This is a genomic window from Nocardiopsis baichengensis YIM 90130, from assembly GCF_000341205.1.
GTDB classification, from domain to species: Bacteria; Actinomycetota; Actinomycetes; order Streptosporangiales; family Streptosporangiaceae; genus Nocardiopsis_A; species Nocardiopsis_A halophila.
On the sequence record NZ_ANAS01000013.1, the window covers coordinates 171,078 to 228,748 of the forward strand.

A 57,671-nucleotide genomic window follows, 5' to 3' on the forward strand; every position below is an offset into this window, starting at 1 on the left:
CCGCGACCGCGATCTTCTCGGCCAGGAGCAGGGCGGACCAGTCGGAGGCGGGGTCCCACGCGGGGTCGGGGACGGCCGTCCCGTTCCGGAGCAGCTGCGCCCGGTCCGTGGCGGGGGCCCTTCCGGCGTACGTGCCCTGCTCGACGGTGGGCAGGCGTCCGTGCGCCCGTTCGGGCACCGCCGCGGCCACCGGCTCCGCGGTCCGCTGCCAGTAGGGGAACCACGACTCGTAGGTCTGGTACCCGCAGTACTCCAGGATCAGCCGCTCGCAGACGCGCTCGGGGACCGGCCCCATGTCGGCCGTCCACCGGCCCTCCATCAGGGACTGCTGGGTGCGCCGCTCGACCCCTTCGAGCCCGGCGTAGGCGCCCAGCGTCCCCGCGGCGAAGACCGCGGTCGCAGCGGTGGCGGCCAGCCGCGGGCGCCCGCGGCGCCGCTCGGCGCGCACCAGCGCCAGTGCGCAGCAGCCCGCGAACAGCAGCGCCAGGAAGGCCAGGTGTCCCGGGACCTTCCCCCACAGGCCCGGGGCGTAGGAGCCGGCGGGCAGGAGGAGTTCCGCGGCCAGCCCGAAGGCGCCCTCGACCATGCCCCGGCCCGGGATCCGGGGGGTTTCGAACGCCAGCGTCCAGGTCAGCCGGTAGGTCGGGAAGACGGCCAGGAGGAGCAGCGGGAGCGTCCAGGAGGGGGTCCACATCCCCAGCGCCACGCCCCCGGCGGCCGCGGCGGCGCCGATGCCCGGGGCGATGGCCAGCGCCGCGGGGCTCAGCACCCCCGCGATCTCCATGTCCGACCACGGGCGCAGCGCGACGAGGCCGCTCGGGACCGTGGCGAGCGCGCCCACCGCGGCCGCCGACGCCAGCAGCGCCGCCAGGCGGAGGCGGGGCGGCAGGGGGAGCGAGGCGGCACCGCCGTAGCGGCGCTCCCGGGACCCGGGGAAGAACGCCGTGATGAACGCCCCGAACGCGGGGTAGGGGGCGCTGTCGATGGCCGAGTCCACGATCCCGCCCCAGTCCAGCAGGGCGTGGTCGGACCGGGTGGACCACAGGTTCCAGAGCCCGACGGCCACGGCGGCCAGGAGCACCGGGTTGCGCAGCATCCGCAGGGACTCCAGGCGCACGAGCGCGGCGAAGGCCCGCACCCTCATCGGTGCTCCATGGTGAAGAGCAGGTAGCCGTCCTCCAGGGTCGGCTCCACCGGGTGCGCCTCGCCGGCGCCCGCGGGCGGTGCGGCCGCCTCGGGGGTGAGCACCCGGTAGCGCCCGTCCGGTTCGCGCCAGGCGGTCGCCGCCCCCGCGGGCCGCCGCCGCGCCGACCAGACGCGTCCGCGGGCGTGCGCGGTCAGCTCCTCGGGCGTGCCGTCGAAGGCCGGCCGCCCGGCGTCCAGCACCAGCACCCGGGCGCACAGCGCGCTCACGTCCTCGATCTGGTGGGTGGACAGCAGCGCGCCGCGGTCGCGGGTGAACTCCGAGACCAGGTCGCGGAAGCGGATGCGCTGCTCGGGGTCGAGCCCGATGGTGGGCTCGTCGAGCAGGAGCAGCCGGGGCTCGCCCAGCAGCGCGCAGGCCAGGGCCAGGCGCTGGCGCATGCCGCCGGACAGTCGGCGCACCCGGCTGTGCCGCCGGCCGTACAGCCCGACCGCGTCCAGCACCCGCCGCACCTCCTCGTGCCGGGCCCGGCGCCCGCCGAGCTCCTTGAGCACGGCGATGTAGTCGACCAGGGAGAAGGCGGTGAAGTGCGGGTAGAGCGCCGGGTTCTGCGGCAGGTAGCCGATGCCGCGCCGGATGGCGGTGCGCCCGGCGGCGGTGGCCGGCGAGGCGCCCAGCACGCGCAGCTCGCCGTCGCCGGGGTCCAGGTCGGTGGCCAGGCAGCGCAGCAGGGTGGTCTTGCCCGCCCCGTTGCGGCCCAGCAGCCCGGTCACCCCCGGGCCGATGTCCAGGTCGACCCCGCGCAGGGCCGGGCGCAGGCCGTAGCGCTTGGACAGGCCGCGCGCGGTGGCCAGCGGCTCGCCGTCGGCGTCCGGTCCGCCCGGACCGGGGCGCGGCAGGGGGCGGCGGGATCCGTTCACGGCGGTCACGGGCGCCTCGCACGAACGACGGGGTAGGCGGCCAGCAGGGCGGCCAAGGCGAGTGCCCAGCAGACCTGGGCGGTGGGGCCGAAGAGGTGGACGGTGTTCCAGGTCTGCACCGCCTGCGCCCCGGCGAGCAGGGCCAGCCAGGCCCCGGCCAGCAGGGAGCTGGACAGGCCCAGGGGTATCCACCGGGCCAGCGCCAGCGAGGCCGCCACCAGGGTGAGCGAGGGCAGCAGCCAGGCGGCGGGCGCCCAGGCCGGGCCGAAGGAGGGCAGCAGCAGGGCGGCGCCCGCGCACAGCGTGACCGCCGGCCCCAGGACCGCGACGGCGCGCAGGAACAGCAGCCGCTGGCCGCCCATCGGGGTGGTGGAGGTGAAGGCGTGCGCCGGGTCGACGCCGCGGCCGTAGGCCAGGGCGACCCCGGCCAGGGGCAGTACCGGTGCCAGGTACAGGAAGAGCAGGGCGCCCCCGCGCATCGTGTGCGCCGCGAACAGGGCGCAGGCCAGGACGGCGACGGTCGCCGCGAGCCAGGCCCGGTAGAGGCGCGGGGTGGCGGCCAGCAGGCGGGCCTTGTCCTCGCCCACGCCCGCGGCGCTCAGCAGCCGCTCCAGCGGGCCGCGGCGCGGCCGGTCCACGATGTCGCGCAGCTCGGCCCAGCCCGCCCGCAGCCAGTCCTCGTCCACGGGCAGGGCGGCGCGGCACCGCGGGCAGTGCATCAGGTGGGCCTCCGCCGACATGGCGGCGACCTCGTCCGCGCGCCCCTGTGCGTATTCGTGCACTTGGTCCGGTGACAGGTGCCAGGTCATACCAGCTGCTCCCGGAGTCGGGCCTTGGCCCGCATGACGCGGGTCTTGACGGTGCCCTCGGGCACGCCGAGCAGTTGCGCGGCCTCGCGGACGGTCAGCCCGTCCAGCACGGTGGCCTGTATGGCCGTGCGCAGCTCGGGGGAGAGGGAGTCCAGGGCCTGGCCGAGCGGGCCGTGCTCCACGCGGGTGAGGACCAGGTCCTCGGCCGAGGCGTCGCCGATGGTCTCGTAGGGGGCGGGGTCGGCGTCGGCGATCCACTGGTTGGCGCGCCGGCGCAGCTGGGAGATGAGCTTTCGGATGGCGATGGTCCAGATCCAGGCGCCGGCGTCGCCGTCGGCGCTGCGGGGCGTGAAGCTCTCGGCGTTCCTCCATACGGCCAGGAAGGTCTCCTGCAGGGCGGCGTCCACCAGGTCCGAGTCGGAGCAGCGGTAGCGCAGCCGGGCCCGCAGCCAGGGGGCGTGCCGGCGGTGGAGCACCTCCAGCGCCCCGGACGCCCCGCCGGCGACGGCCGCGATGAGGGCGGCGTCGGTCCCGTCGGGGTCGTAGTCGGGCGGGCGTCGGGTGCGTCTGAACAGCTTCACGGGGTTCCTATCGCGGCCGGAGGGCGGTGCGGTTCGGCCGGCGCGCATGACGATACCGGGGCATTTCGGGCGCAGGGGTGGTCAGGGGGCGTGCGCCGTCGCACGTCAGTCGAGCACGAGGACCCGGCACAGGCCGTCCTCGGCGGCGGTCGGAGCCTCGGGGGCAGGCGCCTGCACGGCGTCCGGCCCCTCCGGCGGGGTCAATGCGGAGCAGGCCTCCTCCCCGCCCGGGAGTGCGGCGGTCGGGTCGCAGCCGACCAGGACGGGCTTCTCCTCCGCGTCGGGGTCCGCCGCGGCCTCCTCGGGTGGAACCGGGGCGGAGCCGGGGTCCTGGCACGCGACCATGACGGCCCCGTCCCCGACCTCGGGGACGGCCGTGTCGGCCGCGGCCCCTCCGGCCGACAGCAGTGCGGCCGCCGCGGCGGCGGTGGAGAGGGCGGCGGCCATTGAGCGTTCGACGGGCATTGACATCCTCCGGATGCGGGTAGGGGGCGGTTCAGGGCGGTCAACGCCGTCCGCGCGCACGGCGGTTCGTCCGGTTCGCGGCAGTGGCCGGGAACGGCCAGGAGAACACCGGATGAGAACCGTGGAGGGCGCGCGGCGCGTTACCCGGTCGGCCGCAAGAGGGGAACAATGGGGCGTATGCGCTTGAGGATTTTCACCGAGCCGCAGCAGGGCGCCTCCTACGACACCCTGCTGGCGGTCGCCAAGGCCGCGGAAGACCTGCGGTTCGACGCTTTCTTCCGCTCCGACCACTACCTGAAGATGGGCGACGTGGACGGCCTGCCGGGCCCCACCGACGCCTGGATCACCCTGGCCGGGCTGGCCCGGGAGACCTCCCGGATCCGCCTGGGCACGCTGATGACGGCGGCGACGTTCCGCCACCCCGGCCCGCTGGCGATCAGCGTGGCCCAGGTCGACCGGATGAGCGGCGGCCGGGTGGAGTTCGGCTTCGGCGCCGGCTGGTACGAGGCCGAGCACGCCGCCTACGGCATCCCCTTCCCCGCCTCGGCGCGCGAGCGGTTCGACCGCTACGAGGAGCAGCTGGACGTCATCACGGGGCTGTGGTCCACCCCCGTGGGGGAGTCCTTCCGCTATGAGGGCCGCCACTACCGGCTCACCGACGCCCCCGCCCTGCCCAAGCCCGTGCAGGCGCCGCGCCCGCCGGTGCTGATCGGCGGCACCGGCCCCAAGCGCACCCCGCGCCTGGCGGCCGCGCACGCCGACGAGTACAACGTGCCCTTCTCCTCGGCCGAGGAGACCGCCGCGGCGTTCGGCCGCACCCGGGACGCGGTCCGGGCCGCCGGGCGCACCGCCCCGATGGTCTACTCCGCGGCCCAGGTGCTGTGCTGCGGCGCCGACGACGCCGAGGTGGCGCGGCGCGCCGCGGCGATCGGCCGGGACGTGGACGAGCTCAAGGCCGACGGGCTGGCCGGGACCCCGGCCGAGGTGGCCGACAAGATCGGCCGGTTCGCCGAGGCCGGCGCCGAGCGGATGTACCTTCAGGTCCTGGACCTGTCCGACCTGGACCACCTGGAGCTGGTGGCCGACAAGGTCATGCCGCAGCTGGGCTGAGGCCCGGCGCGCGGCGGGCGGGGCGGCCGGGGACCCGCCCCGCCCAGATAACTTGATATCGAGATATCGGTTCGATACCTTGATGTCGAGATAACCGTCGCACGGCTCACCGGACGTGTGAGGTCGCTCGCCTCCGCGGCGGGCGCGGCCGCGGCGACGCCTGGGCCCCGCGCCGCCGGCGGGGGCGCGGCCCGGCGCGTCGGCGCCGGTGGGACGGGGTGTTTCGGAGGGGCCCGAGGCGACCACGCCTCCGCTCGCGGGGCGCGCGGCCGAGGGCGGCCTCAGTGATCTCCCGGCCCTCCCGTGCGGGAGGATGGGCGGGAGAAAGTGGCGAGATCAGGAGGCAGAATCCGTGTCCGCGAACAGCTTCGGCAGCCGTGACACGCTGAGTGTCGGCGGCGAGTCGTACGAGATCTTCCGTCTGGACGCCGTCAAGGGCTCCCGGCGGCTTCCCTACAGCCTGAAGGTTCTCCTGGAGAACCTCCTGCGCACCGAGGACGGGGCCAACGTCACCGCCGAGCACATCCGCGCGCTCGGGGAGTGGGACCCCAAGGCCAAGCCGAGCCAGGAGATCCAGTTCACCCCGGCCCGGGTGATCATGCAGGACTTCACCGGCGTGCCCTGCGTCGTCGACCTGGCGACCATGCGCGAGGCCGTCGAGGAGATGGGCGGCGACACCGACAAGGTCAACCCGCTGGCCCCGGCCGAGCTGGTGATCGACCACTCCGTCGTCGTCGACTTCTTCGGCCACCACGACTCCTTCGAGCGCAACGTCGAGGTCGAGTACCAGCGCAACGGCGAGCGCTACAAGTTCCTGCGCTGGGGCCAGACCGCCTTCGACGAGTTCAAGGTCGTCCCGCCCGGCACCGGCATCGTGCACCAGGCCAACATCGAGCACCTGGCCCGGGTCACCATGAACCGCAACGGCCAGGCCTACCCCGACACCTGCGTGGGCACCGACTCCCACACCACGATGCAGAACGGCCTGGGCATCCTGGGCTGGGGCGTCGGCGGCATCGAGGCCGAGGCCGCCATGCTCGGCCAGCCGATCTCCATGCTCATCCCGCGGGTGGTCGGCTTCAAGCTCACCGGCCGCCTCAACCCCGGCACCACCGCCACCGACCTGGTGCTCACCATCACCGAGATGCTCCGCGAGCACGGCGTGGTCGGCAAGTTCGTCGAGTTCTACGGCGAGGGCGTGGCCTCGGTGCCGCTGGCCAACCGCGCCACCATCGGCAACATGAGCCCGGAGTTCGGCTCCACCGCGGCGATCTTCCCGATCGACGAGGAGACCCTGCGGTACATGCGGCTCACCGGCCGCCCCGAGGCCCAGACCGCGCTGGTCGAGGCCTACGCCAAGGAGCAGGGCCTGTGGCTGGACCCGGCGCACGAACCGGAGTTCTCCGAGTACCTGGAGCTGGACCTGGGCGACGTCGTGCCGTCCATCGCCGGCCCCAAGCGCCCGCAGGACCGCATCTCGCTGTCGGAGGCCAAGCACACCTGGCGCCGCGACGTGCAGAACTACGTCGACGACGCCACCGACGAGGCGGGCGATGAGTCCTTCCCGGCCTCCGACGCCCCCGCGCAGGCGGCCAACGGCCGTCCGCACAAGGCGGTCAAGGTCACCATGGCCGACGGCACCGAGACCGAGCTGGACCACGGCGCCGTGGTGATCGCCGCGATCACCTCCTGCACCAACACCTCCAACCCCTCGGTCATGCTGGGCGCCGCCCTGCTGGCCAAGAAGGCGGTGGAGCGCGGCCTGAACCGCAAGCCCTGGGTCAAGACCTCGCTGGCGCCCGGCTCCAAGGTCGTCACCGACTACTTCGAGCGCTCGGGCCTGACCCCCTACCTGGACAAGCTCGGCTTCAACCTGGTCGGGTACGGCTGCACCACCTGCATCGGCAACTCCGGCCCGCTGCCGGAGGAGATCTCCAAGGCGGTGCAGGACGGGGACCTGGCGGTCACCTCGGTGCTCTCGGGCAACCGCAACTTCGAGGGCCGCATCAACCCCGACGTCAAGATGAACTACCTGGCCTCCCCGCCGCTGGTGGTGGCCTACGCCCTGGCCGGGTCCATGGACGTGGACATCACCACCGAGCCGCTGGGCACCGACAGCGAGGGCGAGCCGGTCTACCTGAGCGAGATCTGGCCCTCGCCGGAGGAGATCCAGGAGGTCATCGACACCGCGATCGCCTCGGACATGTACACCTCGGCCTACTCCGACGTGTTCGCCGGCGACGACCGGTGGCGCTCGCTGCCCACGCCGACCGGCAGCACCTTCGAGTGGGATGCCGAGTCCACCTACGTGCGCAAGCCCCCGTACTTCGAGGGCATGGGCGCCACCCCGGAGCCGGTCACCGACATCTCCGGCGCCCGCGTGCTGGCCAAGCTGGGCGACTCGGTCACCACCGACCACATCTCCCCGGCCGGCGCCATCAAGCCGGGCACCCCGGCCGCGCAGTACCTGGAGGAGAACGGGGTCCAGCGCAAGGACTTCAACTCCTACGGGTCGCGCCGCGGCAACCACGAGGTGATGATCCGCGGCACCTTCGCCAACATCCGCCTGCGCAACCAGATCGCGCCGGGCACCGAGGGCGGATACACCCGCGACTTCACCCAGGCCGAGAACGCCGCCGACGCGCCGGTGACGTTCATCTACGACGCCGCGCAGAACTACGCCGCGCAGGGCACCCCGCTGGTGGTGCTGGGCGGCAAGGAGTACGGCTCGGGCTCCTCGCGCGACTGGGCCGCCAAGGGCACCCGCCTGCTGGGCGTGCGCGCGGTCATCGCCGACTCCTTCGAGCGCATCCACCGCTCGAACCTGATCGGCATGGGCGTGCTGCCGCTGCAGTTCCCGGAGGGGCGCTCGGCCGACGACCTGGGGCTGACCGGTGAGGAGGCCTTCTCCATCTCCGGCATCACCGAGCTCAACGAGGGCCGCATCCCCTCCACGGTGAAGGTGACCACCGACACCGGCGTCGAGTTCGACGCCGTGGTGCGCATCGACACCCCCGGGGAGGCCGACTACTACCGCAACGGCGGCATCCTGCAGTTCGTGCTGCGCCAGCTGATGCAGAAGTAGCCCGCAGGGCCGGGGCGCGCGCCCCGGCCCGCGCCACAGGCCTCCGGCCCGCCCGCGGGCCGGTCGCCCGGGACCGGTGACCCCGCCCGGGGACAAGGAGGTGAGGGCCGCCGCCGTCCAGGAGACGGCGGCGGCCCTGTCGTATGCGGCCCGCCGGATGCGGCCCTGGCGGCCCCGCGGCGGCGCCGCCGGCGGCCGCCCGGGATGGGGCGGTATGCGCGGATGCCCAGGTGAGCGGTAGTGTCGGCGCATGCACGACATCCCCCGGTGCTTTTCCGGGGCCGCGCGGATCCTTGCGGCGGCCCTGATCGCCGTGCTCCCGCTCCTCGCCGCGCACCCGGCGTCCGCCGACGCGCCCCCCGACACGCCCACCCCGGCCGCCCATCTGGCCGGGCTACTGGAGGACGAGCCCGAGGGGGAGGCGGTCGTCGTCAGCGACCTGCTCGCCGGGGCCTACGACACCGAAGAGCTGGGCGAGCGGGTGAGCGCGGAGTTCGCCCGGCTGGACACCCCCTTCCACGTCGTCGTCACCCCGCCGATGTCCACGGCCGTCGAGGGCGACGACCTCGTCGCCGCCCTACGGGACCGGATCGGTGAGGACGGGGTGTACGTCCACGTCTCCGAGGGCCGGACCTCGGTCGCCACGGCGGCCACCCCCGGCGTGCGGCTGCCCGTCGACGACGCCGAGTACCTCCTGCTCATCGACGAGGACCTGGACTACGACTCCTCCCCGGCGCTGATCGCCGAGCGCTACGTCGACGCCCTGCTCGACCCGGAGGCGGAGCGCAAGGCCGACGAGGCCCGGGAGGCCCATCTGGAGGCGGCCGAGCAGGACGGCGACGACCGGTCCCCCTCCGGGGAGGAGGACTCGGCCTTCGCGGACTTCCTGGACGACCTGCGGCCCGACGACCCGACGGGCCTGGGCAACCTGGGGTTCCTGGCGGCGACCGTGTCCGGGGCGGTCCTGGGCGCGGGCGGCCTCGCGGTCTACTGGCGCCTCCGGAAGGGGCGGCCGGTCCTGTCCGCGCTGGTGTACGGCGTCGCAGCGGTGTCCGTGCTCGCGGCGGCCGGGCTCTACGCGGCCTGGGACCCGCTCGCGCCCTCCGAGGAGGCCGGCGCCGACGAGCAGGAGGAGGCCCCCGAACAGGTACCGCCCGAGGAGGCCCTGGCGGAACCGCCGTACGTCGCCGAGACCGTCCGGGTGGACCGGGTCGCCGCGGAGATGGAGGACGGCGGCATCCCCGTCGACCCGCTCTGGTCCGGCGAGCGCGGCGACCTCGCCGGTCTCCGGGAGCGGGCCGCCGAGGCCCCCGTCCCGGTGTACATGGCCTCGGTCATCAGCGCCGATTCCGACGAGTCCGGCGGCGACACCGAGGTTCTGGCGCACGCCCTGGCGCACACCGTGGGCGAGGACGGCCTCTACGTCGTCATGGACCCCAGGGGCCTGGGCACCGGGATCGCCACGCGCGGCGTGGAGCTGCCGATCACCGCCTCGTCGACCCTCAGGGAGGGCGTCTCCGAGGCGGCCGAGGAGGGGGCGCCGGGCGAGCTGCCCGTCGCCGAGCACCTGGAGCCCGTCCTGGACCTGGCGCAGGAGGCCGAGCCCGACCCCGGGGCGGAGGACAGCATGCCCATGGCAGCCGAGTCGCTCCTGCGCGACGACGGGGCCCCCGAAGAGGCTCGGGCCGCGGACTTCTTCAGCGAGGGCTTCTTCGCGGGCCTGCTGGTGCTCGGTCCGATCCTCGGGGCCCTGGTGTACGTCACCCTCCTCCTGCTCAAGGGCGGTGCGCAGCGGTGGGCGGGGTCCCTGGCCGCGACGCCCGGGCGCCGCCTCGGCCGCGTGGCCCGCCGCGACGTCGAGCGCGCGATGCGCGCCCTGGAGACGGCCGCCCCGGACGCTCCCGGGGTCGCCGAGGCCACCCGTGAGGCCGACATCGCCGTGCGGGTGCTGCGCGACGAGCGCGCCGACGAGCTCGACCAGGCGGCCGCCGCCGTACTGGCCCGGCGCGCCGCCGACCGGCTCGACCCGGACACCCCCGACACCGCGGAGCGGCCCGTGTGCATGGTCAACCCCCTCCACGGACCATCGGAGGGGCGGGGCCGCACATCGCTCGCCGGGAGGTCCGACCCGGAGCAGGGCGGGAAGCAGAGCCGGAGGCAAGGGGGGACGTCCGCGCCGAAGGCCGGGAGCGGCGGCGGGACCCTTCCCATGTGCCGCGCCTGCCTGGACCGCGAGGACACGCGGCGCATCCCCCTGCGGGTGCGCGCGGGCGCGGGAGGCAGGCGCGTGCCGCACCTGGGCCTCGACCGGATGTGGGTCCGCAGTGAGTACCGTTCCCGGCTCATCCCCGACGATCCTTTTGAGGAGGAAGCCCGTGCGCGTTGAGACCGGGGCCGCCGCCCTGCTCGCCGCCGCCGCGGTCGCCCTGGGGCCCGTCCCCGCGGCCGCCGCCGGAGCGCAGGAGACCAGCCCGGCGCAGACCATCGCCGCCGGACTGCGGGAGTCGCCCGTCTACGTCGACCCCGCCTTCGACAGCGCGCTCCCCGAGGAGACCCGCGCCGGAATGGTGGAGGACATCGAGGACAGCGGCGTGGAGCTGAGGGTCGTCCTGGTGCCGCTGGTGGAGGGGGACCAGTGGGGCGGCGATCCCGGCGCCCTCGCCGCCGCGGTCCACGACCGGCTGGGCGGCTCCGGGCACTACCTGGTCCTGGGCGACACCAGGGTGCACGGGGAGGACTACCCCTCGCCGGACGAGTCGGAGAGCGAGCGGAAGCGCGCGTTCTACGGTTCCCTGGCCGCCTCCTACGCGACCGAGTACGACACGCCCCTGGCGGAGAAGGCGGAGACGGCCGTGGGGTTCGCCCTGGAGGACGACCCGGAGGCCGCCCTCGACGAGCAGGAGGCCGCGGCGCAGGTTCCTGAGGGGGAGAACGGCTCGCAGGACTCCGGGTCGGACTCCTCAGGGGCCGCCGGGGACGGGTCGGCGACCGGAGGCGGCGCGGTCTGGCCGTGGGCGGCCGGTGCCGCGGTGCTGCTCCTGGCCGTGCTCGGCGGGGGGTACCTGTGGCGGCGGCCCCGGAGCCTTCCCGAGGCCCCGAAGCACGCCGCGTTCGACAACGTGGACCGGGCGCGCCGGGAGGTCCTGCAGGAGCGGGCCGAACGCGAGCTCGTCGAAGTGGGGGAGCGGCTCAGCGCGCTGGAGGCGGGCACCGGCAAGGGCGCGGCCCAGGCGGCGACCGCCGCGCTGGACGCCCACGCGGCCGCCCGAACGGTCCTGGACGGGGCACCGGAGGGCGAGGAGGGCACCGCCGACCTGGCGGGCGTGCTGGTCCTGCTCGACAAGGCCGAGGACGCCATGGTGCGCGCCGAGCACGGAGGGAAGGGGCGCGAGCGCCGCCACTGCTACGCCAACCCGCTGCACGGCACCGCCACCGCCGAGACCGACTGGCGGCAGCTGGGCGGCGAGCGCACCGTCCGGGTACCGCTGTGCAAGGGGTGCGCGCAGTCGGTCCGCACGCGGATGCGCCCGGACCCGCTGCTGGTCGAGTACAAGGGTCGGACCGTGCCCTACTACGACGTGCCGGCGGAGGAGAGCGTGTGGGCCGCGACGGGCTTCGGCACGCTGACCGACGACCTGGTGAAGCGCGTCCAGAGGGGCGACCACCGCGCCCGCGGCTGACCGCCCCTGCCCTTCGCCGGACCGGAGGCAGGGCGAAGGGCAGGGCGTGGCCGCCCTGCGGGACCAGCGCAATGGCCGGCACTGCGCCTTCGGACGTTCGGAAGGGCTGGCGTTCGGCGCGGTGCGGCCACAGGAGGGCACAGGCGACGGGCAGAGGGACGGGAGTCGTCGCGCAACGGGCCGGATCCGGTCTGCGCGCGAGGGGAAACCGAGTGGTGCGGCCCACATCCGCACGGCTAGGGTCACCGGATGAGTTCAGTCGACATCGAGCGCTTCCACACCCTCGGAGCCCCTACGCTGTCCCCCGACGGCCGGGTGGCCGTGGTGGCCACCCGCCGCCCCCGCCTGGACACCGACTCCTACCGCGGCGAGCTGTGGGCCGTGCCCACCGACGGCTCGGCCCCCGAACGCCGGCTCACCCGCGGCGGACAGGACGGCGCACCCGCGTTCTCGCCCGACGGGCGCCTGATCGCGTTCGTGCGGGCCGCGGAAGGCGAGTACCCGCAGCTGTACCTCATGCCCGCCGACGGTGGCGAGGCCTGGCGGCTCACCGACGTCCCGCAGGGAGCGGGGCAGCCGGTGTGGAGCCCGGACTCACGGCGCCTGGCGTTCGTCTCCCGGGTCCCCGAGGAAGGGCGCTACCAGGGCGAATCCGGTAAGGAGCAGCCGCGCCGCATCACCGGTTTCGAATACCGCTACGACGGCGAGGGCTTCATCTGCGACCGGCCCGCGCACGTGTTCACCGTCGAGGCGGCCGAGCCGGGCGAGGACGGTTCCCTGCCCGAGCCGGTGCAGGTCACCGACGGGCCGTACGAGCACTACGGCCTGGACTGGAGCCCGCGCGGGGACCTGCTGTGCTTCGCCGCCGCCCGCCACGAGGACCGCGACCGGGTGTTCGCGGAGGACGTGTGGGTGTGCGCGCCGGACGGGTCGGGGCTGCGGCGCCTGACCCGCACCGCCGAGGGGATCGACCACGCCCGGTTCGCCCCGGACGGCGCGACCGTGCTCTACGCCGCCTCCGACGCCGGTCCGGAGGGGCGCTGGTGCACCACCGAGAACACCGGGCTCTGGTCGGTCCCGGTCGACGGGTCGGCGGCCCCGGTCCGCCTCACCGACGAAGAGCGCTTCACCACGGGGCGCGGCACCCGGATCGTCCCCGTCGAGGACGGGGTGCTGTTCTGCTCCGAGAACCGCGGCGCCGTGAACCTGCTCCTGGTCCCCTACGACGGGGCCGAGCCCCGCGTCCTGCTGGAGGGGCCGCGCCTGGCGGGCGGCGCGGCCCGCGCGGGCGGGGTGACGGCCGTCGGGGTCGGGGACGGGGCGTCCCCCGGTGAGCTGGTGGTCCTCGACGGTGCCGAGGAGCGCCGGCTCACCTCCTTCGCCTCCACGCGCGAGTGGGTCCCGATGGAGGAGGTCGAGACCGCGGCGCCGGACGGGTACCCGGTGCACGGCTGGGTGCTGCGTCCGGAGGGGCCGGGGCCGCACCCGGTGCTGCTGATGATCCACGGCGGGCCGTTCACCCAGTACGGGTGGCAGGTCTTCGACGAGGCGCAGGTCTACGCCGAGGCCGGGTACGCGGTGGTGATGGGCAACCCGCGCGGGTCGTCGGGGTACGGGCAGGCGCACGGCAGGGCGGTGCTCGGCGACGTGGGGCGGGTGACCGCCGCCGACCTGCTGGCCCTGCTCGACGCCGCGCTCAAGCACGACGGGCTCGACCCCGACCGGGTGGGGGTGCTCGGCGGCTCGCACGGCGGGTACATGACCAGCTGGATGGCGGCCGAGCACGGCGAACGGTTCCGCGCGGCCATCAGCGAGCGGGCGGTCAACGCGATCGACAGCATGTACGGCACCAGCGACATCGGGTGGGTGTTCGCCGAGCAGCTGTACGGGGACCCGGCCACGTGGGCCGACCACAGCCCTCTGGAGCGGGCCGACAAGATCGCCGTCCCGATGCTGATCATCCACTCCGAGGAGGACTGGCGCTGCCCGCTCGAACAGGCCCAGCGCCTCTTCGTCGCCCTGAGGTCGCGCCGGGCGGAGGTGGAGATGCTGCTGTTCCCGGGGGAGGGCCACGAACTGTCCCGCAGCGGGCTGCCCAGCCACCGCGTCGCGAGGTTCGAGGCGATCCTGGACTGGTGGCGGCGCCACCTGTGAAGCGCCGCCCGTAGGGGGTCGCCTGCGGAGGCACCGGTGAACCGGGCCCGGACGCCTGCCTCCGCCTCGCACGCGGTCCACCGGGGCAGGGCGGGCGCGCGAGGCGGAGGGTTGGCCGTCGACCGCGTCATCGCCGCAGAGGGGCCTGCCGAGACGAGGGAGGCCCCTGACCGTCGGGGACGACCTCGGGGACCGGCGTACTGCAATAACCGGGCGCAATCCGGTGAGGGCGTGGGGGTCCCTCTTGGGTGGCTTACAGCCGTTCAGCGAGGGGTGCGTTCCCTGGCGAGAAGGTCGAACAGACCTGGGCGGATGGGAGCCGTACGTCCTGAGCGGCCACGCCAAGCCTTCGCCTGCTCGACAGCCGCCCCTCCTTTCCGATACGCACGACGCCCCCGCCACGATTCGTGGAACCCCCTCAGGGGCGGCCCTGAACGTTCCCCGAATGAACCCTGGGACGGGTACCGCCCCATGGTTTCGGCGCATACCGTGAAGGCATGGGACGCATCTTCCTCATCGCACTGGTGATCTTCCTGGCCTTCTTCGCAGCGGGCTGGCTGTTCGGAGTCTTCATGGCCCTGTTCAAGTGGGTGCTGCTCATCGGGCTGGTGGTCCTGGGGGCCTTCGCCGTGAAGAAGGCGTTCAGCGGCGCCACGAGCTAGGCGCTCTGAGCGTCGTCTGAGCCCCGTCCGAGAGCGCCGCGGCCCGGTCGGATCCGTCCGGGCAGTGGCGCACACCGGCGGTGAGCCAGGGAGGCCGGCGGGAGCACCGCCCCCGCCCCTCGAGCCCCTCCCGGGTCCGTACGCCGCCGAGTTCCGGCCCTGAGGCATGGGGATTGAGGGAGAGGGAAGCGCGGGGCCGGTGGCGCGGAGCAGCGGATCGGTCCCGCCACCGCCCCTCTTGGTCGGGGACGGGTGGACGGAAGGGCCTCAGACGTCGACCTTCATCGGGTCCTTGCTGGGTTCGGGCATACCCGTGTCGGGCTCCATGGTGATCCCGAGCTGCTCCGCCCCGGACATCCCCTTCACCATGCCCGTGAGCATCCCTTCGCCGTCCTCCTCCAGCATCCCGGCCGAGCGCATGCCGTCCTCGTCGACGTACCAGAGCTGGTAGGCCTTGCCGTCGGGGGCAGGGGGCAGGCCCTTGACCATGATCATCATGGTGTCGTGGTCGTTCGAGGCGAACACCGTGGCCTGCGCCTCGCTCTCGGACACCGGCCGGTCCATCTTCTCGGTGCCCGGCGCCGCCAGAAGCGCCTCCACTTCGGACGTGTGCCTCTGCAGCTCCTGCATCCGCCGCTCCTGGTCCACGGCGACCGCGCCGAGCACCAGCGCCGCCGCCGCAGCGGCCGCCGCCACCGCCCAGGGCAGGCGGCGCACCAGGCGGGAACGGAGCGGGACGACCGTCGCCCCGCCGCCCGAGCCGCCGTCGGTCCCGGTCCCGGTCCCGCCTCCGCCGTCGGCTCCGGCTTCGTCCTCGATGCCGGATGCCTCCGGCGGCAGCTGGCGGGTGCGCACGGCCTGCGCCCTGACCTTCTCCCACAGGCCCTCCGGCGGGCCCGCCGCCTCGGCGCCGCCAAGGCGCGCGGCCGTCTCCTGGAACTCGCGCAGGTCGCGCCGGCAGTCCTCGCACTCGGCCAGGTGCGTCTCGACCTCGGAGCGCTCGGCCCCGTCCAGCGCGTCCAGCGCGTACGCCGCCGTCAGCCCGTGCACGTCGTACCCCCGCGGGCTCACGCCTCCACCCCCAAGCAGTCGCGCAGCCGGATCAACCCGTCGCGGAGCCGGCCCTTGACCGTGGTCAGCGGTACCTTCAGCGCGGCGGCCGCCTCCCGCTGGGTGTAACCCGCGTAGTAGGTCAGCCGCACCGCCTCGCGTTGCAGCCCGGTCAGCCGCCCCAGGCACCGCCGCACACGGTCGCGTTCCAGGCGGTGCTCCACCGCCTCGGGGACCTCATCGGGCGGCGTCGCCTCCGGCTCGGCCCGCCCCACCCGCGCGGCCCGGTCGGCCGAGGCCTGCTCGGACCGCACCCGGTCCACCGCCCGCCGGTGGGCGATGGTCAGCACCCAGGAGCGCACGCTCCCGGCCGACGCCTCATAGCGCGCGGCCCGGCGCCACACCTCCACGAACACCTCCTGGGCGACCTCCTCGGCCTGGGCACGGTCGAGCAGCACCCGCGCGGCGATCCCGAACACGGGCCCGGCCAGCTCCCGGTAGACCCCTTCGAACGCCTCCATGTCGCCCAGCGATGCCCGGGCCAGCTGGTCGCCGAGCCCGTCGGCGCGCGTGCGGCCCGATGCCGGCGACGGCAGCGCTTCGTCCACCGACCTCTCCCGTCCGTCCATGTACACGGCTCCGTCATCCTGCCATTCGGAGCCGACGGCGGGAGGGCGACGCGGCAGGGGGGAGAAGGTGGACGCGTGCCCGCCTCTGCGCCTGCCCGTCGGCGCTCGATCGTGCCGTCCCCGGGTTGATCCCGGGAGGCTCGGGGCGGGAGGCGCGGTCGGGGACGGAGTGAAAGAAAAGTCCGGCGGACGCGGTCGCCCCCGACGCACCCGCTCCGAAGCAGGGGTGTGTCGGAACAGATGATGCGTACGCCCGGCTGGGCGGCGGCGGTGTGCGGCCTGGTGGCCGGAGGCGCGGGACTCGCGGCGGCGGAGGCGGCGGCGGTGCCCTTCGGTCCGGCGGCCTCGCCCGTGCAGGCGGTCGGGGCCGCGGTGATCGACCTGGCGCCGCGCCCGCTGAAGGAGTTCGCGGTCGCGACCTTCGGAACCGCGGACAAGGCGGTGCTGCTGGCGGGGATCGGGATCGTGCTGGCCGTGTTCGCCGCCCTGCTCGGCACGGCGGCGCGCGGCCGCCGATGGGTGGCGGGCCTGGGCGCGGGCGCGCTGGCGGTGGTCGGCGCCGCGGCCGCCGCGAGCCGGCCGGACGCCGGGTCCCTCGACGTTCTGCCCGCGCTCGTCGGCGGTGCGGCGGCGTACCTGGTGCTGGTGCTGCTGATGAAGGCGGCCGCTGCCGACGCCCCGGGCGGGGCGGTCTCCGAGGGCGTCCCCGGTGGTGCAGGCTCTGCGACCGACGCCGGTGCCGAGGGGGCGAGCGGCGCGCCGCCTGAGGGCGTCGGAGGGGAAGCGGATCCCGTCGCCGCCCGCGCAGGGAGCACCGAACCCGCGGAGCGGACCGGCTTCGACCGGCGGCGCTTCGTCCTGATCGCGGGCGCGGCGGCCACTGCTTCCGCGGTGGTCGGGACGGGCGCGGGCGTCTACAGCAGGGTGAGCGCGGGCGGGGCGTCGGAGAGCCGGAACTTCGCCCTGCCCAAGCCCGCCTCTCCGGCCGCGCCCGTCCCGGACGGGGCCGACCTGGAGATCGAGGGGCTGGAGTCCTTCTTCACGCCGAACGGCGAGTTCTACCGGATCGACACGGCGCTGTCGGTCCCGCGCATCGACGCCACGGCCTGGCGCCTGCGCGTGCACGGCGAGGGCGTGCCCGAGGAGCGGGAGTACACCTTCGCCCGCCTGCTGGAGCGCGACGACCTCATCGAGCGCGACGTGACCCTGGCGTGCGTGTCCAACCAGGTCGGCGGGGGGTACATCGGCAACGCCCGGTGGATCGGGGTGCCGTTGGCGGCGCTCCTGCGCGAGGCGGGCGTGAGGCCGCCGTCCGAGGGCGGCCGCGCCGACCAGCTGGTCTCGCGGTCCCACGACGGCATGACCATCGGAACCCCGGTCGAGACGGTGATGGACGGGCGCGACGCGATGCTCGCCCTGGGGATGAACGGGCGCCCGCTGCCGCCCGAGCACGGGTTCCCGGTGCGGATGGTGGTGCCCGGGCTCTACGGATACGTGTCGGCGTGCAAGTGGATCACGGAGATCGAGCTGACCACGTTCGACGCCTTCGACGCCTACTGGGTGCCGCGGGGGTGGTCGGCGCGGGCGCCGATCAAGCTCCAGTCGCGCATCGACACGCCGCGCGACGGGGAGTCCGTCGGGGCGGGGACGGTGGTCCTGGCCGGTGTGGCGTGGGCGCAGCACGTGGGGGTGGACGGCGTGCAGGTGCGCATCGACGGGGGCGAGTGGCGGGACGCGCGCCTGGCGGACGAGGCGACCGAGGACACCTGGCGCCAGTGGGTCCTGGAATGGGAGGACGCCGAGCCCGGCGAGCACACGGTGAGCGTGCGCGCGGTGGGGCGGGACGGCGAGGTGCAGACCGGCCGGGAGGCGCCTCCGGCGCCCGACGGCGCGACCGGGCACCACACGATCACGGTCTCGGCGGGGTAGAGCCCGCACGGGATCGGGGGCGTCCCGCCGGGGGCCGGATGGGGCGCTGTGCAGTGAAGCGATCGTACCGATCGGAAACACAGGAATCTTCGAGCTGAGGAGTAACGATGACCGAGCGTCCTTTGAGCCTTCTGCGCCGCCTTGCCATCGCCGGCGGCATCACCACGGTCGTCCTGCTGAGCGGAGCCGCCGCCTGTAACGGCGGCGGCGAAGGCGGCGGTGAGAACTCCGAGCAGGAGGAGATGCAGGAAGAGGACGAGATGTCCGAGGAGGACGGCGACTCCATGCAGGACGAGGGCATGGAGGGCGAAGACGGCGAGATGCAGGACGAGGAGATGGACGACGAGGAGATGCAGGACAACGGGGAGGAGATGGAGGACGAGGGCTGACGCTCCGTCTTCCTTCCTGCTCCAATTGCGGCATGCGACCCCGCCGGAGCCGTTCGCTTCCGAGAGCGTTGCCACACAGCCCTCGGAAGCGCACCTGTTCCGGCGGGGCACAGCGATCTACTGCGGGAGACCCGTGTCACCCGGTGCTGCGCCCCTCCGCATTCAATGCGGACAGTTCCTGTCCACTAAGAGTGCGCGATTGGTCGCTTTTCGATAACGTCCCACATAAGCCCAGGTCAGTAAGTGCAAGCTCCGCGCAGGCGGAGATGGACCGCCGCCCTCGCCGCCGACCCCCTGAACGCCTGGGCAAGCTCCGCGCAGGCGGAGATGGACCGTCCCAGCACCTGCGGCGGCACACCGACGAAGCGCAAGCTCCGCGCAGGCGGAGATGGACCGAACCCCCGCCGGTGGGCGCTCATCCGCGACGAGCAAGCTCCGCGCAGGCGGAGATGGACCGTACTGGGACGAGATCATGTCCGCGGTCTCCGGGCAAGCTCCGCGCAGGCGGAGATGGACCCTCAACCTCGTCACCCTCGTTGTCGTCGCCAGCGCAAGTTCCGCGCAGGCGGAGATGGACCGACGTCCTCCACTGCGGCCTGGCACCAGGCCTGGCGAGCTCCGCGTGTGCGGAGATGGGCCATTGCCGACTCTTCGGGTGGTGCTTACTCCTTGGACTCGGTTGAGTTGTCCAGGATCAGGTCCGCATGGTCTCTCGGGGCGTGGCGGGCTGCGAAGGACTCTTCCTGGGTCGCCCACATCTCCCGGTAGGGCCTGTACAGTTCTGCGTCCCACCTCGAGTCGAGGCGCCTTCGTCGCACTTCGGGCGGGGCCTCCACCCACACCAGCAGGGACAGGTACGGGCGCAGCTCCTTCGCTCCGCAGCCGCAGCCCTCGATGACGAGGGTGTCGGCGACCTCGGCGCCATCCCAGCCGCCCGGGTCATCGGGGGACCAGTCTCCGGTCTCCCAGTCCCAGCGGCGCCAGCGCGGGCCGCGTCCCTCGGTCAAGGGCTCCATCACCCAGCGGCGGACCAGGGGAGCGGCCGCCTCCAGCCCTTCCCACCCCGGGTACAGGTCGTCCATGTGCACGACCGGGCAGCGCAGGCGCGCCGCAAGCGCCTCGGCCAAGGCCGTCTTGCCCGCCCCCGATCGTCCCTCGACCGCCAGGACCCGGCGGTGGCCGGCCCGTGCGGGTGAGCGGTGCAGCAGGTCGGCGGTGCGGTCGCGCCAGTCGGCGGAGCGTGTGGAGATCTCGGGCACGCGCGGCAGCCTACCCCGGAGGCTGCGGATGGGGCTGGGAGGCGCCGGGCGTCTGAGCGGGTGAGGGGCGCACCGGAGGGAGGTCCTCCTGTCCGCGTGTTCGGCCGGTACTGGGGGACGGGCGGGAGTCGACGCCGCGTTCACTGCTTGTAAGCTGCCTGACCACCGGCATGACGACTCCCCCGAGCCCCGAGCCGGCGGGGTGTGATGCGAGAAGAGGCGCCGTGAGCGACGTCCAGGCCACCCCCGGGTCCCAGGCGGCACTGCGCCGGGCCAACCGGGACCGGGTCACCGCCGCCCTCCGTGAGTCCGGCACCCTCACCCAGGCCGAGATCGCCCGCGCCACGGGCCTGTCGGCCGCCAGCGTCTCCAACATCGTGCGGGACCTGCGTGCCGTCGGCGCCGTCTCGGTCCGCCAGACCCACTCCAACGGCCGCCGCGCCCGCGCCGTCACCCTGCGGCGCTCGCCCGGCGCCGTCGTCGGCGTCGACTTCGGCCAGGGGCACATCACCGCCGCCCTCGGCGACGCCGAGGGGGCGACCCTGGCCCGCGAGACCATCGCCTACGACGTCGCCGCCGACCCCGGCCGGGGCGTGCGGCGCGCCGTGTGGCTGGTGGAGACCGTGCTGGCCGCCGCGCGGGTGGACCTGTCATCGGTGCGCGCGGTGTGCGCCGCCGTGCCCGGCCCGGTCGACCTGGACACCGGGGAGGTCGGCGCGATCACCTGCATGCCCTCCTGGGCGGGCTTCCGCCCCGGCGCCGAACTGTCCGACCGCCTCGGCCTGCCCGCCACCGCAGGGAACGACGCCAACCTGGCCGCCCGCGCGGAGATGGCCGAAGGGGCCGGTCGGGGCCTGCGGCACCTGGTGTACGTGCGGCTGGGCGAGGGCGTGGGCGCCGGAGTGGTGGTCGACGGCCGGGTCTTTCCCGGTGCCGGCGGCACCGCCGGCGAGATCGGCCACTTGGGCCTGGACGAGCGCGGCCTGGTGTGCCGCTGCGGCAACCGCGGCTGCCTGGAGACCCAGGTGGGCGCCGGGTACCTGCTGGAGATGGTGCCCGCGCGGGGCGCCGCCGGGGCGCCCGGGACCGTGGCCGAGCTGGTGGCCGCGGCCGGGGCGGGCGACCCGGGGTCCCGGCGGGTCGTCGCCGAGGCCGGCACCGCCCTGGGGCGGGCCCTGGCGATGCTGGTGAACGCCTTCAACCCCGAGGCGCTGCTGATCGGCGGAGAGCTGGCCGAGGCGGGGGAGGACCTGATGGATCCGATGCGCCGAAGCCTGGAGCTGGGGGCGTTGGGCAGCGCCGTTCAGAGGTTGACGGTGGCGCGGGGCGCGCTGGGGGCCGAAGCCGTGCTGCGCGGGGCGCTGATGACCGCCGCGGCCAGCAGCGACGCCACTGTGTGACGCCGGTCTCACCCTGGGGTGTGACACGGTTCGGTAACGGGAAACAGGGGCCACAGAACTTCACATGTCTGGCATTATGGCTCTGACCTGCATGAATGTATTCATTCAAAGTGTGAAGCAAGCCACTGTGATGTTTCGGTGATGCGTTCAAGGCTTGACGACAGCGGAGCGCCGGGTTTGACTTCACGTCATCCGTTCACCGGGCGCACCCCACCTGGCGCAACACTGCGCGGCACCGCCCGGTGCGCACCCCACACCCGGAGGAACATCCCCTGTGAACACGACACGACGCGCCGCGCGCCTCGCCGCGCCGGCCGCGGCGGCCGCACTCGCCCTGCTGGCCGCCGGATGCGGATCCCTCACCACCGACGGCCAGGGCGCCGAGGGCGAGACCAACAGCGTCGAGGAGGGCTTCAGCGTCGGCCTGCTGCTGCCCGAGTCCAAGACCGCCCGGTACGACAAGTTCGACAAGCCGTACTTCGAGGAGGCCCTGGGCGAGCGCTGTGAGGAGTGCGAGCTCCTCTACCAGAACGCCGACCAGGAGACCGCCAAGCAGCAGTCCCAGGCCGAGGCCATGCTCACCGACGGCGTGGACGTGCTCGTGCTGGACGCCGTCGACTCCGAGGCCGCCGCCAGCATCGTCAAGAACGCCAAGGGCCAGGGCGTTCCGGTCGTCGCCTACGACCGCCTCGCCGAGGGCGGCGTCGACTACTACGTCTCCTTCGACAACGAAGAGGTCGGCCGGGTCCAGGGCCGCTCCCTGCTGGAGGCGCTCGACGCCGAGGAGGCCGGGGACGACGCGCAGATCGTCATGATCAACGGCTCGCCCACCGACCCCAACGCCGGCAACTTCAAGTCCGGCGCCCACGAGGTCCTCGACGGCCAGGTCGAGATCGCCAAGGAGTACGACACCCCGGACTGGTCGCCCGACCGCGCCCAGACCCAGATGGAGCAGGCGATCACCGCCGTGGGCGCCGATGAGATCGACGGCGTCTACTCGGCCAACGACGGCATGGCCGCCGGCATCGTCGCCGCCCTCAAGAGCGCCGGCGTGGACGAGATGCCCCCGATCACCGGCCAGGACGCCGAGATCGCCGGCATCCAGCGGGTCGCCGCGGGCGAGCAGTACATGACCGTCTACAAGGCGATCCGCCCCGAGGCCGAGATCGCCGCGGACATGGCGGTCGCCGCCGCCACCGGCGAGGAGTACGACGGCGGCGAGCACGGCCTGACCCAGGTGGAGGACGGCTCCGGCGAGACGGTCCAGGCCGTCCTGCTCGATCCGGTCGCGGTCACCGAGGACAAGATCGAGGAGACGGTGGTCTCCGACGGGTTCTACAGCGTCGATGACATCTGCACCGAGGACTACGCCGACACCGACTTCTGCAAGGAGCTGGCGGGATAGGCGCTCCGGACGGCGGTTCCCGCCCCTGCGGGGGCGGGACCGGGCCGACGGGGCACCGCCGCAGGGGCCGCGCCCCCGACGACCGCCCCGCGCCGAGCAGGCCCACCCCCTCCGGGCCGCCCGGCCTACCCGGAGCCCCCGGGGACCCGCATCCCCGGGGGCTCCCCTCGCCCCGCCGCCCCGCCGCAGCGCCCCCGACCGCACCCACCGACCTCCGCCCGCCGGAGCCAAGGGGAAGACCCATGAGCACACCCGTCCTGGAACTCTCCGGGATCTCCAAGAGATTCGGCGCCGTACAGGCGCTCAGCGACGTCGATCTGAGCATCGCCCCCGGCGAGGTCGTCGCCCTGCTGGGCGACAACGGCGCCGGCAAGTCCACCCTCGTCAAGGTCATCGCCGGCGCCCACGCCGCTGACTCCGGACAGATCCTGTGGGAGGGCGCGCCGGTCACCATCAGCCGGCCCGGCGACGCCCAGCGCCTCGGGATCGCGACGATCTACCAGGACCTCGCCCTGTGCGACAACCTCGACATCGTCGCCAACCTGTTCCTCGGCAGTGAGCAGATGCGCTTCGGCGCCCTCGACGAGGTCGAGATGGAGCGCAAGGCCCGCGAGCTGCTGGACTCGCTGTCGGTGAAGATCCCCAGCCTGCGCGTCCCGGTCGCCTCGCTGTCCGGCGGCCAGCGGCAGATCATCGCCATCGCCCGAGCGCTGCTCGGCGAGCCCAAGGTCGTCATGCTCGACGAGCCCACCGCCGCCCTGGGCGTCGCCCAGACGGCCCAGGTCCTCGACCTCATCGAGCGCCTGCGCGACCGCGGCCTGGGCGTCATCCTGATCAGCCACAACATGGCCGACGTGCGCGCCGTCGCCGACCGCGCCGCGGTGCTGCGCCTGGGGCGCAACGGCGGCGACTTCCCGGTCGAGGAGACCAGCTACGAGGAGATCGTGGCCGCGATCACCGGCGCGGCCGACAACCCGGTGGCCCGGCGCAGCGAGCGCGTCGAGGCGTCCCAGACGGGAGAGCAGTGATGGCCACGCAGCAGACACCGGTGGCCGCGGAGAAGGACGCGGCCGGGCCGCAGTCCCGGCCCGAGGACCCGCGGCTCATCGTCACCCGAACATCCCCGCGCGGCCTGGTCACCGCGGCGCTGCGCCGCATGCGCGGCGGCGAGCTGGGCCCGGCGCCGGTCGTCGTCGGACTGATCGTGATCTGCGCCGTCTTCCAGCTGCTGCACGAGCGCTTCCTCTCGCCGCAGAACCTGTCCAACCTGACCGTGCAGGTGGCGGCGGTCGGCCTGATGACCACCGGCGTCATCATGGTCCTGCTGCTGGGCGAGATCGACCTGTCCATCGGCTCGGTGGCCGGGGCGTCGGCGGCGATCACCGCTGTGCTGGCGGTCCGCTACGGCCTGCCCGAGTGGATCGCGATCGCCGCGGCCGTGCTGGCGGGGCTGGGCATCGGCCTGATCCACGGCACGATCTTCGCCAAGGTGGGCGTGCCCGCCTTCGTGGTCACCCTGGCCGGCCTGCTCGGCTGGCAGGGCGTTCAGCTGCAGCTGCTGGGCGGTGACGGCACGATCAACGTCAGCGACAGCGGGGCCATCGCCGCGCTGACCCAGACCTACTTCGTGCCCGCGGTGGGCTGGTTCATCGGTGTCGTGGCGGTCGCCGCCTTCGCGCTGATCACCTTCACCGGCGAGCGCCGCCGGGCGGCGGCGGGCCTGCAGGCCAAGTCGCTGGGCGAGCAGGCGGTGCGCACCGCGCTGCTGGCGGTCCCGGTCTTCGGCGCGATCGCGGTGCTCAACCAGTTCAAGGGCGTGCCGCTGGCCTTCCTGATCTTCGTGGGCTTCGTGGTCGCCTTCGACCTGATGCTGCGCCGCTCGCGGTACGGCCGGATGGTGTTCGCGGTCGGCGGCGGCGCCGAGGCGGCCCGGCGCGCGGGCATCAACGTCGACCTCATCCGCATCTCGGTCTTCGGACTGGCCTCGATGCTCTCCGCGCTCGGCGGCGTCATCCTGGTCTCCCGCTCCTTCTCGGCCAGCCTGGACACGGCCGCCGGCGAGGAGCTGATGATGGCGATCGCGGCGGCGGTCATCGGCGGCACCAGCCTGTTCGGCGGCCGCGGCAACGCCTACTCGGCGCTGCTGGGCGGCCTGGTGCTGGGCGCCATCACCTCGGGCCTGTACCTGCTGCAGATGGGCACCCCGGTGCGGTACATGATCACCGCGATCGTGCTGCTCATCGCCGTGGTCCTGGACGCGGTCTCCCGCCGCAGCCGCAAGGCCCACGCCCGCGGAGGCTGACCGGCCGGGCCGCCCCGTGCCCCCTCCCGCCCTCCCCGGCCCCGCGCCGCCCGTCCCGGTGCGGGTCCGGGGGAGGGCGGGAGGGCGCTGACGTGGAGAAGGGGGCGGCTCCCGGCCTTGGCTGTCGGCCGTCGGGCCTTTGGTGGTCCGGGGGATCAGCGGCAACGACGGAACGGCCGGTGCCCCGCTCCCGCATGCCGGTAGGGATCAGGGGGTACGGTCATCGGTAGATCGGATGACCGTACCCCCTGATCCCTACCGGCATGCGGGAGATATACCGTCTGCGGAATCATGCCCGATCCGCTCTTCCTCCTCGTCGCCGGGGCCGCCGTGGTCGCCGGCGCGGCCGTGCAGAGCAGCGTCGGCCTGGGGCTCGGACTCGTCGCCGCGCCGGTCATCTCGCTGCTGGACCCCACCCTGATGCCCGTGACCCTGCTCATCGCCACCGGGGTGCTGCCGGTGTTCACCCTCGTGGCCGAGTGGCGGCACGTCGACTGGAGCGGCCTGGTCTGGGGGGTTCCCGCCCGCGTCCCCGGCTCCATCGTCGGGGTGTGGGTGGTGGCCACGCTCGACCCGGGCATGCTCGGCGCGGCCGTGGGGGCCATGGTGCTGGTCGCGGTCGGCCTGTCGCTGCTCCCGGTCACGGTGCGGCCGACCCCGCCGGCTCTGCTCACCGCCGGGGTGGTGTCGGGCGCCATGGGCACCGCCACCTCCATCGGGGGCCCACCCATCGCGCTGGTCTACCAGCACGAGGACGGGCCGCGGGTGCGCGCGACCCTGGCCGGGTTCTTCCTGGCCGGAATCGCCATCTCCCTGGTGATGCTCACCGCGACCGGGCAGGCCGAGCCCCGGCAGCTGGCCGCGGGCGCCGCCCTGCTGCCGTGCGTGGTGGCCGGGTACCTGCTGGGCCGTCCGCTGCGCCGCCTGGTCGACGAAGGGCTACTGCGCACCGCCCTGCTGTGCACGGTCGCGGTCTCGGGCACGGTGCTCATCGTGCGGGCCTTCGTGTGAGCACCGCCGATGCGCCGCGGCCCGTGCGGTAGGCTCCGGCGACCATGGGCACAGGCGAACGCACCAGGGCCGCGCGCAGGCCCACCGCCGAGGAGCTGCGGGCGGCGCACGGCACGGTCATCCCCGACGTCACCGGCCCCGGCCTCAGAGTCCTGTTCTGCGGGATCAACCCGGGCCTGTACTCCGGGTGGACCGGGCACCACTTCGCCCGCCCCGGCAACCGCTTCTGGCCCGCCCTGCACCGCGCCGGGTTCACCCCGCGCCTGCTGCGCCCCGAGGAGCAGGACGAGCTGCCCCGGTGGGGCCTGGGCATCACCAACATCGCCGCCCGCGCCACCGCCCGCGCCGACGAGCTCACCCCCGACGAACTGCGCGAGGGCGGACGGGCCCTGGCCGAGCGCACCGAGCGCCTGGCCCCCGGCGTTCTGGCCGTCCTGGGCGTCACCGCCTACCGGTCGGCCTTCGGCGCCCCCAAGGCCCGCATCGGCCCCCAGGAGGGCGTGCGGGTCGGCGGGGTCCCGGTGTGGGTCCTGCCCAACCCCAGCGGGCTGAACGCGCACTGGACGCCCGAGGCCATCGCCGGGGAGCTGCGCCGCGTGCGCGAGCGGTACGGCGGAGGCCCCGCCGAATGACGCGGGGCCCGGGCCGCGCCCCGATCCGCGCGCGGCGGGCGAACCGGGGCGGGGGGCGTCTACGTGGCGGTAGGTTCGGGTAATGCAAGGGTCACGGCGACCGTAGACTCGGGGGGACCGCGCGTCGGGCCGCCGCCCGCACCCGCGAGTCGGAACGCTGACTGAGGGGACTGACGAGAGTTGACGCTGCTCGAATCGGTGCGCAATCCGGACGAACTGAAGAGGCTCCCGGCCGAGCGCATCCCGGCGCTGGCCGCCGAGATCCGTGAGTTCCTCGTCTCCGAGGTCTCCCGCACCGGCGGGCACCTGGGCCCCAACCTGGGGGTGGTCGAGCTGACCATCGCCCTGCACCGCGTCTTCGACTCCCCGCGCGACCCGGTGCTCTTCGACACCGGCCACCAGTCCTACGTGCACAAGATGCTCACCGGGCGCCGGGACTTCTCCCGGCTGCGCAGCGAGGGCGGGCTCTCGGGCTACCCCTCCCGGGCCGAGTCCGAGCACGACTTCATCGAGAACTCCCACGCCTCCACCGTGCTCTCCTACGCCGACGGCCTGGCCAAGGCCAACGAGGTGCGGGGCCGCGCCGAGAGCACGGTCGCCGCGGTGATCGGCGACGGCGCGCTGACCGGAGGCATGGCCTGGGAGGCGCTCAACAACATCGCCGAGTGCAAGCAGCGCCGCCTGGTCATCGTCGTCAACGACAACGGCCGCTCCTACTCGCCGACCATGGGCGGGCTCGCCGACCACCTGGCGACGCTGCGCATGACCCCCGGCTACGAGCACGCCCTGGAGGCCGCCAAGACCGCGCTCAACCGCGCCCCCGTCGTCGGCCAGCCCATCTACGACGCCCTGCACGGGTTCAAGAAGGGCCTCAAGGACGCCATCCAGCCCCAGATCATGTTCGAGGACCTGGGCCTGAAGTACCTGGGCCCCATCGACGGCCACGACGAGGCCGCGGTGGAGAAGGCCCTGCGCCGCGCGCGCGACTACGGCGGCCCGGTGATCGTGCACTGCATCACCCGCAAGGGCAAGGGCTACGCCCCGGCGGAGAACCACGACGAGGACCAGTTCCACGCCCCCGGGGCGTTCGACCCCGAGACCGGGCAGGCCAAGTCCTCCCCGGGCGGCGGCGTGAAGTGGACCAAGGTCTTCAGCGAGGAGATGGTGCGCCTGGGCGCCGAGCGCGAGGACCTGGTCGCCATCACCGCCGCCATGCTCCACCCCACCGGCCTGGCCCCGTTCGCCGAGGCCTACCCCGACCGCACCTTCGACGTGGGCATCGCCGAGCAGCACGCCGCCACCTCGGCCACCGGGCTGGCCATGGGCGGGGTGCACCCGGTCGTCGCGGTCTACGCCACCTTCCTCAACCGCGCCTTCGACCAGGTGCTGATGGACGCCGCCCTGCACCGCCAGGGCGTCACCTTCTGCCTGGACCGGGCCGGGATCACCGGCACCGACGGCGCCAGCCACAACGGCATGTGGGACCTGTCCATCCTGCAGGTGGTGCCGGGCCTGCGGCTGGCGGTGCCGCGCGACGCGCAGCGGCTGCGCGAGGAGCTGCGCGAGGCCGTGGCCGTGGACGACGCCCCCACCGTGCTGCGCTACCCCAAGGGCGCCGTGGGCGAGGACATCCCGGCGGTGGACCGCATCGGCGGCATGGACGTGCTGCGCAGCGCCGCCGGCGCCGGCCACCCCAAGGACCTGCTGCTGGTCGCCGTCGGCGCGATGGCCCGCACCTGCTGCGAGGCCGCCGACCGCCTGGCCGACGAGGGCATCGGCGCCACCGTGGTCGACCCGCGCTGGGTCAAGCCGCTGGACCCGGCCCTGGTCGAGGAGGCGGCGGAGCACCGCGCCGTGGCCGTGGTCGAGGACAACGGCCGCGTGGGCGCGGTCGGCGACGCGGTGGCGCGGGCGCTGCGCGACGCCGAGCTGGACATGCCGGTGCGCACCTTCGGCGTCGAGCAGGAGTTCCTCGACCACGCCTCGCGCGAGGCGGTCCTGGAGAAGATGGGCCTGACCCCGCAGGTGCTGGCGCGGCGCCTGATGGGCACCGTCTCCCGGCTCACCGACGCGGGCCGCTCCGAGCGCGCGCTGGCCGACGGCGAGCCCGCGCAGAACTGACCGGACCGCCCGGGCCGCCCGGGCCGACGGCCGGTTCCGGTGATCCCCCCGCAGGGCGCGGATGCGGGAGAATGGGGACATGAGTTCTCCCGAGCCCCTGCGTGTGGCGGTCATCGGTTCCGGTCCGGCGGGCATCTACACGGCGGACGCCCTGACCCGGCAGAACCGTGAGCACGTCGCCGTCGACGTCCTCGACCGGCTTCCCACCCCCTACGGGCTGGTGCGCTACGGCGTGGCCCCGGACCACACCAAGATCAAGGGCGTCGCCCGGGCACTGCGCAAGGTGCTGGAGCACCCCCGCGTGCGCTTCCTGGGCGGGGTGGAGTACGGGCGCCACATGGGCCTGGACGACCTGAAGGGCGCCTACCACGCGGTGGTGTTCGCGACCGGCGCCCCGACCGACCGGCGCATGGGCGTGCCCGGGGAGGACCTGCCCGGCAGCGTCGCCGCCACCGACTTCGTCAACTGGTACTGCGGCCACCCCGATGCCGAGGTGGAGCGCTTCCTGCTGGACGCCGAGGAGGCGGCCGTGGTGGGCGCGGGCAACGTCGCCCTGGACGTGGCCCGGATACTCGCCAAGAGCGCCGACGAGCTGCGCGCCACGGACGTGCCGCAGCCGATGCTGGACGTGCTCGCGGCCAGCAAGGTGCGGCGGATCAGCGTGCTGGCGCGCCGGGGGCCGCTGCAGGCCAAGTTCACCGCCCCCGAGCTGCGCGACATCGGCCAGCTGGCCAACGCCGACGCGGTGGTCGACCCGGCCGAGGTCGACATCGACCCCAACGGCGAGGAGATGCTCGGCGCCGCGCGCGCGGCCCGCACCAACCTGCGCTACCTGAAGGAGTGGGCCGAGCGCGGTCCCGCCGGGCGTGCGCGGGAGGTGCGGTTCCGCTTCTGGCGGCGGCCCGTGGAGCTGAACGGCTCCGAGCGGGTGCGGTCGCTCACGGTGGAGCGCACCGTGCTCGACGCCGACGGGCGCCTGCGCGGCACGGGCGAGACCGAGGAGGTCCCGGCCGGGATGGTGTTCCGCTCCATCGGCTACCGGGGGCTGCCGCTGCCGGACCTGCCCTTCGACGAGGACGGGGCGACCGTCCCGCACAGCGAGGGGCGCGTCGTGGACGCCTCGGGGGAGCGGCTGCCGGGGGCGTACGTTGCCGGCTGGATCAAGCGCGGCGCGACGGGCGTGATCGGGACCAACAAGTCCGACGCGGCCGCCACGGTCCGCTCGCTGATGGACGACGCCGACCGGCTCCGGGCCGCCGGCGCCCCGGCCGAGGAGCCCGACGCGCTCCTGGAGCGCTCCGGGGCCGAGGTGAACGACTACTCGGGCTGGCTGGCGATCGACGCCGCGGAGGCGGCGCTGGCCGACCGCCTGGGCCGCGGCGACCGGGTGAAGCTCCTCGGGTGGGAGGAGTTCCGCCGCGCCGCCCGCGGCTGACCGGGCCGGGCCGCCCCGGGCCGCCCCGGGTCGCCCCGACCCGGGGGCCGGGCGTCAGTCCACCTCGGAGGCCGAGGCCTCGAAGGTGTTGCACGACGCCAGCCTCTCGCCGGTCGCCCCTGTGTCGTACCAGTGCAGGCGGTTGTCGGAGGTGCCGTGCGTCGGCAGGTCGCCGCCGCCGTTGAGCACGTCGTTGACCCGGTCGATCTCCCCGGAGTCGAAGCCCAGGCCGCGCATGGCGATCCCGCCCATGCACTCGGCCTGCAGCTCGGTGCGGCGCAGCGCCCGGAGCGAGGCCTCCTCGCTCTCGGCCTCGAACTCCATGTCGTAGGAGCGGTCCAGCACCCCGGTGACCTGCTGGACGTGGTGGCCGTACTCGTGCCCGATGAGCGCGGCCCAGATCGCCTCCTGGTCGCGGGAGGGGAACTCCCGCGAGAGCTCGGTGACGTTGGGGACCACGACGGTGACCGTCTGCTCCCGGCCGTCGTAGTAGGCCATGGTGGTGCCCTCGTCGCCGGCGAACATCTCCGGGTCGGTGTCGGTGGTGGCGAACTCCGGGTCCGCCACGCGCAGGCCCAGCTCCTCCAGGCGCGGGCGCCACAGGTCGTTCAGGCACACGCCCAGCTCGTCGGTGAACCGCTCCCAGGAGGCCTCCGAGGAGGGGTGCAGGTCGGGCACGGCGCAGTCCACGGGTTCGGGCATGTCCAGCGCGTAGGCGGGGTGCTCGTACACCGAGACCTCGACCGCACCGGGCGCCTCGGTCAGTGCGGCCGCGTACTGGCCGCTGACGCTCTCGGAGCGGACCGGGTCGGTGTCGCTGCCCGTGGACTGGGTGAAGACCAGCATCAGCGCGGTCAGGGCCGTCCCGACCGACACCAGCGCCGAGACGGTGATGGCCGTCCAGACGGCCGCGCGCGAGGGGCCGCGCCGCCGGGGCGGGGGAGCCGGCGGGTACGGCGGGTACGGCGGGTACGGGGGAGCGTACCCGGGGTACGGGGCGTAGGGGCCCGGGGGCGGTACCGGCGCCGCGGGACCGGGCGCGTGCGGAGGCGGCGGGGGCCCCGCGGGGGCGCGGTCGCCGCCGGGTGTGTGCTCCACTGGGCCCCGTCCTTCCGCCTGGCGTCTCCTCCCGGCCCGGGTCCGGGCAAGGGTGGATGATCAACCTTAATCGGACACGGGAGGCGACGGTAGCGCGAAAGCCGCCTCCGGGGCGAGCGGAGGCGGTCGGGGCCCTTCAGTCCCGGTCAGTCCCGGGAGGGCGCCCGGTACTCCACCCCCGGGGCCAGGATGTCGTGGAGCTCGGCCTCGAACAGGGGTTCCATGTCGCCCATGATGGGCGTCATGTGCTCGGCGACCTCCATGCTGACCAGCCCGTACAGGCGCACCCAGCACGACATGAGCACCCGCAGCGCCCCGTAGGAGGCGTTGTCGATGGTGAAGCCGGTCTTGGCGGCGAACGCGTCCAGGCGGTCGCGCAGCTCCGGGCCGATCTCCTCGTCCGCGGGCAGGGGGATGCGCCGCTCGGCCAGCAGGCGGTCGAACAGGGCGAAGAACGAGGCGGCGAACTCCTGTCCGGCGGCCAGCACGCGGGCGTCGGGGTGCTCCTGCGGAGCGGGTGTGGCGAACAGCAGGGAGAACTCGGCCCGGTGGGCCAGTGCCCAGGTGCGGAAGGCGCGCAGCGAGGCGAGGATGCGCCCGTCGGTGTCGTCGGCGGGCAGCGGCCCGGCGGCGCCGGCCACCGCTTCGGACAGTTCGTGGAACAGGTCCGCCCGGACGGCGTTGAGCAGGTCGTCCAGGCCGGAGAAGTACCGGTACAGGCCCGGGGCGGTCATGCCCATGTCGCGGGCGATCGCGCGCAGCGACACCCCGGACGGCCCCTCGGCGGCCAGGCGCCGCCGGGCGATGTCCTTGATCTCCCGGAGTGTGGCCTCGCGCACACGTTCGCGCCGCCCGGGCGCCGCGGCCGCCCCCGGCCCCGCCTGCGCCTCCGGGTCGCCGCCGGTCCGCGCCGACGCCTCTGCGGGCACATCCGCCTCCTCGTTCACCGCCGCGGCGGACCCGGTCCGCGCGGCACCCCGTTGACAAGTGTGAGCAGTGTCAGTTTTAGTGAACGCCGTAAAGCTTACGGTGTTCACCGGCATCTCACGTTAACAGCAAGCCGAGGTCGTCCATGTTCTCAGCGCTGGGGCGTTTCACCTACCGGGGCCGCGTGTGGGTCCTGGCCGTCACCGTCGTGCTCGCCGTCGCGGCCGGGGTGTGGGGAGGCGGGCTCTTCGGCGCCGTCAGCGACGGCGGCTTCCAGGACCCGGGGTCCGAGTCCGCCCGTGCCGCCGAGACCATCGAGCGCGAGCTGGGGCACGACGGGGTGGACGTGGTCGCGGTCGTCAGCAGCGAGGAGATCCGCTACGACAACCCCACCTTCGCCAACCTGATCACGCGCATGCGCGACGGCCTCCCCGAGGAGCAGGTCGCCTCCGCCACCACCTACCTCGACGACGGGCTCACCGACACCGAGCGCGGGATCCTGCTCGCCGAGGACGGCCACGCCACCTACGTGCCGATCACCATCGAGGGCTCCACCAAGGACGAGCGGATGGAGAACTTCAAGGAGATCGCCGACGAGATCAGCGCGGGCCCGCTCCAGGTGCGCCTGGGCGGCCCCCTGCCGGTCGAGCAGCAGATCTCCGAGCGCGCCGAGAGCGACGTGGTGCGCGCCGAGCTCGTCTCCCTGCCGCTGCTGCTGGCGCTGCTGGTGGTCATCTTCGGCGGCGTCGTCGCCGCGCTCACCCCGCTGGCCGTCGGCGGCCTGGCCATCATCGGGTCCCTGGCCCTGCTGCGCGCGCTCACCCACGTGACCGAGGTGTCGGTGTTCGCGGTCAACGTCGCCACCCTCCTCGGCCTGGGGCTGGCCATCGACTACGGGCTGTTCATCGTCAGCCGCTTCCGGGAGGAGGCGGCCGCCGGGCGACCGATCGCCGAGGCCGTGCCGCGCACGCTGTCCAGCGCAGGGCGCACCGTCGCCTTCTCCGGCGTCACGGTGCTCATCGCCTTCGCCGGGCTGCTGTTCTTCCCCCAGCCGGTGCTGCGCTCCATCGGCCTGGGCGGCATCGCGGTCGTGCTGTTCGACCTGGTCGCCGCGCTGGTGGTGCTGCCCGCGCTGCTCGCCGTGGTGGGGCGGCGCATCGACGCGCTCCCGGTGTTCGGCCGGGTGCGGCGCCGCCGCGCCCTGGGCGCCACCGCCGCGGCCGCCGCGGGGGCCGAGCACGCCGCCCGGGCGGCCGCCGCCGGGGGCGGGTGGGCCCGACTGGCGCACAGCGTCATGCGGCGGCCGGTGCTCTACCTGGTCGCGGTGGGCGGGGTGCTGATCGCCTTCGCCTCGGCGCTGGCCTCCACCCACGTCGGCTCCACCGACCAGCGGTACCTGCCCGCGGGCGCCGAGGGGCGGGTCGTCAGCGAGAAGCTGTCGGAGGAGTTCCCGGCCGGCGACGTGGCCACCGCGGACGTGGCCGTGACCGGCGACCTGACGGGGGCGCAGGGCGAATCGGCCCTGGAGGCCTACACCGACCGCCTCGGAGAACTGGACGGGGTCGTCCGGGCGGAAGTGGAGCGCGTCGGCGACGGCGCGGCGCACGTGTCGGTGGCCTATGAGGGCGAGGTGGACGACCCCTCCACCCAGCGCCTGGTGGAGGAGCTGCGCGCCGAGCCCGGGCCCGAGGGCGCCGGGGAGGTCCTGGTGGGCGGCGTGGCCGCGCAGCAGAAGGACACGCTGGACGGCATCATCGAGGCCGTCCCCGCCACCCTGGGGTTCGTGGTGGCCGTGACGCTGGCGCTGCTGTTCATGGCCTTCGGGTCACTGGTCCTGCCGGTCAAGGCCGTGCTGATGGGCTTCCTTTCGCTGGGGGCCTCGCTGGGCGTGGTGATCTGGGGCTTCCAGGAGGGGCACCTGGCCGGCCTGCTCGGGTTCGACGCCGTCGGCACCATGGACCCCACCTACCTGGTGCTGATCCTGGTGGTCTCCTTCGGGCTGGCCATGGACTACGAGCTGTTCCTGCTCAGCCGGGTGCGCGAGGAGTACCTGCACACCGGCGACAACGCGCACTCGGTGGCGGTCGGGCTCCAGCGCACCGGCAGGATCATCACCAGCGCGGCGCTGCTGCTGGTGGTGGTGCTCGCCGCGATGGGCTCCTCGGCGCTGCTGTCGCTGAAGATCATCGGCATCGGGCTGGCGGTGGCCGTGGTCGTCGACGCCACCCTGGTGCGGGCGCTGCTCGTCCCGGCGACCATGCGGCTGCTGGGCACCGCCAACTGGTGGCTGCCGCGTCCGCTCCGGTGGCTGCACGACCGGATCGGCATCACCGAGGGCGGCGAGGAGGAGGCGGCCCCGGAGCGGACCGGCGCCCCGGCGGAGCCGTCGGCCCGGACGGGCGGCTGACCGGGCCCGCGGGACCCGGCCGCCGGGGGCCCACCGCGCCGCTCACCGCCCTCCGGGCCGGCCGGCGGGCGAGGGGCGGCGGTCGGTGAAGGGAAGGTCCGGCCTGCGGCGGCGGGCCTCGGCGACGACCTCCTCGACGGTGCGGTCCCAGCTCGGCCGGATCCGCACGGCCGGCTCGGGGTGCCACGGGGAGGGCGGCAGCTCCGGAGGCTCCTGGCCGGTCAGGAAGACCAGGTAGTGCAGGTGGACGGTGCCGCCGCGGTGGTGCAGCGGCTTCGTGCAGGCGTGGATCCCGGTGACCTGGTCCCAGGGGATCACCAGGTCGTCGTCGGAGGAGCGCGGCCAGGGCGCGGGGAACCGGGCCCCCTCGGCGTCCAGCAGCAGGACCGGGCGGCGCGACAGGTGGCGGGAGGCGGCCAGCAGCCCGCCGCCGCCGAAGAGCACGATCGCCAGCACGCCCATGGCGATGTCGAGGGCGCCGCCCTTGGCGACCAGCGCGGCCCCGATGCCGGTGAACACGGCGCACGCCACGGCCAGCCAGGCCCCCTCCCAGGTGACCCGGAGCCGATTGGCGACCGCGAAGGCGGCGCCGCCGTCGTCGGCGTTCATACCTCCAGGGTAGGCGGTCGCCCGGCGAACGCCGGGAAGGCGGTGACCCACGGCGCGTACGCGCCCCCGTGGGCGCCATGCGGCGCACGGGGCCGAGGGGAGCCCTCACCCGGTGCCCCGCAGGGCGTTCCGTGCCACCGGGTGGGGAGCCGGCCGGGTGTTCCTGTACGGGGTGGTGCGGGGCGGTGGCGCTTCCGGCCGCGCAGGTTCGCGGGGTCGGCCTTGAGAGCGGGGGCTGCCGGTATCCGGGTGCCCGGCCCGAAGAGGCCTGTGATCGCCCGACGGCCGAAGGGAGCCCTTCCAGAGCGGCCATGGGTGCGGGGCTCGCCCCCGTCCCGCAGGCGCCGTCCCGCCGGGTACGAAAAGGCGCAGACCGGCCGGAGCGGCACGGGGGAGCGGGAACCGCGCGGGGACGGTGAGACAGGTCGTGGGGAGGGGCAGGGCCCTGCCGGTCCCGGAACGGGCTCCGCCCTGTGCCGGGGTGTCGGCACAGGGCGGAGCGTGCGGCCCTCTTCGAGGCGGGGCCGGGCCGGTCCCTACAGGGCCTTGTAGCCCTCGGGGTGGAACTTCGCGCCGTTGACGCGCTCGGAGACGCCGCTGAAGTCGAGGTACGGCGTGATGCCGCCCAGGTGGAACGGCCAGCCCGCGCCGGTGATCAGGCACAGGTCGATGTCGGCCGCCTCGGCGACGACGCCCTCGTCCAGCATGATCCGGATCTCCTTGGCCAGCGCCTCCAGCGCCCGGTCCAGGATCTCCTGCTCAGAGGAGGCCTTGCCGCCGCCGCTGAACAGCTCCTTGACCTCCGGGTCGATCTGGAAGTCGGCGCCGAAGACCTGCGTCTTGCCCGCTTCGACCATGCGCCGGTGCTGCTCGGAGACGCTGAAGCGGTCGGGGAAGGCCGTGGCCAGGGTCTCCGACACGTGCAGCGCGACCGCCGGGCCGACCAGCTGGAGCAGCAGCAGCGGCGACATGGGCAGGCCCAGCGGCGCCACCGCGCGGTCGGCGGTCTCGGGCTCGGTGCCCTCCTCCACGGCGCCCAGCACCTCGCCCATGAACAGGGTGAGCAGCCGGTTCACCACGAAGGCCGGGGCGTCCTTGCACAGCACCGCGGTCTTCTTGAGCTTCTTGGCGGTGGCGAAGGCCGTGGCCAGCGCGGCCTCGTCGGTCTTCTCGCCGCGCACCAGCTCCAGCAGCGGCAGGACCGCCACCGGGTTGAAGAAGTGGAAGCCCACGACCCGCTCGGGGTGCTCGAGCCCGCTGGCCATCTCGGTGACCGAGAGCGAGGAGGTGTTGGTCGCCAGGATCGCCTCGGGGGAGACCACGGCCTCCACCTCGGCGAAGACCTGCTGCTTGACCTCCATCTTCTCGAAGACGGCCTCGATGACGAAGTCGGCGTCGGCGAAGGCGTCCTTGGTCAGCGAACCGGTCACCTGGGCCTTGAGGCGGTTGGCCCTGTCCTGGCCGATCCTGCCCTTGGCCAGCAGCTTGTCGACCTCGCCGTGGACGTAGTCCACGCCCTTGTCCAGGCGCTCCCGGTCCAGGTCGGTCAGCACGACCGGCACGTCCAGGCGGCGGGCGAACAGCAGCGCCAGCTGCCCGGCCATCAGCCCGGCGCCGACCACGCCGACCTTGTTCACCTTGCGGGCCAGCGACTTGTCCGGGGCTCCGGCGGGCCGCTTGGCGCGCTTCTGCACGAGGTCGAAGGCGTACAGCCCGGCCTTGAGCTCGTCGGTCATGATCAGGTCGGCCAGCGCGTCGTCCTCGGCGGCGAAGCCCTCGTCGCGGGTGCGCTCCTTGGCGGCGGCGACCAGGTCCAGCGCGCGCACGGGGGCCGGGGCCGCGCCGTGCAGCTTGCCCTCGACCAGGAACCGGGCGTTGTTCACCGCTTGGTCCCAGGCCTCGCCCTGGTCGACCTCGGGCCGCTCGACGGTGATGTCGCCCTTGACGACCTTGGCCGCCCAGCGCAGCGACTCCTCGACGAAGTCGGCGGGCTCGAACATCGCGTCGGCGATGCCCAGCTCCCGCACCTGCGGGCCCTTGATCATCTTGTTCTGGTTCAGCGGGTTCTCGATGATCAGCTTGAGCGCCTTCTCCGCGCCGATCAGGTGCGGCAGCAGGTAGGTGCCGCCCCAGCCGGGGACCAGGCCCAGGAACGCCTCGGGCAGCGCGAAGGCCGGGACGCCCGAGGAGACGGTGCGGTAGCGGCAGTGCAGCGCCGCCTCGACACCGCCGCCCATCGCCGCGCCGTTGACGAAGGCGAAGGTGGGCACGTCCAGCTCGCCCAGCCGGCGGAGGACGTCGTGGCCCAGCTTGCCGATGGCGTGCGCCTGGTCGCGGTTCTCCAGCAGCGGCACGCCGGTCAGGTCGGCGCCGACCGCGAAGATGAACGGCTTGCCGGTGATCGCCACCGCGGCGATGTCGGTGCGCGCCGCCGCGGCGTCGATGGCCTCGTTCAGGCTCAGCAGGCCGCCCGGGCCGAAGGTGTTGGGCTTGGTGTGGTCGTGGCCGTTGTCCAGGGTGATCAGGACGGCGGTGCCGGCACCGTAGGGGAGTTCGACGTCGCGAGACAGGGCCTTGGTGACGACCTCGTCGGCGAAGAGCTCCCGCGCCTGCTCGATCGGGCTGCTCACTTGGCGTTTCCTTCCCAGTTCGTGTTCTCCCACAGCACGGTCCCGCCCATGCCCATGCCGACGCACATGGTGGTCAGGCCGTAGCGGACCTCGGGGTGCTCGGCGAAGAGCCGGGACAGCTGCATCATCAGCCGCACACCCGACGAGGCCAGCGGGTGCCCCAGGGCGATCGCGCCGCCCCACGGGTTGACCCGGGCGTCGTCGTCGGCGATGCCGAAGTGCTCCAGGAACGCCAGCACCTGGACGGCGAAGGCCTCGTTGATCTCGATGAGGCCGATGTCGTCCATGCTCATGCCCTGCCGGGCGAGCAGCTTCTCGGTAGCCGGGACCGGGCCCACGCCCATGACCTCGGGCTCCACACCGGCGAAGGAGAAGTCCACCAGCCGCATGCGGGCGTCCAGGCCCATCTCGGCGGCGACGTCCTCGGCGGCCAGGATGGCGCCGGTGGCGCCGTCGTTCAGGCCGGCGGCGTTGCCCGGGGTCACGTTGCCGTGCGCGCGGAACGGCGTCTTGAGCTTGGCCAGGTCCTCCATGGAGGTGCCCGCCCGCGGGGGCTCGTCGGCGCTGGCCAGGCCGAAGCCCTGCTCGGCCGAGCGCACCAGGGTCTCGACCAGGTCCTGCTGGATCTTGCCCTCGGCGTAGGCCTTGGCGACCTTGTCCTGGCTGCGCACCGCGTAGGCGTCGGCGCGCTCCTTGGTGATGGAGGGGAAGCGGTCGTGCAGGTTCTCCGCGGTGTTGCCCATGACCAGGGCGGAGGGGTCCACCAGCTTCTCGGACAGGAAGCGCGGGTTCGGGTCGACGCCCTCGCCCATGGGGTGGCGGCCCATGTGCTCGACGCCGCCGGCGATGACGACGTCGTAGGCGCCGAAGGAGATCCCGGCGCCGGCGGTGGTGGCCGCGGTGAGCGCACCGGCGCACATGCGGTCGATGGCGTAGCCGGGGACGCTGCGGGGCAGCCCGGCGAGGAGGGCCGCGCTGCGGCCGATGGTCAGCCCCTGGTCGCCGATCTGGGTGGTGGCGGCGATCGCGACCTCGTCGACGCGCTCCGGCGGCAGCTGGGGATTGCGGCGCAGAAGTTCCCGGATGACGCGGACGACGAGGTCATCGGCGCGCGTCTCGGCGTAGAGGCCCTTGCCGGCCTTGCCGAACGGGGTCCTGGCCCCGTCGACAAACACGACATCGCGGGCGGTTCGCGGCACGATTGCCCCTCCTTCACAACCTGATGAGTGGTTTTCTCCTCACATGCTACTCGTCGGTAACTAGTGCCGCGAGCAACGGGGGCGCGCCGCGCGCAACACACTGCCGCACAGGCGCTCCCGGCGTGGCCCGCCGGGCCGGGAGGGGGCGGCGGGCCGGGTGGGAACAGGGAGGCCGCGCGCGCGGTCCGCCGGGGTGTGCCGGGCGTGTTCCCGGGGTCCTCGGGGAGTTCCCTTCGCGTAGCGGTCGTGCCGGCCCCTGCGGCGTCCGTACGGGGGCGGGACGAAAGAGCGCCCGCCCGGCCGGGGGCCGGGCGGGCGCGTCGATCGGTGGGGCGGGACGCGCGGCTCTCGGGGCGCGGTCCTGGGAACAGGACTCAGAACAGGGAGGCGGCCTCGCGGTGGCGGCCGGCGGCGCTGTAGGCGCCGGCGAGGTCGCGCCGCATCTTGAAGGTGAGCATCCGGATCTCGGGGTCGCCGACGGCGGCGAGCCCGTTCCGGTAGGCCTCGAGCAGCGCGTCGATGGCCTCCCGGTCCATGCCGGCCTGGGTGTAGGCGCGGCCCAGCCGGTGGTGGATGACCAGGGTGTCGTAGTGGCGCGGGCCGAGCCGGCGCGAGCGCTGGGCGAGCACCAGGCGCAGCTGGCGGATCGACTCCGGGTAGCGGCCGGCCGCGCTGAGCGCCAGGCTCAGCCCGACGCGCAGCCGCTCCCGCTCGACCGGGTCGGCCGAGTCCTCGATCGCGCGCTCGTAGTGGGCGACCGCCGCCTCGTGCTCGCCGGACCGGCGCAGCGCGTCGGCCAGGCGCGTGCGCGCGTCGACGGTGTCCGAGGCCATCGGCCCCAGCCGCTCGTTGCGGTGGCGCAGCAGCACCTCCCACAGCTCGGCGGCCTGGGCGGGCCGGGCGCTGTCGGAGCAGATCCAGGCCAGGTTCTCCCGGATGACGTCGGTCTGCGGGTGCTCTTCGCCGAACACCTTGACCGCCTCTTCGAGCGTGCGCTCGAACTCCGCGCGGGCGGCCTCGCGGCGGCCGATCTGCGCGTACTTGCTGGCCAGGTTGTTGCGCGCGGCGATGCTGCGCGGGTCCTGCGCGCCGAGGCGCTGGACGTGGTCGTCCAGGGTGCGCTCCAGGGAGGCGACGCGCATGCCGGGGGTGCGCCCGGCCGCCTCGGCATCGACGGAGGGCGCGGGTTCCTGAGCCGGCACGGTCCTGCCGCCGCGGCGCATCAGGTTCCGCCACAGGGACACCAGGCCCACCTCCCGTTCGCGCACTTCGCAACCCTCACCGGAGGACGGCACGGGCACAGGACCGCCCGCACGCTTCACTCTCCGGTCTTTTCCGCCCCGCAACGACAACAGCACGATTCCATAACTTAATCCGGTTCGGCGGGGCCTGGAAGCCTCCACGACGGGGTAATCGGGTGTGAACTCTATCACTTATCGGCTTTTTAGGGGCGCAAGAGGTTTAAGGCCCGAATCGCCGTTTTTGTCGTCCTCTGGTGGAGGCGGGGCGAGGGAGTCGCGCGGCCCCCGTCCAGAAGGACGCCGGGCCCGACGAGCCCGCCACCGCCGGCCACCGGAGGAGGCTGCTCAGGCCCCGTACCCGAAGAGCCGCCGGGCACGCCCCGATCGGCCCACCCGTCCCGTCATGGGGCGGGTCGGCGAACGGCCCTGCCCGACCCTCGCCGCCTCGCCGTGCTCCTTCATGTTCCGCCGCGGCGCCCCGCCCGCGAACCGCGTCCCGTGGCACGGTGTCACGCCGTCCGTCCCGACGGGGGCGGGGGCGGGACGCCGCCCCCGGGACGGTGCGAGGCGTTGCGCGGCCGTGACCGTCCGTCGCCGGGCGGACTGCGGTCACCGGCAAGGGTGCGTACTGGGGCCGGTGCCCCCGGCGGCCGAGGCGGAAGGAGCCCGCACCGCTCGACACGGGAACGGTTCGCCCACAGGGCGGCGGCCGCCGGAGCCGGAGCCGCCTGGAGCGGCGGCGCCTTCATCGGCACAGGCCGCCACGGCGCCACCCCGGGAGGAGCCCGCCGATCCGCCGATCCGCCGATCCGCCGATACGCCCCCGCCGAGCGGCCTTCAGGCGCCCCGTACGGGAGCCGGCGGTGGCGTCCGCCGCTCCGGGGCCGCCTCCGTCACTTCGCCTCGGTCTCCGCCCCGCCTCGGGCGTCGGACCGGGCCACGGCCTCGGCCAGGGGTTCGGCCGTCAGACCCAGCTGCCACTCGCGCGCTCCGTTGCCGCGCAGGTGCTCGGCCACGGTCTCGGCGTCGATGCGCTCCGGCGGGGACCAAGCCAGCCGACGCACCGAGTCGGGCTGCAGCAGGTTCTCGGCGGGCATGACCACCTCCTCGGCGATCCGCGACACCGCGGCGCGGGCGGCCTCCAGGCGGCGGGCCGCCTCCGGGTCGCGGTCGTGCCAGCGGTTGGTCGGCGGCGGGCCGTCCCCCGGGGCACTGGGCTGCGGAAGCTCCTCGGGACGCATGTCGCGGGCGCGGTTGACCGCCTTGATCCACTGGGGGACGTAGCGGCGGGCCAGGCGCACCGAGAACGGCTTGAGGGCGCCCAGCTCCTGGGCGCTGCGCGGCATGGCGGTGGCGGCCTCGACGATCGCCGCGTCGGGGAGCACCCGGCCCGGGGAGAGGTCGCGCTCACGGGCGATGCGGTCGCGCTCCAGCCACAGTTCGCGGACCACGCCGAGCGCGCGCTGGTTGCGCACCCGGTGGATGCCGGAGGTACGCCGCCAGGGGTCGGGGCGCGGCTCCTTGGGCGGGGCGGCCAGGACGGCGGCGAACTCCTCCCGGGCCCACTCCAGCTTGCCCGCCTCCCGCAGCTCCGCCTCCAGGGCGTCGCGCAGGTCGACCAGGACCTCCACGTCCAGGGCGGCATAGGTCAGCCAGTCCTCCGGCAGGGGGCGCACCGACCAGTCGACGGCCGAGTGCTCCTTGGCCAGGCGCAGGCCCAGCACCCGCTCGACCATCGACCCCAGGCCCACCTTCTGGTAGCCCAGCAGGCGGCCGGCGAGCTCGGTGTCGAACAGCGAGGAGGGGCGCAGGTCGACCTCGGTCAGGCAGGGCAGGTCCTGGTGGGCCGCGTGCAGCACCATCTCGGTGCCTTCCAGCGCCTCGCTCAGCTCGGCGAGCTCGGGGCAGGCGACCGGGTCGATGAGCGCCGACCCCGCCCCCTCGCGGCGCAGCTGCACCAGATAGGCGCGCTGGCCGTAGCGGTACCCCGAGGCGCGCTCGGCGTCCACCGCGACCGGTCCGCTGCCCTGGGCGAACGCCGCCACCGTGGCACGCAGCGCCGCGCCGTCGGCGACGACCGCGGGAAGCCCCTCCCTCGGCGTGCGCAGCAGCGGGGCGCGGTCCGCGCTCTGGTCCTGCGCCTGCGTCGATCCGTCCGGTTCGGGAGCACCTGTCGTTGAATTCAGCACGTTCGCCACAGCACTACGGTATGCGCTTCCGAGAGCGAAGCCGTGTCGGGAGTGCGGCCGGTGCGGGGCGCCGGGGGCCGGGAAGCGCCGTCCCCGAGGGCCTGCGGCGCCGCGGTGGAAACGGGCGAAACGCCACGTCGGGGCCTGTTCGGGAGGCGTCGGGCGGGCGCGGCGGAGCGGTCCGTTCAGCCCTCCGAGGGCGCGCGCCGGGAGGACAGGTCGGCCACGTCCGCCGGCGGGAGGCCGGAGGCGGCCGAGAGCAGGGCGAGCCAGGCGGCCATGTCCCCGGACAGGTCCTCGCCCTCCGGGGACCACGATGCGCGCAGCTCCAGCTCCGTGCTGAGCCCTTGGTCGGCCTTGGCGGCGAAACCCTCCGTGGTCGCGCGGGTCACCGTCCCGCTGAGCAGGCGGTGGTCGGCGCCGCACGCCTCCAGGGCGTCGGTGAGCCAGCTCCAGGCCACCTGCCCCAGCAGCGGGTCCGCGGCGATCTCGCTCTCCACCTCCGAGCTGACGTAGGCCACCACCCGGAAGGGGCCCGGCCAGTCACGGGTGCCGTCGGGGTCGTAGAGCACGATGAGGCGGCCCAGGGCGGGCTCGTCGCCGCCCTCGGCGGTCACCCGGGCCGACAGAGCGGTCGCGTGCGGGGCCAGGCGGCGGGGGGCGGGGATCTCCTCCACCGTGATCTCGGGGCGGACCGCGGCGGAGTGCAGGCTCTCCACGGCGCGGCGGAACACGGGCGGCGCGTCGTCGACCCTACCGAGAGGGGGCATGATGGAAACGTCTGCCTTAATCATGGTCGTTGGGGAACAGCCGGCGCGCGGACCGGCGAGCCGGGGGGCGATCGCGGCGCGTGACGGGACCAGCCACCCGCCCACGGTGGCACGAGTCACCTCGTACGGCGCGGAGATTCCCCGGCGTGTCGGGGTTTCGTGATGATCTTGGAATCCGCGGTGCGACGGATTCGTTACCCCGATGATCCTGTCGCGGACGCCGTGGTCACCCTGCGTGTCGGCCGGGGGCGGCCGTGCCGATCGCCCGGGTCGGGTCACGGCGGTGCCCGGTGCGTGGCACGATCGGGGTGTGACGCTCCAAGACTCTCCTTTCCTCCGCGCCTGCCGGCGCCTCCCGGTGGACCGCACGCCGGTGTGGTACATGCGCCAGGCCGGGCGCTCGCTGCCCGAGTACCGCAGGGTCCGGGCCGACGTCCCGATGCTGGAGGCGTGCGCCCGCCCCGACATGATCGTCGAGATCACCATGCAGCCGGTGCGGCGACACGGCGTGGACGCGGCGATCTACTTCAGCGACATCGTGGTGCCGCTCAAGGCGATCGGCCTGGACCTGGACATCAAGTCCGGGGTGGGGCCGGTCGTGGCCGACCCGATCCGCGACGCCGACGGGATCAAGCGCCTGCGCGAGCTGAGCCCCGACGACGTGCCGTTCGTCACCGAGGCGGTGGGCACGCTGGTCGGCGAGCTCGGCACCACCCCGCTGATCGGTTTCGCGGGGGCGCCGTTCACCCTGGCCTCCTACCTGATCGAGGGCGGGCCGTCCAAGAACCACGAGCGCACCAAGGCGCTCATGTACGGCGAGCCCGAGCTGTGGAACGACCTGATGCGCCGCCTGTCCGAGATCACCCTGGAGTTCCTCAAGGTGCAGATCGCGGCCGGCGCCGGCGCGGTGCAGCTGTTCGACTCCTGGGTGGGCGCGCTGAGCGCCGAGGACTACCGGACGTCGGTGCTGCCGCACACCTCCTGGATCTTCGAGCGGCTCGGCGAACTGGACGTGCCGCGGATCCACTTCGGGGTGGGCACCGGTGAGCTGCTGAGCCTGCTGAGCGAGGCCGGGGCCGACGTGGTCGGCGTGGACTGGCGGGTGCCGCTGGACAAGGCCGCCCAGCGGGTGCAGCCGGCCACCGCGCTGCAGGGCAACCTGGACCCGGCGGCGCTGTTCGCCCCGTGGGAGGTGGTCGCCGAGCGCGCCGGTGACGTGCTGTCGCGCGGCCGCGCGGCCGAGGGCCACATCTTCAACCTGGGCCACGGCGTGCTCCCCGACACGGACCCGGACATGCTCACCCGCCTGACCGAGTTCGTGCACGAGGAGTCGCAGACCTGATCCGTCCGCGGACACGCGTCGACTCCCCGCGGGGGCGGCCGGACGGCCGCCCCCGCGTGCTTTCCGGAGGCCGCCGAGGCGAACCGCCCGGCAGCGCGGTCGGCTCCCCAGCGCGCGGCGGGGGCGCTGTCGTGCCCCGGGACCGGCCCGGCGGCACGGGGCCGCGCCGGGGGCGGCAGGGTCAGTCCTTCTCCTGTGCATCGTCCGCCGGCCGTTCGGGGGTGGCGGGGGCGTCCTCGCCTCCTTCAGGGGCGCCCTCCGTGCCCTTCCCGCCAGGCCCTCCGGGGGACCCGGACCCGCCGGGTACGCCGACCGCGGCCGTCCCGCGCTCCTTCTGCCCGTTCGGCTCGTCGCGGTCCCTGCGGCGGCTCCAGCGCCGGGGGACGGGCACGGCGGGTCGGCCCTGGCGCCTGCGCCACCAGGCCAACGGGGCCAGCACCACGGCCGCGGTCGCCAGGAACGGCAGCAGCCAGCCGGCCGCCACGGCGACCCCGTCGGCCAGCGCCATCAGTGCCTGCCACCCGTAGGCCAGGCCGCCGAGGAAGCCGATGGAGTCGTCCCCGGTGTCCGCCGGGCGCCCCGACGGGGCGTGCAGCTCCAGTTCCACCGTGCCGAAGGAGGTCGAATCGCTCAGTGCCTCCTGGCGGGCCTGCAGCGCCTCCAGTTCGGCCTGGCGGTCGGCGATCTCCGACTCCACCTTGAGCACGTCCTCGACCGTGTCGGCCTCGGCCAGTAGGTCGCGCAGCCGGTCCAGGGACGACTCGGCCGAGGCGACCCGGCTGTCGACGTCGGCGACCTCCCCGGTCACGTCCTCGGCCTCGCGCTCCAGCGCGGTGCGCGAGCCGAGGCCGCCCAGGTCCTCCAGCGCCGCGTCGTAGGCGTCCTGCGGAACCTTGAGGACCAGCCGCGCCGAGGGGGCGCGGGTCCCCGAGGGGGAGAACCGCTCCGAGGCCACGTGCCCGCCGGCGTCCGCCACCAGCTCCTTGGCCCGGGCGGAGGCCTCCTCGACATCGTCGGCCTCCACGGTCATCGTCGCCGTGTGCACCACCTGGCGCTCCGCCGGGTCGACGTCGAGGCCGTCGGCGCCCTGCCCGGCCTGCGCCCCCTCGCCGTCCCCGGCCTCCTCCGGCACGCCCGCGGCCGGCCCGCCGCCGTCGTCCGCGCCGCGCTCCCCGGGGCCGACCGCCCCGCGGCCGCCCGACTCGGTGGAGCCGGCACCGCACCCCGCCGCCAGGAGCGCCGCCAGCGCCACCGCCGACGGGGCCGCCACCGCACGGGGGAGTACCCGGGACGGCGCCCGGGCCGTGTTCGCCTCTCGGTCCGCGGATGTCGGTGCAGATTCGCTCATACGACTTCGACGTGGCCGTCGTCACACGGGTTGCCGGAGCGGGGTAACACCTCGGTCACGCCCCCGGCCTCCCCGGATCGCCCCAGGTCCGAAAGGGGAGGGGCGGCGCGACTGTGCGCCACGCTACGCCCGGGCCGGTCACCGGTGGCGCCTGTCATCTGGAAAGCTGGCAGACATGCAGACACGACCGCATGTCGCGGTGGTCGGAGGCGGGCTTTCCGGGCTCACCGCCGCCTACCGCCTCGCCCGCGGCGGAGCGGGCGTCACGCTGCTGGAGGCCGGGGAGCGCACGGGCGGAAAGCTGGAGTCCTCCCCGGTGGCGGGCGTCCCGGTGGACGCGGGCGCCGAGTCGGTCCTGGCGCGCCGCCCCGAGGCCCTGCGGCTCATCTCCGAGCTGGGCCTGGACGACCTCGTCGAGCACCCCGCGCCCGGCCCCGCGCGGATCTACAGCCGCGGGCGGCTGCGCGCCTTCCCGGCCGGCCAGGTCATGGGCGTCCCCGGCGACCTGCGCGCGCTGGCCCGCAGCGGCGTGCTGTCCTGGGGCGGCACCCTGCGCGCCGCCCTCGACCTGGTCCTGCCGCGCACCCCGGTCGGCGGCGACGTCCCCATCGGGGCCTACATCACCGCCCGCATGGGGTCCGAGGTCGTCGACCGGCTGGTGGAGCCCATGCTCGGCGGCGTGTACGCCGGGCGCACCGAACGGCTGTCGCTGGACTCGGCCCTGCCGCAGATCGCGCCGGTCGCCCGCACCGAGCGCTCCCTGGTCCGCGGCGTCGCGGCGCTGAAGCGGCGCCAGGCGGCGGCCGCCGGGGACGGCCCGCCCGCCCCGGTCTTCGCCACCCTGCGCGGCGGGCTGGCCGTGCTCGTGGACGCCCTGACCGAACAGGCCGAGAAGCACGGCGCCGACCTGCGCACCCGGACGCCGGTGCGGGAGCTGCGGCCCGCCCCTGAGAGCGGCTGGGTCCTGGACGCCGACGGCGCCGGGCGGGTCGCCGCCGACGCGGTGGTGCTGGCCTGCCCGGCCCCCGCCGCCTCCCGGCTGCTCTCCGGCGCCGCTCCCGAGGCCGCCCGGGAGCTCGGCGGGATCGACTACGCGAGCATGGCCATCACCACCTTCGCCTTCCGCGCCGCCGACTTCCCGCCGGAGCTGAACGGCAGCGGCTTCCTGGTCTCCCCCCGCGAGGGCCTGACCATCAAGGCCGCCACCTTCAGCAGCCTCAAGTGGCCCTGGCTGAAGGAGGAGCTGGACCGGGAGCACCCCGGCCGGGACCTCGTCATCGTCCGCTGCTCCGTCGGCCGGGCCGGTGAGGAGCGCGTCCTGGAGCGCGGCGACGGCGAGCTGGCCGAGGCCGCCCTGGCCGACCTGCGCACCGTGTGCGGACTGCGGGGCGAGCCCCTGGAGCGGCGGGTCACCCGCTGGGAGGGCGGCCTTCCCCAGTACGACACCGGACACGCGGCGCGCGTGCGCCGCGCCCGCGCCGCCCTGGCGGCGGCGCCCCCGCTGGCGCTGTGCGGGGCCGCCTACGACGGCGTCGGCATCCCCACCTGCATCGCGAGCGCCTCCGGCGCCGCGGAGGAGCTTTTGACCGCGGGCGGATGAGCCGCCCCGCGCGGCCGGGGCCGACCGCCCCGCCGCGCCCGTGCCCCAGACCGAGCGAGGAGCAGACAGTGAGCACCGACACCACCCGGACCGCCGCCGACCCCGAGGAGCTGAACCGGCTCATTCGCTACACCATGTGGTCGGTGTTCAAGGCCGGCGACCTGCAGGGCCTGGACCGGGCCGCGGCCGCCGGGGAGCTGACCGCCCTGTTCGAGGACGGCAAGAGCGGCGTCACCACCCGCGGCGCCTACGACCTGCAGGGCTTCCGCGCTGACGCGGACATGATGTTCTGGTGGATCGGCGATACCCCCGAGGCCGTCCAGGAGATGTACACCTCCTTCCGCCGCACCGCCCTGGGGCGCGCGAGCGAGCCGGTGTGGTCGGTGGTCGGGCTGCACCGCCCCGCCGAGTTCAACCGCGGCCACGTGCCGGCCTTCCTGGCGGGCGAGGAGCCGCGCGACTACGTGTGCGTCTACCCGTTCGTGCGCTCCTACGAGTGGTACCTGCTGCCCGACGACGAGCGCCGCGCGATGCTCGCCGAGCACGGGCGCATGGCCGCCGGGTACGCCGACGTGCGGGCCAACACGGTCTCCACCTTCGCGCTCAGCGACTATGAGTGGATGCTCGCCTTCGAGGCCGAGGAGCTGCACCGCATCGTCGACCTGATGCGCCACCTGCGCGGCGCCGAGGCCCGCCGCCACACCCGCCTCGAGGTCCCCTTCTACACCGGCCGCCGCAAGTCCCCGGCCGAACTGGTGGAGGCCCTGGCCTGAGGGCCGTGCCCTGCCCGTCCGAGGGCGGCGCAGGCCCGGAAACGCGCGAGGGGCGCCGGAGTCCTCCTCCGGCGCCCCTCGCGCATGCGGCCCGTGCTCAGCTCGTGCGCGGGCGCCTCACCCCTCGCGGGCGGCGGGGACGGGACCGTCCCCGGGGTCCGTGCGGCCGGCGCGGCGGACCGTGACGACGTAGAACGGGATCGCCAGGATCAGCACCAGCACCAGGCCCGACCCCGAGTACAGCAGGGTGGACCCGGCCGGGGCGTTCATCGCCCAGGCCGCCAGGCACGCCACGCTGCCCAGGATCCAGGCCAGCACCACGAACGCCAGCCGCCCCGTGGGCTTGGGGTACTCGATCCGGCTCACCATCAGCCAGGCCACCACCAGCACCGCCGCCGAGCCCACCAGGACCGGCGGGTCCAGCAGCACCACGGTGATCACCGCCATGGCGCCGAACGGGCTGGGCAGCCCGGTGAACGACGAGCACCCCGGGGTCTCGCAGGAGAACCGCGCCAGGCGCACCACGACCGCCAGCAGCACCGCGGCGGCCGCGGCGATCGGCAGCGGCCCCCCGTCGCCGGTGATCGTGCCCCAGGCCACCACGAAGAACGCCGGGGCGAAGCCGAAGCTGATCACGTCGGCCAGGTTGTCCAGCTCGGCCCCCATGCCGCTGCCGCCCAGCTTGCGGGCCACCCGTCCGTCGAAGAGGTCGCAGGCGGCGGCCAGGAGCAGCAGGACCACGGCGGTGGCCACCGCCCCGCGGTCCAGCGGGCCGTGGCCGCCGGCGGCGATGTGCGCCGACTGCGCGGCCGCCAGCTGCCAGACCGCCATGAACCCGCACAGGGCGTTGCCCAGGGTCAGGTAGTCGGCGAGCGCGAGCCGGGTGCGCGGTGCGGCCTCCCGCTCGGCGGGGGCCGCCGCGCGCGGGCGAGGCAGCAGGGCGCGGCTAGTCGCGGTCAAGGCGCGTCGCTCCCGCCCGGACCTTCTGCCCGACCTCCACCGCCGGGGCGACACCGGGCGGGAGGTAGACGTCGACGCGGGACCCGAAGCGGATGAGGCCGATCCTCTGCCCCTTCTCCGCCTTCTGCCCCTCAGTGAGATACGGGACGATACGCCTGACCATCGCCCCGGCGATTTGGACGACCGTGACCTCGCCGATCTCGGTGTCGAAGGTCCAGATGACGCGTTCATTACGCTCGCTGTCCTTGTCGAAGGCGGGGCGGAAGCCTCCGGGCCGGTGCTCGATCCGGGCGGCCACACCCGCGATGGGGGCACGGTTGACGTGCACGTTGAGGGGGTTCATGAAGACGGCGACGCGGATGCGGCCGTCGGACTGGACGTCGATGCTCTGCACCACGCCGTCGGCGGAGGAGACCAGGCGGCCTTCGGCGGGGGCCCGCTCGGGGTCGCGGAAGAACCAGGCCATGCCCGCGGCGAGGCCGACGGCGGGGACGGCGAGCGCGCGCGCCGCGCGCGAGCGGCGGGCCGCCAGGAGTGCGGCTCCGGCCGCCGCGCAGGCGGGGACCAGCCAGGGAGCCGACCCCTTGGCCATGCGCACGGGCACGGCGGGGCCGGGGGAGGGGGTGGGATCTGAGTCGTCGGTCATCGGATGCTTTCGTCGTGAAGCCTGGCGGCCGGCGAGCGTTGAGGGGCGGGCTCGCACGGCCGTTCGGGTGGCCCGGCAGGGCACCGTGGACGCCGGACGGGGGCCCACCGGGGCCCACCGCCGACACCCATAAGGGAGGATGCTATTCCACCGAGCCGTCCGCCTCCAGGGTGAGGGCAACTGAGTTGATGCAGTAACGGTCGTCGGTCGGCGTGGGATAACCCTCTCCGCTGAACACGTGACCGAGGTGGGAATCGCAGCGTGAGCAGCGAACCTCGGTACGTATCATGCCAAGGGAGCGGTCCTCGTGCAGCGTTACGGCGGAGCTGTCGGCCGGGTCGAAGAAGCTGGGCCAGCCGCAGTGTGAGTCGAACTTCTCATCGGAACGGAAGAGCTCGGCGCCGCAGGCCCTGCACCGGTAGACGCCCTTCGCCCCGGCGGAGACGTACTCGCCGCTCCACGGGCGCTCGGTGGCGCCCTGGCGCAGCACCGCGAACGCCTCGGGGTCGAGCAGGCTCCGCCACTCCTCCTCGCTCTTGCGGACCGGCGCCCCTGTCCGCTCCGCGTCCTTGCCGTCCATGGCTTCCTCATCCATAGGGGTGACGCTACCTCGGACGGGCCGGGAAGCGCGCTTCACCTGGTCCTGCGGGGCGTCGGGGCAGGTGGGGGCGGGGCGCCCCGCCGCGCGCGTCCCGCCTCCCGGCGCCCGTGCGCGCCTCTCCCGTGCGCGCGGCCGCCCCTCAGAGGCCCGTGAAGCGGTCGGGGTCCTCCGGTCCGGGCCGCAGCCCGGCTCCCGGCATTCCAGGCGCGCGGGGGGCGGCTCGTCGCCGTTCCGGCGGCGGTCGTCGGTGCGGGCGGCCGAGGCGTCCGCCGTGCCCTGCGTCAATGCCGCGGGGCAGGCCGACTGTGGCCCCCGTGCCCCGCCCGTCGGCGGGCCGCCTCCCGCCCCGCGTTCCGGCGGCCCTGTGACCACGGCGGGCGCCCGCCGCGAGGCCGCCCCGCACCCCGGCGGACGACTCCGGCATAGGGAGTGAAGAGAGGAATCGGGCTGATCATTCGCGTTCTGCGCGTTCATCACGAACCACCTCGGGTACGTGCATTTTCAGGGTGTCGGAAACGGTGGGAGCGAACGATCCATGCTCGTTTCGTATCGCCGAGGGTTGATGACGCGAGGGCACCCGGCCGCCGCGGAGCGGCGGGCGACGGTGGGGGCGGTGCTCTACCTGCGCCTCCTCGCCGGCTACTGGGTGCGGACACAGGTCGATCAGTGCGCCGTGCGGGCCCGGCAGGGCGGGCGGCGCGTGCTCGAGGCGGTCGCGGTGGCGCGGCCGGGTTGGGAGGTGATCGCGCAGGCGGCGGCCGAGGTGCGCTGGGCCGTCGCGCTGACCGGTTCCATGGCGGCCGCCCGGGCCGACCGCATGCGGCCCCGCCCGCTGGGCGACCGCGGGCTGGCGGTGGCGATGGCGCTGACCGCGCTCGTCGGACTGGGGGTGGCCGCGCTCCTGGGGGTGGCCCTGGCCCACTGGGCCGACTCCGATCCGGGGGACCTGCTGCCGGCCTCCATCGGGGCGGTGGCCGTCGGGGTGCTGCTCCTGGCGCTGCTCTACGTGGTGCTGGCGGAGAAGTCGGACCGGCCGCCGCCGGACTGAGCCCGGCCGGGCCGCAGAGAACGACGCGGGCCGGGGCCGTCCTCCCCGGCCCGTCGCCGTACCGCTTCGGCCTGCCGTTGGAGAACCGAAGGGCGTTCTCTAGAGAGAACTACCCACAACCGGCGGCGGAACCCCACGGGATCGCCCGGAATCCCCGGAAGGGCGGGGATTCCGGGCGATCCCGCGTGCGGTGGGGGGAGGCTCACGCCTCGAAGTCGTACTGCAGGACGTAGGCCGACCCGTCGAGGGTCATCTCGTTGAGCTCCACCGCGACGCGGTCGTCGGTGAGCGCGGTCCGCAGCACGTCCAGAACAGGGGTTCCGGCGCTCAGGCTGAGCGCCTCGATCTCGGCGGGGGTGGGCATGCGGACCCGGATCTCCTCGGTGAAGTGCGCCGGGGCGTGGCCGAGTTCGGCCAGGCGCGCATAGATCCCGCCGGGCCCGGTGTCGACCTCGGCGATGGCGGTGCCGTGCACCAGTTCCCGGGGGAGGTAGGAGGTGGCCAGCTGCATGGGCCGCTCGTCCAGCCGGTAGCGGCGGCGCCGGCGCAGGACCGGGGCCTGGTCGGGGAGGGAGAGCGCGCGGGCCACGTGCGGCTGGGCCGGGACCTCGTCGATCTCCACGCTGTCGGTCTCGAAGGGGCGGTCGCCGGCGTCGGCCTGCCAGATCGCCCTGCCGTCGCCCCACAGTTCCCGGGAGAGGCGTTTGGGCCCGTGTCTGCGCAGGGGGCGGAAGGCGCGCACGTAGACGCCCGATCCGCGGATCGGGACCACGATGCCCTCGTTGATCAGCACCGACAGCGCCTGGCGGGCGGTCGCCCGGGCGACGCCGTAGCGCTTCATCAGGTCGTTCTCACCGGGGACGCGGTCGCCGTCGGAGAGCCGCCCTGAGGTGATCGCGGCCCGCAGCTCCTCGGCGATCTCCCGGTAGACGGGAGGGGGGTCGTTGTCGGACGTCGGCACTGTCTTCATCCTCTCGCCCGGAGTGCGTGCTTCCGCAGGGACGCGGGGACCTCTGGCGGATTGGTTGTGTTCTTACCCTTAATCCCCCTCCTACCCCGTCGTGCGAGGGGGCGGCCGGGAAGGGCGCTTCGCCCCTCCGCACAGGCGGTATGTCCGTGCCGGGGCCGATTCATGCACGGATGGGGTGCAGCCGAAACCGGCCATCCGCCCGCCCCGATCGCCGGGAGCGGGGCGGTGCCGGACGGCCGAAAGTGTTCGGGGCGTGCCCCGGGGTGCCCCGGGGCACGCCCCGGGGCACCTGGGGGCGGAGGGGCGGGCCGGGCGCCTCAGGCCCGGGTGTAGCGGGAGAAGAGCGTCCCCTCCGACTCCAGCAGGTGCCCCAGGCGCAGGTCGGCCGTGTGCGACGGGGCGTCGCCGGCGACGATGCGCGAGGCGGCCGGGCCCAGCAGGTGCGGACTGGTGGTCAGGCACACCTCGTCGACCAGCCCCGCGGCGGTGAACTCGGCCAGCAGGTGGGGGCCGCCCTCGCACAGGACCCGGTACAGCCCCCGCTCGGCCAGTGCGCGCACCACCGCGGCGGGCTCGACCGACCGGTCTCCGGCGACCACCACCTCGGCGCCGGCGTCCTTGGCCGCGCGCACCCGCCCCTCGGGGGCGTCGGCGGTGGTGAAGACCAGCGTGGGCGCGTCGCCGGGGGCCCCGGCCAGCAGGTCGGGGTGGACGTCCAGGGTGCGCGTGACCACCGCGACCGACGGCGTGTCCGGCCGCCCCTCGCGCAGCCGCCCCCACACCTCGCGCGGGCGCACCGGCCGGTAGCCCTCGATGCGCGCGGTGGCCGCCCCGGCCAGCACGACGTCGCACAGCCCCCGCAGAACCCCCATCACCCGGCGGTCCGCCGGCGAGGACAGCTCGGCGGTGCGGCCGCTGGGCCCCCAGGCGCCGCCGTCGGCGCTGGAGACCATGTTGCAGCGCACCCAGGGCCGGTCCAGGGCGGCGGGGTAGGCGTACAGGGCGGCCAGGTCGACCTGGGCCGACGGGGCGGGAAGCAGGGCGCGGAAGCGCGGGTCGGTGTCCATGCGGGCAGGTTAGACGCCCGTGGCCGCCCCGTGCGAGACGCGGCGCAGCAGCAGCAGGGCGCGGTCGATCACCGTCGCCGTGCCGCCGGCGGGCACGAACGGGCGGTCGGCCACGTCCGGCTCGGCGGTGTCCAGCACCGCCTCCCAGGCGATCCCGAACTCCCGGCCGGGCAGGGTGAAGTCGACCGGCTCGGGCCCGGAGTTGAGCAGCAGCAGGAAGGAGTCGTCGCTCACCCTGCGCCCGCGCGGGTCGGGCTCGGTGATCGCGTCGCCGTTGAGGAACACCCCCAGCCGAGTGGACCCGTCGTGCCAGTCGGACTGCTCCATGGTGCCGCCGTCCGGGCGCAGCCAGGCGATGTCGGGCAGCGACCCGGCCGCCCCGGCGCGCCCCTGGAAGAAGCGGCGGCGGCGGAAGACCGGGTGCTCGCGGCGCAGCCGGGCCAGGCCGCGCACGTACTCCAGCAGGTCCGACTCCTCGGCGGCGGCCTTCCAGTCCACCCAGGCGATCTCGTTGTCCTGGCAGTAGGCGTTGTTGTTGCCGCGCTGGGTGCGGCCGGCCTCGTCGCCGTGCGAGAGCATCACCACGCCCTGGGAGCAGAACAGGGTGGCCAGGAAGTTGCGCACCTGGCGGCGGCGCAGCGCCAGCACCTCGGGCCGCTCGGTGGGGCCCTCCACGCCGTGGTTCCAGGACCGGTCGTCGTCGCTGCCGTCCCGGTTGTCCTCGCCGTTGTCCTCGTTGTGCTTGTGGTCGTAGGAGACCAGGTCGGCCATGGTGAAGCCGTCGTGGCAGGTGACGAAGTTGACCGAGGCCACGGGGCGGCGGCCGTCGTCCTGGTACAGGTCGCTGGAGCCCGACAGCCGCGAGGCCAGTTCGGGGACGACGGCGTGGCCGCGCCAGAAGTCGCGCACGGTGTCGCGGTACTTGCCGTTCCACTCGGTCCACAGCGGCGGGAAGTTGCCGACCTGGTAGCCGCCGGGGCCCACGTCCCAGGGCTCGGCGATCAGCTTGGCCTGGGAGATCACCGGGTCCTGCTGGACGATGTCGAAGAAGGTGCTCAGCCGGTCCACGTCGTGGAACTCGCGGGCCAGCGCCGAGGCCAGGTCGAACCGGAAGCCGTCGACGTGCATCTCCAGCACCCAGTAGCGCAGCGAGTCCATGATGAGCTGCAGCGAGTGCGGGTGGCGCACGTTCAGGCTGTTGCCGCAGCCGGTGTAGTCCACGTAGTAGCGGGGGTCGTCGTCGACCACCCGGTAGTAGGACAGGTTGTCGATGCCGCGCAGGGACAGGGTGGGGCCCATGTGGTCGCCCTCGGCGGTGTGGTTGTAGACCACGTCCAGCAGGACCTCGATCCCCGCCTCGTGCAGGGCCTTGACCATCGCCTTGAACTCCTGCACCTGCTGGCCGCGGGAGCCGTTGGCGGCGTAGCCGCTGTGCGGGGCCAGGTAGGCGAGGGTGTTGTACCCCCAGTAATTGGTGAGCCCCCGGGCGATCAGTGCGTGTTCGGGGACGAAATGGTGCACCGGCATCAATTCGACGGCGGTGACGCCCAGCGAGCGGAAATAGTCGACCATCGCGGGGTGGCCGAGGCCGGCGTAGGTCCCCCGCTGGTGCTCGGGGATGTCCGGGTGGAGCCGGGTCAGCCCCCGCACATGGGCCTCGTAGATGACCGTCTCGTTGTAGGGGATGCGCGGGCGCGACTCGTTGCTCCAGTCGAAGAAGGGGCTGACGACGACGCATTTGGGCACATAGGCGGAACTGTCCCGGGTGTTCTGCCGGGACGGGTCGTCGAAGTGGTAGGAGAAGAGGGACTCGTGCCAGTGGACCGACCCGTCGATCGCCTTGGCGTAGGGGTCGACCAGCAGCTTGTCGGGGTTGCACCGCAGGCCGTGCTCGGGCTCGTAGGGGCCGTGGACCCGGTAGCCGTACCGCTGGCCCGGTCCCACGCCGGGCAGGTAGCCGTGCCAGACGAAGCCGTCGAACTCGGTCAGCGGGACCTGGGTCTCCGTCCCGGCGTCGTCGAAGAGGCACAGCCGGACCGCCTCGGCGGCCTCGGAGAACAGGGAGAAATTGGTCCCCGTCCCGTCGTAGGTGGCGCCGAGGGGGTAGGGGGTTCCTGGCCAGACTTCCACCATGGGGTCGCCGCTCCGCTCGGGGTCGTGGACGGTCGTGAATTCGGTGCTGTTTTCGCCTGTCACCGGTAGTCTGCCCGCTTTTCGGGCGTCGTTCGGGGGACCGACGCGGTTCGCCTGAGGATTCCTGTCGGAACCGGCGGGCGGACGGCGGCATTTCGCCGCAATCCGGGCGGGAATCGGTACGGAGAACGGCCCTGCGGGTGCGGGACCGCATCGCCTCTGCGACGCCCGGCGGTGTGCGGCGGTGCGGCGGTGCGGCGGTGCGGCACATGGCCGGGTCCGGTCAGCGGTGCCGGTCAGCGGTGCCGGTCAGCGGGGCCGGTCCCCCGCCGCCACGATCGGCGGAGGACCGGCGGACCGGCCTCAGGCCTTCGGGCGGGCCCGCTCCAGGATGGCGGCGGTGTCGACGCCGCGCGGCAGGGCGCCGAACACGTCCCCGGCGCCGTCCCCCAGGCGGGAGGCGACGAAGGCCTCGGCGACCGGCGCAGGGGAGTGGCGCAGCAGCAGGGAGGCCTGCAGGCACAGCGCCATCGAGCGGACCAGCCCGCGCGCGCGGAACTCGATGTCCTCCAGGTCCGACAGCGACTCCTGCACGCGCTTGACCTCGGCGTCCAGGCGCGCGTCGGCCCCTTCGGCCAGGCGGACCTCCGCCAGGAACGCCTCCAGCGCCTCGGGGCTCTTGGCCATGGCGCGCAGCACGTCCAGGGCGGCCACGTTGCCCGAGCCCTCCCAGATCGAGTTCAGGGGCGACTCGCGGAACAGGCGCGGCATCCCCGACTCCTCCACGTACCCGTTGCCGCCCAGGCACTCCAGGGCCTCGGCGGCGTGGGCCGGAGCGCGCTTGGTCACCCAGAACTTGCCCACAGCCACGGCGAGCCGACGGAAGGCCGCCTCCTGCCCGTCGCCGCGGACGGCGCGGTCCACCGCTCCGGCCAGGCGGGTCATGAGGACGGTGGCGGCCTCCGACTCCAATGCCAGGTCGGCCAGCACGTTGCGCATCAGCGGCTGGTCGATGAGCGCCTTGCCGAAGGCCCGCCGCTCGCTCGCGTGGTGGACCGCCTGGAGCAGGGCCGCGCGCATCCCGGCCGAAGAGCCGATGACGCAGTCCAGGCGGGTGCCGTTGACCATCTCGATGATCGTGCGCACCCCCTGGCCCGGCTCACCGACCGGCCAGGCCAGGGCGCCGTCGTACTCGATCTCCGAGGAGGCGTTGGAGCGGTTGCCGAGCTTGTCCTTGAGCCGCATCAGGTGCACCGGGTTGCGGACCCCGTCCTCCAGCACGCGCGGCACCAGGAAGCAGGTCAGCCCTTCGGGCGCCTGGGCGAGGGCCAGGAACACGTCGCTCATCGGCGCGGAGGTGAACCACTTGTGGCCGGTGAGGCGGTAGGAGCCGTCGGATCCGGGGACCGCCCGGGTGGTGTTGGCCCGCACGTCCGAGCCGCCCTGCTTCTCGGTCATCGACATGCCGGCGATCAGGCCCTGCTTGGTGAGCGGGGCCCGCAGCCCGAAGTCGTAGGTGCGGGCGGTGAGCAGCGGTTCGAAGCGCTCGGCCAGCCCGGGGGAGCGGCGCAGGGCCGGGACCGCGGCGTAGGTCATGGAGACCGGGCAGCCGTGGCCGCCCTCGACCTGGGACCACACGTAGAACTTGGCGGCGCGCGCCACGTGGGCGCCCTCGTGCGCCTCGGACCACGGTGCGGCGTGCAGCCCGTGGGAGACGGCGGTGTCCATGAGCACGTGCCAGGCGGGGTGGAAGTCGACCTCGTCGACGCGGTGCCCGTAGCGGTCGTGGGTGCGCAGTTCGGGGGTGTTGCGGTCGGCCTGCTCGCCCCAGGCGCGCGCCCGCGCGCTCCCGGCGAGCCGGCCGAGCTCGTGCAGCTCCTCGCCCGCCCAGCCGGCTCCCTGCCGCTCCACCCCCTCCAGCAGGGCGGGGTCGGCGGCGAC

Annotated in this window: 45 protein-coding genes and 1 CRISPR repeat array (2 of these 46 cut by a window edge); of the genes, 21 read left to right on the forward strand and 24 right to left on the reverse strand. The window is 74.3% G+C overall.

All coding sequences use genetic code 11. The features are described 5' to 3' along the window. From C892_RS0113010 to C892_RS0113030, 5 genes are all read right to left on the reverse strand, one after another. Positions 1-1,144: the 5' portion of a hypothetical protein gene (locus C892_RS0113010; RefSeq protein ID WP_017557569.1), read on the reverse strand. It extends 434 nt beyond the left edge of the window; the window shows 1,144 of its 1,578 coding nt (coding positions 1-1,144); its start codon is at positions 1,142-1,144; its stop codon lies off the left edge, out of view. Next, on the reverse strand, positions 1,141-2,073 hold the full coding sequence (locus C892_RS0113015; RefSeq protein WP_017557570.1) for an ATP-binding cassette domain-containing protein: 933 nt from the start codon (positions 2,071-2,073) through the stop codon (positions 1,141-1,143). The genes C892_RS0113010 and C892_RS0113015 overlap by 4 nt, the downstream gene beginning before the upstream one ends. Beyond that, a complete protein-coding gene (locus C892_RS0113020; RefSeq protein WP_017557571.1) occupies positions 2,070-2,873 on the reverse strand; it encodes a hypothetical protein in 804 nt (267 codons plus the stop codon). Before C892_RS0113020 ends, C892_RS0113015 begins: the two co-directional genes overlap by 4 nt. Then, positions 2,870-3,454: an RNA polymerase sigma factor gene (locus C892_RS0113025; protein ID WP_017557572.1), complete on the reverse strand. Its 585-nt coding sequence runs from the start codon at positions 3,452-3,454 to the stop codon at positions 2,870-2,872. Before C892_RS0113025 ends, C892_RS0113020 begins: the two co-directional genes overlap by 4 nt. 105 nt (positions 3,455-3,559) lie before the next feature. Next, on the reverse strand, positions 3,560-3,919 hold the full coding sequence (locus C892_RS0113030) for a hypothetical protein (protein WP_239647381.1): 360 nt from the start codon (positions 3,917-3,919) through the stop codon (positions 3,560-3,562). Between the two features lie 177 nt (positions 3,920-4,096). Here C892_RS0113030 and C892_RS0113035 point away from each other — a divergent pair, with 177 nt between their 5' ends. From C892_RS0113035 to C892_RS31595, 6 genes are all read left to right on the forward strand, one after another. Beyond that, on the forward strand, positions 4,097-5,029 hold the full coding sequence (locus C892_RS0113035) for an LLM class F420-dependent oxidoreductase (protein ID WP_017557574.1): 933 nt from the start codon (positions 4,097-4,099) through the stop codon (positions 5,027-5,029). A gap of 352 nt (positions 5,030-5,381) precedes the next feature. Next, entirely contained in the window at positions 5,382-8,114 is a 2,733-nt protein-coding gene (gene acnA / locus C892_RS0113040) for an aconitate hydratase AcnA (protein ID WP_017557575.1), read from the forward strand. 250 nt (positions 8,115-8,364) lie between these two features. Next, on the forward strand, positions 8,365-10,500 hold the full coding sequence (locus tag C892_RS0113045; protein WP_017557576.1) for a hypothetical protein: 2,136 nt from the start codon (positions 8,365-8,367) through the stop codon (positions 10,498-10,500). Further along, positions 10,490-11,794: a hypothetical protein gene (locus C892_RS0113050; RefSeq protein ID WP_017557577.1), complete on the forward strand. Its 1,305-nt coding sequence runs from the start codon at positions 10,490-10,492 to the stop codon at positions 11,792-11,794. Before C892_RS0113045 ends, C892_RS0113050 begins: the two co-directional genes overlap by 11 nt. Positions 11,795-12,043: 249 nt before the next feature. Next, positions 12,044-13,948, forward strand: a complete 1,905-nt coding sequence (locus C892_RS0113055) for a S9 family peptidase (RefSeq protein WP_026124330.1) — start codon at positions 12,044-12,046, stop codon at positions 13,946-13,948. 497 nt (positions 13,949-14,445) lie between these two features. Next, a complete protein-coding gene (locus tag C892_RS31595) occupies positions 14,446-14,610 on the forward strand; it encodes a hypothetical protein (RefSeq protein ID WP_017540556.1) in 165 nt (54 codons plus the stop codon). Between the two features lie 267 nt (positions 14,611-14,877). Here the strand turns inward: C892_RS31595 and C892_RS0113065 are convergent, their stop codons facing one another. Together C892_RS0113065 and sigK are read right to left on the reverse strand one after the other, a co-directional pair. Then, entirely contained in the window at positions 14,878-15,681 is an 804-nt protein-coding gene (locus C892_RS0113065) for an anti-sigma factor (RefSeq protein ID WP_017557579.1), read from the reverse strand. Then, positions 15,678-16,289: an ECF RNA polymerase sigma factor SigK gene (sigK, locus tag C892_RS0113070; protein WP_394296675.1), complete on the reverse strand. Its 612-nt coding sequence runs from the start codon at positions 16,287-16,289 to the stop codon at positions 15,678-15,680. Before sigK ends, C892_RS0113065 begins: the two co-directional genes overlap by 4 nt. A gap of 240 nt (positions 16,290-16,529) precedes the next feature. Between sigK and C892_RS31805 the strand changes: the two genes are divergently transcribed. Beyond that, positions 16,530-18,218, forward strand: a complete 1,689-nt coding sequence (locus C892_RS31805; RefSeq protein ID WP_017557581.1) for a molybdopterin-dependent oxidoreductase — start codon at positions 16,530-16,532, stop codon at positions 18,216-18,218. A 107-nt stretch (positions 18,219-18,325) separates the two neighbouring features. Continuing rightward, a complete protein-coding gene (locus C892_RS0113080; protein WP_026124331.1) occupies positions 18,326-18,607 on the forward strand; it encodes a hypothetical protein in 282 nt (93 codons plus the stop codon). A gap of 245 nt (positions 18,608-18,852) precedes the next feature. After that, positions 18,853-19,186: a CRISPR direct-repeat array (repeat unit 29 nt; unit sequence GCAAGCTCCGCGCAGGCGGAGATGGACCG). 83 nt (positions 19,187-19,269) lie between these two features. Here C892_RS0113080 and C892_RS0113085 read toward each other — a convergent pair. Further along, positions 19,270-19,866, reverse strand: coding sequence for a nucleoside/nucleotide kinase family protein (locus C892_RS0113085; protein WP_017557583.1), 597 nt, complete (start codon positions 19,864-19,866; stop codon positions 19,270-19,272). Positions 19,867-20,090: 224 nt separating this feature from the next. Here C892_RS0113085 and C892_RS0113090 point away from each other — a divergent pair, with 224 nt between their 5' ends. From C892_RS0113090 to C892_RS0113125, 8 genes are all read left to right on the forward strand, one after another. Continuing rightward, complete coding sequence (locus tag C892_RS0113090) at positions 20,091-21,266, forward strand: ROK family transcriptional regulator (RefSeq protein ID WP_017557584.1); 1,176 nt, start codon at positions 20,091-20,093, stop codon at positions 21,264-21,266. 274 nt (positions 21,267-21,540) lie between these two features. Further along, a complete protein-coding gene (locus C892_RS0113095; protein ID WP_017557585.1) occupies positions 21,541-22,671 on the forward strand; it encodes an ABC transporter substrate-binding protein in 1,131 nt (376 codons plus the stop codon). A 242-nt stretch (positions 22,672-22,913) separates the two neighbouring features. After that, positions 22,914-23,699, forward strand: a complete 786-nt coding sequence (locus C892_RS0113100; RefSeq protein WP_017557586.1) for an ATP-binding cassette domain-containing protein — start codon at positions 22,914-22,916, stop codon at positions 23,697-23,699. After that, positions 23,699-24,973 (forward strand): sugar ABC transporter permease, encoded by a 1,275-nt coding sequence (locus tag C892_RS0113105; RefSeq protein ID WP_017557587.1) that lies wholly within the window; start codon positions 23,699-23,701, stop codon positions 24,971-24,973. Before C892_RS0113100 ends, C892_RS0113105 begins: the two co-directional genes overlap by 1 nt. Before the next feature lie 291 nt (positions 24,974-25,264). After that, complete coding sequence (locus C892_RS0113110) at positions 25,265-25,984, forward strand: sulfite exporter TauE/SafE family protein (protein WP_017541242.1); 720 nt, start codon at positions 25,265-25,267, stop codon at positions 25,982-25,984. Between the two features lie 44 nt (positions 25,985-26,028). Further along, a complete protein-coding gene (gene mug / locus C892_RS0113115) occupies positions 26,029-26,616 on the forward strand; it encodes a G/U mismatch-specific DNA glycosylase (protein WP_017557588.1) in 588 nt (195 codons plus the stop codon). A 180-nt stretch (positions 26,617-26,796) separates the two neighbouring features. After that, a complete protein-coding gene (gene dxs, locus C892_RS0113120) occupies positions 26,797-28,737 on the forward strand; it encodes a 1-deoxy-D-xylulose-5-phosphate synthase (protein ID WP_017557589.1) in 1,941 nt (646 codons plus the stop codon). 79 nt (positions 28,738-28,816) lie between these two features. Then, on the forward strand, positions 28,817-30,172 hold the full coding sequence (locus C892_RS0113125; protein ID WP_026124332.1) for an FAD-dependent oxidoreductase: 1,356 nt from the start codon (positions 28,817-28,819) through the stop codon (positions 30,170-30,172). A 54-nt stretch (positions 30,173-30,226) separates the two neighbouring features. On the opposite strand, the gene C892_RS0113130 is transcribed toward C892_RS0113125, so the two are convergent. Together C892_RS0113130 and C892_RS0113135 are read right to left on the reverse strand one after the other, a co-directional pair. Further along, complete coding sequence (locus C892_RS0113130; protein WP_017557591.1) at positions 30,227-31,270, reverse strand: neutral zinc metallopeptidase; 1,044 nt, start codon at positions 31,268-31,270, stop codon at positions 30,227-30,229. Positions 31,271-31,416: 146 nt separating this feature from the next. Next, positions 31,417-32,199: a TetR/AcrR family transcriptional regulator gene (locus tag C892_RS0113135; RefSeq protein WP_017541237.1), complete on the reverse strand. Its 783-nt coding sequence runs from the start codon at positions 32,197-32,199 to the stop codon at positions 31,417-31,419. Between the two features lie 143 nt (positions 32,200-32,342). Between C892_RS0113135 and C892_RS0113140 the strand changes: the two genes are divergently transcribed. Then, positions 32,343-34,604 carry an MMPL family transporter gene (locus C892_RS0113140; RefSeq protein ID WP_017557592.1) on the forward strand — a complete coding sequence of 754 codons (2,262 nt, stop codon included), beginning with the start codon at positions 32,343-32,345 and terminating at the stop codon, positions 34,602-34,604. A gap of 42 nt (positions 34,605-34,646) precedes the next feature. Here the strand turns inward: C892_RS0113140 and C892_RS0113145 are convergent, their stop codons facing one another. The 6 genes from C892_RS0113145 to C892_RS0113170 all read right to left on the reverse strand — a co-directional run bounded on the left by C892_RS0113145 (position 34,647) and on the right by C892_RS0113170 (position 43,242). Then, positions 34,647-35,213 carry a hypothetical protein gene (locus C892_RS0113145; protein WP_017557593.1) on the reverse strand — a complete coding sequence of 189 codons (567 nt, stop codon included), beginning with the start codon at positions 35,211-35,213 and terminating at the stop codon, positions 34,647-34,649. A 536-nt stretch (positions 35,214-35,749) separates the two neighbouring features. Beyond that, a complete protein-coding gene (locus C892_RS0113150) occupies positions 35,750-37,843 on the reverse strand; it encodes a 3-hydroxyacyl-CoA dehydrogenase NAD-binding domain-containing protein (protein WP_017557594.1) in 2,094 nt (697 codons plus the stop codon). Continuing rightward, a complete protein-coding gene (locus C892_RS0113155; RefSeq protein WP_017557595.1) occupies positions 37,840-39,042 on the reverse strand; it encodes a thiolase family protein in 1,203 nt (400 codons plus the stop codon). Before C892_RS0113155 ends, C892_RS0113150 begins: the two co-directional genes overlap by 4 nt. Before the next feature lie 374 nt (positions 39,043-39,416). Beyond that, positions 39,417-40,310 (reverse strand): tetratricopeptide repeat protein, encoded by an 894-nt coding sequence (locus C892_RS0113160; protein ID WP_017557596.1) that lies wholly within the window; start codon positions 40,308-40,310, stop codon positions 39,417-39,419. An 866-nt stretch (positions 40,311-41,176) separates the two neighbouring features. Then, entirely contained in the window at positions 41,177-42,481 is a 1,305-nt protein-coding gene (locus C892_RS0113165) for an HRDC domain-containing protein (protein ID WP_017557597.1), read from the reverse strand. Between the two features lie 176 nt (positions 42,482-42,657). Beyond that, the gene (locus C892_RS0113170; protein WP_026124333.1) at positions 42,658-43,242 is read right to left on the reverse strand and encodes a DUF3000 domain-containing protein; all 585 of its coding nucleotides are present in this window, start codon (positions 43,240-43,242) and stop codon (positions 42,658-42,660) included. Between the two features lie 310 nt (positions 43,243-43,552). Between C892_RS0113170 and hemE the strand changes: the two genes are divergently transcribed. Further along, positions 43,553-44,584, forward strand: coding sequence for a uroporphyrinogen decarboxylase (gene hemE, locus C892_RS0113175; protein WP_083934366.1), 1,032 nt, complete (start codon positions 43,553-43,555; stop codon positions 44,582-44,584). A gap of 181 nt (positions 44,585-44,765) precedes the next feature. On the opposite strand, the gene C892_RS0113180 is transcribed toward hemE, so the two are convergent. After that, a complete protein-coding gene (locus tag C892_RS0113180; RefSeq protein ID WP_017557600.1) occupies positions 44,766-45,854 on the reverse strand; it encodes a DUF4349 domain-containing protein in 1,089 nt (362 codons plus the stop codon). A 253-nt stretch (positions 45,855-46,107) separates the two neighbouring features. On the opposite strand from C892_RS0113180, the gene hemG reads away from it, so the two are divergent. Both hemG and hemQ read left to right on the forward strand, forming a co-directional pair. Next, positions 46,108-47,532 carry a protoporphyrinogen oxidase gene (gene hemG, locus C892_RS0113185; protein WP_239647382.1) on the forward strand — a complete coding sequence of 475 codons (1,425 nt, stop codon included), beginning with the start codon at positions 46,108-46,110 and terminating at the stop codon, positions 47,530-47,532. A gap of 68 nt (positions 47,533-47,600) precedes the next feature. Continuing rightward, complete coding sequence (hemQ, locus tag C892_RS0113190) at positions 47,601-48,305, forward strand: hydrogen peroxide-dependent heme synthase (RefSeq protein WP_017557602.1); 705 nt, start codon at positions 47,601-47,603, stop codon at positions 48,303-48,305. Between the two features lie 117 nt (positions 48,306-48,422). On the opposite strand, the gene pssA is transcribed toward hemQ, so the two are convergent. From pssA to msrB, 3 genes are all read right to left on the reverse strand, one after another. Then, the gene (pssA, locus tag C892_RS0113195; RefSeq protein WP_017557603.1) at positions 48,423-49,265 is read right to left on the reverse strand and encodes a CDP-diacylglycerol--serine O-phosphatidyltransferase; all 843 of its coding nucleotides are present in this window, start codon (positions 49,263-49,265) and stop codon (positions 48,423-48,425) included. Next, complete coding sequence (locus C892_RS0113200; RefSeq protein WP_017557604.1) at positions 49,252-49,911, reverse strand: phosphatidylserine decarboxylase; 660 nt, start codon at positions 49,909-49,911, stop codon at positions 49,252-49,254. Before C892_RS0113200 ends, pssA begins: the two co-directional genes overlap by 14 nt. 142 nt (positions 49,912-50,053) lie before the next feature. Beyond that, positions 50,054-50,506, reverse strand: coding sequence for a peptide-methionine (R)-S-oxide reductase MsrB (gene msrB, locus C892_RS0113205; RefSeq protein WP_017541222.1), 453 nt, complete (start codon positions 50,504-50,506; stop codon positions 50,054-50,056). A gap of 568 nt (positions 50,507-51,074) precedes the next feature. Here msrB and C892_RS0113210 point away from each other — a divergent pair. Further along, positions 51,075-51,560, forward strand: coding sequence for a hypothetical protein (locus C892_RS0113210; protein WP_017541221.1), 486 nt, complete (start codon positions 51,075-51,077; stop codon positions 51,558-51,560). Between the two features lie 202 nt (positions 51,561-51,762). Here C892_RS0113210 and C892_RS0113215 read toward each other — a convergent pair whose 3' ends face one another. The 4 genes from C892_RS0113215 to C892_RS0113230 all read right to left on the reverse strand — a co-directional run. Next, positions 51,763-52,521 carry a GntR family transcriptional regulator gene (locus C892_RS0113215; RefSeq protein WP_017557605.1) on the reverse strand — a complete coding sequence of 253 codons (759 nt, stop codon included), beginning with the start codon at positions 52,519-52,521 and terminating at the stop codon, positions 51,763-51,765. Positions 52,522-52,847: 326 nt separating this feature from the next. After that, positions 52,848-53,597 carry a pyrimidine reductase family protein gene (locus tag C892_RS0113220; RefSeq protein WP_017557606.1) on the reverse strand — a complete coding sequence of 250 codons (750 nt, stop codon included), beginning with the start codon at positions 53,595-53,597 and terminating at the stop codon, positions 52,848-52,850. Between the two features lie 9 nt (positions 53,598-53,606). Then, positions 53,607-55,730 (reverse strand): glycogen debranching protein GlgX, encoded by a 2,124-nt coding sequence (glgX, locus tag C892_RS0113225; RefSeq protein WP_026124335.1) that lies wholly within the window; start codon positions 55,728-55,730, stop codon positions 53,607-53,609. A 363-nt stretch (positions 55,731-56,093) separates the two neighbouring features. Continuing rightward, on the reverse strand, positions 56,094-57,671 hold the 3' portion of the coding sequence (locus tag C892_RS0113230; RefSeq protein WP_017557608.1) for an acyl-CoA dehydrogenase family protein. 54 nt of this gene lie beyond the right edge of the window; 1,578 of the gene's 1,632 nt are visible here — the last part of the coding sequence; its start codon lies beyond the right edge, outside the window; it ends in the stop codon at positions 56,094-56,096.

Bases quoted from the DNA above. Each gene is read 5' to 3' on its own strand.
- C892_RS0113045 (WP_017557576.1), top strand. From the start codon at position 8,365: ATGCACGACATCCCCCGGTGCTTTTCCGGGGCCGCGCGGATCCTTGCG.
- C892_RS0113020 (WP_017557571.1), bottom strand. From the start codon at position 2,873: ATGACCTGGCACCTGTCACCGGACCAAGTGCACGAATACGCACAGGGG.
- C892_RS31805 (WP_017557581.1), top strand. From the start codon at position 16,530: ATGATGCGTACGCCCGGCTGGGCGGCGGCGGTGTGCGGCCTGGTGGCC.
- C892_RS0113170 (WP_026124333.1), bottom strand. From the start codon at position 43,242: ATGCCCCCTCTCGGTAGGGTCGACGACGCGCCGCCCGTGTTCCGCCGC.
- C892_RS0113110 (WP_017541242.1), top strand. From the start codon at position 25,265: ATGCCCGATCCGCTCTTCCTCCTCGTCGCCGGGGCCGCCGTGGTCGCC.
- C892_RS0113105 (WP_017557587.1), top strand. From the start codon at position 23,699: ATGGCCACGCAGCAGACACCGGTGGCCGCGGAGAAGGACGCGGCCGGG.
- C892_RS31595 (WP_017540556.1), top strand. From the start codon at position 14,446: ATGGGACGCATCTTCCTCATCGCACTGGTGATCTTCCTGGCCTTCTTC.
- mug (WP_017557588.1), top strand. From the start codon at position 26,029: ATGGGCACAGGCGAACGCACCAGGGCCGCGCGCAGGCCCACCGCCGAG.
- sigK (WP_394296675.1), bottom strand. From the start codon at position 16,289: ATGGACGGACGGGAGAGGTCGGTGGACGAAGCGCTGCCGTCGCCGGCA.
- C892_RS0113080 (WP_026124331.1), top strand. From the start codon at position 18,326: ATGACCGAGCGTCCTTTGAGCCTTCTGCGCCGCCTTGCCATCGCCGGC.
- msrB (WP_017541222.1), bottom strand. From the start codon at position 50,506: ATGGATGAGGAAGCCATGGACGGCAAGGACGCGGAGCGGACAGGGGCG.
- C892_RS0113210 (WP_017541221.1), top strand. From the start codon at position 51,075: ATGACGCGAGGGCACCCGGCCGCCGCGGAGCGGCGGGCGACGGTGGGG.
- C892_RS0113125 (WP_026124332.1), top strand. From the start codon at position 28,817: ATGAGTTCTCCCGAGCCCCTGCGTGTGGCGGTCATCGGTTCCGGTCCG.
- glgX (WP_026124335.1), bottom strand. From the start codon at position 55,730: ATGGTGGAAGTCTGGCCAGGAACCCCCTACCCCCTCGGCGCCACCTAC.
- C892_RS0113100 (WP_017557586.1), top strand. From the start codon at position 22,914: ATGAGCACACCCGTCCTGGAACTCTCCGGGATCTCCAAGAGATTCGGC.
- C892_RS0113035 (WP_017557574.1), top strand. From the start codon at position 4,097: ATGCGCTTGAGGATTTTCACCGAGCCGCAGCAGGGCGCCTCCTACGAC.
- C892_RS0113140 (WP_017557592.1), top strand. From the start codon at position 32,343: ATGTTCTCAGCGCTGGGGCGTTTCACCTACCGGGGCCGCGTGTGGGTC.
- C892_RS0113055 (WP_026124330.1), top strand. From the start codon at position 12,044: ATGAGTTCAGTCGACATCGAGCGCTTCCACACCCTCGGAGCCCCTACG.
- hemG (WP_239647382.1), top strand. From the start codon at position 46,108: ATGCAGACACGACCGCATGTCGCGGTGGTCGGAGGCGGGCTTTCCGGG.
- C892_RS0113030 (WP_239647381.1), bottom strand. From the start codon at position 3,919: ATGCCCGTCGAACGCTCAATGGCCGCCGCCCTCTCCACCGCCGCCGCG.
- C892_RS0113220 (WP_017557606.1), bottom strand. From the start codon at position 53,597: ATGGACACCGACCCGCGCTTCCGCGCCCTGCTTCCCGCCCCGTCGGCC.
- C892_RS0113200 (WP_017557604.1), bottom strand. From the start codon at position 49,911: ATGACCGACGACTCAGATCCCACCCCCTCCCCCGGCCCCGCCGTGCCC.
- C892_RS0113145 (WP_017557593.1), bottom strand. From the start codon at position 35,213: ATGAACGCCGACGACGGCGGCGCCGCCTTCGCGGTCGCCAATCGGCTC.